General features: G+C 41.0%; 44 protein-coding genes and 2 pseudogenes (1 of these 46 running past the window's edge). 5 read left to right on the top strand and 41 right to left on the bottom strand.

Annotated features, from left to right (window positions below):
• Window positions 1-1689: the 5' portion of a M64 family metallopeptidase gene (locus ARA78_RS12085; protein ID WP_070097494.1), read on the bottom strand. The gene continues 1731 nt to the left of window position 1, outside the view; the window shows 1689 of its 3420 coding nt (coding positions 1-1689); the start codon lies at window positions 1687-1689; the stop codon falls past the left edge of the window.
• Window positions 1690-1949: 260 nt separating this feature from the next.
• On the opposite strand from ARA78_RS12085, the pseudogene ARA78_RS12080 reads away from it, so the two are divergent.
• A pseudogene (locus ARA78_RS12080) lies at window positions 1950-3077 on the top strand (IS1380-like element ISClsp2 family transposase); the annotation flags it as partial.
• 114 nt (window positions 3078-3191) lie between these two features.
• Here ARA78_RS12080 and ARA78_RS12075 read toward each other — a convergent pair.
• The 15 genes from ARA78_RS12075 to ARA78_RS12005 all read right to left on the bottom strand — a co-directional run bounded on the left by ARA78_RS12075 (window position 3192) and on the right by ARA78_RS12005 (window position 14980).
• Window positions 3192-5120 (bottom strand): hybrid sensor histidine kinase/response regulator, encoded by a 1929-nt coding sequence (locus ARA78_RS12075; protein ID WP_082423637.1) that lies wholly within the window; start codon window positions 5118-5120, stop codon window positions 3192-3194.
• Window positions 5121-5210: 90 nt separating this feature from the next.
• Window positions 5211-5813, bottom strand: a complete 603-nt coding sequence (locus tag ARA78_RS13940; protein ID WP_156329477.1) for a hypothetical protein — start codon at window positions 5811-5813, stop codon at window positions 5211-5213.
• Between the two features lies 1 nt (window position 5814).
• Window positions 5815-6357, bottom strand: coding sequence for a cysteine hydrolase family protein (locus ARA78_RS12065; RefSeq protein ID WP_055280589.1), 543 nt, complete (start codon window positions 6355-6357; stop codon window positions 5815-5817).
• A gap of 104 nt (window positions 6358-6461) precedes the next feature.
• Window positions 6462-7973, bottom strand: a complete 1512-nt coding sequence (locus ARA78_RS12060) for an SMI1/KNR4 family protein (protein WP_055280588.1) — start codon at window positions 7971-7973, stop codon at window positions 6462-6464.
• Window positions 7974-8024: 51 nt separating this feature from the next.
• Window positions 8025-8429, bottom strand: coding sequence for a lipoprotein (locus tag ARA78_RS12055; RefSeq protein ID WP_055280587.1), 405 nt, complete (start codon window positions 8427-8429; stop codon window positions 8025-8027).
• A gap of 78 nt (window positions 8430-8507) precedes the next feature.
• Window positions 8508-9071, bottom strand: a complete 564-nt coding sequence (locus ARA78_RS12050; protein ID WP_015534086.1) for a GNAT family N-acetyltransferase — start codon at window positions 9069-9071, stop codon at window positions 8508-8510.
• Between the two features lie 61 nt (window positions 9072-9132).
• On the bottom strand, window positions 9133-9735 hold the full coding sequence (locus tag ARA78_RS12045; RefSeq protein WP_015534087.1) for a Type 1 glutamine amidotransferase-like domain-containing protein: 603 nt from the start codon (window positions 9733-9735) through the stop codon (window positions 9133-9135).
• Window positions 9736-9909: 174 nt separating this feature from the next.
• Window positions 9910-10707 carry a PfkB family carbohydrate kinase gene (locus ARA78_RS12040; protein ID WP_022215831.1) on the bottom strand — a complete coding sequence of 266 codons (798 nt, stop codon included), beginning with the start codon at window positions 10705-10707 and terminating at the stop codon, window positions 9910-9912.
• A 31-nt stretch (window positions 10708-10738) separates the two neighbouring features.
• Window positions 10739-11155 (bottom strand): hypothetical protein, encoded by a 417-nt coding sequence (locus tag ARA78_RS12035; RefSeq protein WP_022216316.1) that lies wholly within the window; start codon window positions 11153-11155, stop codon window positions 10739-10741.
• Between the two features lie 118 nt (window positions 11156-11273).
• Window positions 11274-11543: a hypothetical protein gene (locus ARA78_RS12030; RefSeq protein ID WP_022216317.1), complete on the bottom strand. Its 270-nt coding sequence runs from the start codon at window positions 11541-11543 to the stop codon at window positions 11274-11276.
• Window positions 11540-11986, bottom strand: coding sequence for a hypothetical protein (locus tag ARA78_RS12025; protein WP_004853452.1), 447 nt, complete (start codon window positions 11984-11986; stop codon window positions 11540-11542). Before ARA78_RS12025 ends, ARA78_RS12030 begins: the two co-directional genes overlap by 4 nt.
• A 45-nt stretch (window positions 11987-12031) precedes the next feature.
• Window positions 12032-12658 (bottom strand): alpha/beta hydrolase, encoded by a 627-nt coding sequence (locus ARA78_RS12020; RefSeq protein ID WP_055280586.1) that lies wholly within the window; start codon window positions 12656-12658, stop codon window positions 12032-12034.
• Between the two features lie 36 nt (window positions 12659-12694).
• Window positions 12695-13156, bottom strand: a complete 462-nt coding sequence (locus tag ARA78_RS12015) for an NUDIX hydrolase (RefSeq protein ID WP_055280585.1) — start codon at window positions 13154-13156, stop codon at window positions 12695-12697.
• Window positions 13157-13208: 52 nt separating this feature from the next.
• Window positions 13209-14153 carry a DMT family transporter gene (locus ARA78_RS12010; RefSeq protein WP_055280584.1) on the bottom strand — a complete coding sequence of 315 codons (945 nt, stop codon included), beginning with the start codon at window positions 14151-14153 and terminating at the stop codon, window positions 13209-13211.
• 53 nt (window positions 14154-14206) lie between these two features.
• Window positions 14207-14980 (bottom strand): hypothetical protein, encoded by a 774-nt coding sequence (locus tag ARA78_RS12005; RefSeq protein WP_004851542.1) that lies wholly within the window; start codon window positions 14978-14980, stop codon window positions 14207-14209.
• 193 nt (window positions 14981-15173) lie between these two features.
• Between ARA78_RS12005 and ARA78_RS12000 the strand changes: the two genes are divergently transcribed.
• Complete coding sequence (locus ARA78_RS12000; RefSeq protein WP_004851544.1) at window positions 15174-15875, top strand: DUF6796 family protein; 702 nt, start codon at window positions 15174-15176, stop codon at window positions 15873-15875.
• A gap of 97 nt (window positions 15876-15972) precedes the next feature.
• Here ARA78_RS12000 and ARA78_RS11995 read toward each other — a convergent pair whose 3' ends face one another.
• From ARA78_RS11995 to malQ, 14 genes and pseudogenes are all read right to left on the bottom strand, one after another.
• Window positions 15973-17937: an oleate hydratase gene (locus ARA78_RS11995; RefSeq protein WP_055280583.1), complete on the bottom strand. Its 1965-nt coding sequence runs from the start codon at window positions 17935-17937 to the stop codon at window positions 15973-15975.
• A 150-nt stretch (window positions 17938-18087) separates the two neighbouring features.
• Window positions 18088-19938, bottom strand: coding sequence for a GGDEF domain-containing protein (locus tag ARA78_RS11990; RefSeq protein WP_055280582.1), 1851 nt, complete (start codon window positions 19936-19938; stop codon window positions 18088-18090).
• 61 nt (window positions 19939-19999) lie between these two features.
• Window positions 20000-20560, bottom strand: coding sequence for a TetR/AcrR family transcriptional regulator (locus tag ARA78_RS11985; protein WP_022215953.1), 561 nt, complete (start codon window positions 20558-20560; stop codon window positions 20000-20002).
• A gap of 121 nt (window positions 20561-20681) precedes the next feature.
• Complete coding sequence (locus ARA78_RS11980) at window positions 20682-23171, bottom strand: cation-translocating P-type ATPase (RefSeq protein ID WP_420314950.1); 2490 nt, start codon at window positions 23169-23171, stop codon at window positions 20682-20684.
• Window positions 23172-23501: 330 nt separating this feature from the next.
• Window positions 23502-24302 carry an SDR family NAD(P)-dependent oxidoreductase gene (locus tag ARA78_RS11975; RefSeq protein WP_022215951.1) on the bottom strand — a complete coding sequence of 267 codons (801 nt, stop codon included), beginning with the start codon at window positions 24300-24302 and terminating at the stop codon, window positions 23502-23504.
• Window positions 24303-24568: 266 nt separating this feature from the next.
• Window positions 24569-25267, bottom strand: a complete 699-nt coding sequence (locus ARA78_RS11970) for an HAD family hydrolase (protein WP_055280581.1) — start codon at window positions 25265-25267, stop codon at window positions 24569-24571.
• A gap of 2 nt (window positions 25268-25269) precedes the next feature.
• A complete protein-coding gene (locus tag ARA78_RS11965) occupies window positions 25270-26967 on the bottom strand; it encodes an extracellular solute-binding protein (RefSeq protein WP_015534107.1) in 1698 nt (565 codons plus the stop codon).
• A gap of 50 nt (window positions 26968-27017) precedes the next feature.
• A complete protein-coding gene (locus ARA78_RS11960) occupies window positions 27018-27896 on the bottom strand; it encodes a sugar ABC transporter permease (RefSeq protein ID WP_022215950.1) in 879 nt (292 codons plus the stop codon).
• Complete coding sequence (locus tag ARA78_RS11955) at window positions 27896-29290, bottom strand: carbohydrate ABC transporter permease (protein WP_055280580.1); 1395 nt, start codon at window positions 29288-29290, stop codon at window positions 27896-27898. Before ARA78_RS11955 ends, ARA78_RS11960 begins: the two co-directional genes overlap by 1 nt.
• Before the next feature lie 106 nt (window positions 29291-29396).
• Entirely contained in the window at window positions 29397-30698 is a 1302-nt protein-coding gene (locus ARA78_RS11950) for an extracellular solute-binding protein (protein ID WP_015534109.1), read from the bottom strand.
• Between the two features lie 466 nt (window positions 30699-31164).
• On the bottom strand, window positions 31165-32877 hold the full coding sequence (locus ARA78_RS11945) for a sensor histidine kinase (RefSeq protein ID WP_055280579.1): 1713 nt from the start codon (window positions 32875-32877) through the stop codon (window positions 31165-31167).
• Between the two features lie 58 nt (window positions 32878-32935).
• Complete coding sequence (locus ARA78_RS11940; protein ID WP_015534111.1) at window positions 32936-34453, bottom strand: response regulator transcription factor; 1518 nt, start codon at window positions 34451-34453, stop codon at window positions 32936-32938.
• A 172-nt stretch (window positions 34454-34625) separates the two neighbouring features.
• The gene (locus ARA78_RS14600) at window positions 34626-36875 is read right to left on the bottom strand and encodes a glycogen/starch/alpha-glucan phosphorylase (protein ID WP_055280614.1); all 2250 of its coding nucleotides are present in this window, start codon (window positions 36873-36875) and stop codon (window positions 34626-34628) included.
• Window positions 36876-36923: 48 nt separating this feature from the next.
• Window positions 36924-38402 (bottom strand): annotated as a pseudogene (gene malQ / locus ARA78_RS14595) (4-alpha-glucanotransferase); the annotation flags it as partial.
• 175 nt (window positions 38403-38577) lie between these two features.
• Here malQ and ARA78_RS11930 point away from each other — a divergent pair.
• Window positions 38578-39465 carry an AraC family transcriptional regulator gene (locus tag ARA78_RS11930; RefSeq protein ID WP_022215944.1) on the top strand — a complete coding sequence of 296 codons (888 nt, stop codon included), beginning with the start codon at window positions 38578-38580 and terminating at the stop codon, window positions 39463-39465.
• An 18-nt stretch (window positions 39466-39483) separates the two neighbouring features.
• Here the strand turns inward: ARA78_RS11930 and ARA78_RS11925 are convergent, their stop codons facing one another.
• Together ARA78_RS11925 and ARA78_RS11920 are read right to left on the bottom strand one after the other, a co-directional pair.
• Window positions 39484-40962, bottom strand: coding sequence for a C69 family dipeptidase (locus ARA78_RS11925; protein ID WP_055280578.1), 1479 nt, complete (start codon window positions 40960-40962; stop codon window positions 39484-39486).
• Between the two features lie 3 nt (window positions 40963-40965).
• Complete coding sequence (locus tag ARA78_RS11920; RefSeq protein ID WP_055280577.1) at window positions 40966-41538, bottom strand: VanZ family protein; 573 nt, start codon at window positions 41536-41538, stop codon at window positions 40966-40968.
• A gap of 232 nt (window positions 41539-41770) precedes the next feature.
• On the opposite strand from ARA78_RS11920, the gene ARA78_RS11915 reads away from it, so the two are divergent.
• Window positions 41771-42874 (top strand): endonuclease/exonuclease/phosphatase family protein, encoded by a 1104-nt coding sequence (locus tag ARA78_RS11915; RefSeq protein ID WP_055280576.1) that lies wholly within the window; start codon window positions 41771-41773, stop codon window positions 42872-42874.
• A 209-nt stretch (window positions 42875-43083) separates the two neighbouring features.
• Window positions 43084-44565 (top strand): nucleotide sugar dehydrogenase, encoded by a 1482-nt coding sequence (locus ARA78_RS11910; protein WP_022215939.1) that lies wholly within the window; start codon window positions 43084-43086, stop codon window positions 44563-44565.
• Between the two features lie 99 nt (window positions 44566-44664).
• Here ARA78_RS11910 and ARA78_RS11905 read toward each other — a convergent pair whose 3' ends face one another.
• The 9 genes from ARA78_RS11905 to ARA78_RS11865 all read right to left on the bottom strand — a co-directional run bounded on the left by ARA78_RS11905 (window position 44665) and on the right by ARA78_RS11865 (window position 57496).
• On the bottom strand, window positions 44665-45585 hold the full coding sequence (locus ARA78_RS11905; protein WP_055223542.1) for a hypothetical protein: 921 nt from the start codon (window positions 45583-45585) through the stop codon (window positions 44665-44667).
• Between the two features lie 120 nt (window positions 45586-45705).
• Window positions 45706-47385: an ATP-dependent nuclease gene (locus tag ARA78_RS11900; RefSeq protein ID WP_055280575.1), complete on the bottom strand. Its 1680-nt coding sequence runs from the start codon at window positions 47383-47385 to the stop codon at window positions 45706-45708.
• Window positions 47386-47402: 17 nt separating this feature from the next.
• Window positions 47403-48359 carry an HNH endonuclease gene (locus ARA78_RS11895; protein WP_055280574.1) on the bottom strand — a complete coding sequence of 319 codons (957 nt, stop codon included), beginning with the start codon at window positions 48357-48359 and terminating at the stop codon, window positions 47403-47405.
• A complete protein-coding gene (locus tag ARA78_RS11890; RefSeq protein ID WP_055280573.1) occupies window positions 48352-50253 on the bottom strand; it encodes an AAA family ATPase in 1902 nt (633 codons plus the stop codon). Before ARA78_RS11890 ends, ARA78_RS11895 begins: the two co-directional genes overlap by 8 nt.
• Window positions 50254-50414: 161 nt before the next feature.
• Entirely contained in the window at window positions 50415-51755 is a 1341-nt protein-coding gene (locus ARA78_RS11885; RefSeq protein ID WP_207641804.1) for a PIN-like domain-containing protein, read from the bottom strand.
• A 404-nt stretch (window positions 51756-52159) separates the two neighbouring features.
• Window positions 52160-54478, bottom strand: a complete 2319-nt coding sequence (locus ARA78_RS11880; protein WP_055280571.1) for a restriction endonuclease — start codon at window positions 54476-54478, stop codon at window positions 52160-52162.
• 31 nt (window positions 54479-54509) lie between these two features.
• On the bottom strand, window positions 54510-55529 hold the full coding sequence (locus ARA78_RS14115) for a hypothetical protein (protein WP_055280570.1): 1020 nt from the start codon (window positions 55527-55529) through the stop codon (window positions 54510-54512).
• Between the two features lie 373 nt (window positions 55530-55902).
• On the bottom strand, window positions 55903-56703 hold the full coding sequence (locus ARA78_RS11870) for a hypothetical protein (RefSeq protein WP_055280569.1): 801 nt from the start codon (window positions 56701-56703) through the stop codon (window positions 55903-55905).
• Window positions 56704-57085: 382 nt separating this feature from the next.
• Window positions 57086-57496: a hypothetical protein gene (locus ARA78_RS11865; RefSeq protein WP_156329474.1), complete on the bottom strand. Its 411-nt coding sequence runs from the start codon at window positions 57494-57496 to the stop codon at window positions 57086-57088.
• Window positions 57497-57671: the final 175 nt, after the last annotated feature.

Here is a 57671-nt window from a genome sequence, read left to right as displayed (position 1 = left end):
AAGATTGAGTGATTTAAGTTCCTTATCGTCAAGCAAATATCCGTTACTGTATTCATCACCGAGACCGAGCAAACCGTGTCCAAACTCGTGTGCAAAAGTTTTTGACGCACGATAACTGTCTGATGGCGAAATGAAATAATGGAAGCCGTATTCACGGTTATTATAAGCACCGCCGAAATCTGATTTTGTGTTTACAACCATAGCGAACTGAGCAATATAATCGTGAACATAATAATAAGGCTCATATTCCGAACCGGACGGAATTGTGTTTGGATCACACTTTTTTTTGATATGAGCATCGTGAATTTTCTCGATAAATTCAGGACCGATACATCTCTCAAAAATATGATTTTTCCACTGACTTCCGTGGAGATTATTAGAAATAACAGGCGAATTATATTTGTCGACTATAACATCAAAGAAGGTGCTTCCACCATTGTCAAAAGTCGATTCGGAAGCTGTGCAAAGAGCGTAAACATTGAATCTGTCGGCATAACTGCGATACGGTTCATATTTCATAGCGTCCTGCCAAAGTCGTTTGACATCATTGATGAATTTGCCCTGCTGACTTTTTGTGTATCCCTCGCCGCAAACGACAACAACCATATTTTCCGTGTCGCTGCGTGTTTTTTGGATGGTATAAACAGGGATGGTCGGATTAGAATATTTTCCGTCATTTGAATACCACGGGCCGAGGGTGAGCTGAATGCTTTGCTCGGTACTGACATTCCAATCGGGATTTGCGTCCTCGGCAGGTTCCGAAATTGTATAATCATCCTCTTGCTTATTTGGAGCAGAGCCGATATAAGGACTGCTTTGTGAGCCGCTGCCGGAAGTTGTAACAAAATATTCGGAATCGAGATAAAATGCAGGTCTTACGCCCAAATCGGAATACCACGGAGCATAACGACCGACCTGACCCGATGAACTGATATAACGCATATCGTGATTGCAATCGGTAACAGGAGTGCGAAGCCAATAAGGCCAAGCCATACCGTCATTATTATACGCAACATAATAACCTTTGAGATTTTTCCACACGGCATTAGCCTGCTTTACATCAAGAAGAAAAACCTTTTCGGTTGTAGTTTCAAAATATGAACTGTCGTAGTTTGCCACCGCTTCCGAAATATCGGTGTAGTATAACAAATCCGAATTTGCGTCTCCATCAACTATGCCCTTGTTGTATTCGGGATGAGAAACGAGAGAACGCTGGGTAACGGTTTTCATTGCCGCAATTTCAGATTTTGAAAAAGCGTTGAGAAAACCCGCTTTTTCGTTGTACGCTCCCACACCGCTTACATATCCGTCTTTCGGAGGGTTGCCGCAAAGCCAATCGACTTTGCCTTCAGCTGCGGTCGAATTTAACCAAGAACGCATATTGCTGTCTTTCCAATAGTTAGAACCGTAATCATCACGCTTATAGCTTCTGCTGTGTGATTTTGAATTGCTGTTGTCATTTGTTTTGGCATCATATGCAAGGGTGTCAACAATTTTGTCTGCAAGCATAAGCGGTCCGTTATTGTCAATGCTTACACATCGCCAAAGAATTGAGGCATTGTTATACGCGCCCATTTTAACATAGTCGCCAACTTTAATATCGGGCTTTGATGCCGCCTGAATGGTCATCGGCAAAACGGAGATTGCCATGCACAATGCCAAGAATATTGCGGTTATTTTTTTCGTCATTAAGGAACCTCCTTTATAAGCTATATATTTGCTTTTATTATATTGTAAGGTGTTATATGCGTCAATGAAAATCCACCTTATTCCGTGAAACTTACCATAGTGTTACATCCCTTTTTTTCAGCAATAATACCTGCTGGAAACTGATTTTCGCAATACATTTTATTTCACCCACTAGGTTAAACAAAATTTTGTTTTTTTACTGTATCATCATGCATTATCCTGTATAATGAAAGTATCAAAAGATAGGCGGAGGCAGTGCAATGAAGAAAATACACATTGAATTCAGCGATGAGCGGCTCATTACTCCCAGTGGTCTGGTATTCGTAGGGCAAATACTTGGAAAAAGCAGTTTTGTTAAAAAAATCAACCGTGCTCCAATTTCAAAAGATTATCTGCAGAAACAGATAAAAAATGGAGACGTGCTCCTCACCTATATTGGTATGCTCTGTCAGGGAAAACCCCAGTATGAGGCTGTCCGTGAAATGATAGATGACCCTGACTACTACAAATACGCATTAGGCATCTCCTATGCGATTCCTTCCGCCGAAACACTCCGTCAGCGTTTTGACATGATCGGGGATTCCCTGCGCAAAGACATCCAGCAGGCAAATGTCGACATGCTGCGTGAAATGCACATAGAGCCGACAGCCCTGGATAACGGCTTTGTTCCTGTCGATATTGATGTAACCCCCTTTGACAATTCGAAATCCAATAAGGAAGGCGTATCCCGTACCTACAAGGGTTTTGACGGATATGCACCAATTATGGCATATATCGGCACAGAAGGATACCTCGTCAATCTTGAACTGCGGATTGGGAAACAGCACTGCCAGAAAGAAACTCCTGATTTCCTGAGAGAGACCATTGAACTGTGCAGACAGCTGACGGAAAAACCACTGCTCATCCGGCTGGATTCCGGCAACGATGCATCTGAAAACATAGGCATCTTTATGGAAGAAAGCTATAAATACAACAATGTGTCTTTCATCATAAAACGGAATCCCAGACAGGAAAGTAAAGAAGAATGGCTGGAATCCGTCAGGGAATGCTGCCAGAATATCCAGCATCCACGTGATGGGAAAACTGTTTATATCGGACAGACCTTCCGGAATGTGACATATTCCCTTTCTGATAACGAGGAGAAAACTGTCGGAATACGCACAATTTATGAGATCACGGAAAGAACCATTGACCGATATGGGCAGTATTTTATCGTACCCGATATAGAACTGGGCACATACTGGACAAACACTTCCCTGCCAGACGAAACAGTCATTGATCTTTACCATGCCCACGGAGAAAGTGAGCAGTATCACAGTGAAATCAAGACGGACATGGATGTTGGAAGACTCCCGTCGGGAAAGTTTGAGAGCAACAAACTGGTGCTGGGTGCTGATAAGAAATGTGGTGATGCGACCTGTATCATAATCATAGGAAACTTGCGCTTTCGCATCCGACAAGACCAGTGCAAACTTTTCATCAGAATTAACTTCTTTGTTTTCCTAATCGTGTTTAATGTATTTAGTGATAGTATCGATTAATTCCTCCATGTTAATCGGCTTGGAAATATGGTCATTCATGCCTGAATCCAGGGATTCCTGAATATCATCTACAAAAGCATTTGCAGACAAAGCTATAATTGGAATCGTAACTGCATCGGACCGCTCTATACCCAAGGCTCGAATGGCTTTTGTTGCTTGGTATCCATCCATGTTTGGCATCATAATATCCATCAAAATAAGATCGTATGTGTCTCGTGGATGATTTTTAAACAATTCCACAACTTCTTTTCCGTCTGATGCGCGTGTTACGGTCATATCAGCATCTTCCAGTATTATCGTAGCAAGTTCAGCATTTAGATCATTATCCTCAGCCATAAGAACATGAATACCCGTCAAATCTCTATGTGGAGGTTGTTTTTGTTTTGATTGAATAACTTGTTCTGTCAACTCCAGTGGAATCTCCACAGTGAATGTAGTACCTACACCTTTTTTGCTCTCAACAGCAATTGAACCGCCCATCATATCTATATGTTTTTTTGTGATGGCCATGCCAAGACCGGTTCCCTTATATTGGGTTCTGGCATTAGCATCATCTTCTTGTGAAAACGGCTTGAATAATTCTTTCTGGAACTCTTCACTCATGCCAATACCATTATCTTGAACAACATAACGAATTATGATATGTTTCTCATCCGTTCCGGGGTAACTGCTGATATCCAAAGTAATCTTTCCACCGTCCTTTGTGAATTTCACAGCATTGCCAAGAAGATTCACCAAAACTTCTCGAATACGCGTAACATCCGCAAGGACATATGGGTTCTTTGGTCTTTCTCGATGTACTTCAAACTTAAGATCTCGATTATAAAGAAGTCCATTCATAATCGCCTGGACGTTATCTGTCAATTGAGTAATGTCCACTGGCTCAGGTGAAATGATATCTTTTCCGCTTTCAATGCGACTGAAATCCAAAACGTCATTCAACAAAGAGAGAAGATGATTCGAACTTTTTTGAACTTTCTCCAAGCTATCATGAATATCTGAAACCGTGTTCTGGTGAAGCGCAATGTTTGTAAATCCAATAATGGCATTCATCGGCGTTCTGATGTCATGGCTAATATTAAGCAAAAACGCAGATTTTGCTTTGTTGGCAGCATCTGCTTTCTCAGCGGCGTTCATTAATAATTGTTTTTGTTTTTGCTCTTCTGCCTTGCTTTTCTGGTAAACATAATAGGTATATAGACAAATTAAAAGCAATACAGCTCCTGCGACTAAACCGCAGATGATGGAAATATGATTCGTCTCTTCAACCATTCCATAAGCTGATTGCATATCCATTTCAATGCAAAATGCGCCAATGATTTCTCCTGTCCCATCATGATTTGCTCTTACAGGATAGCAAGCCGTAAAAATCGGCCCCCATGTTGTATCAATGATATCCTGAGAGTACACATTCTCCCCAGAAATAGCCCTATCAATATACGGAACCATTTCTTCCTCAATATAATCTCCAGGGTGTCTTACATCATCCGCATCCGAATCCAAACCATCTACCACATAAACGAGTTTTCCTTCTTCATTTTTTGTAGCGGTGTAAATATATCGAGTAGAATTCAGTGTTCTGATTTCATTGAAATATGAAGAAATATCCTTATATATTTGCTTCTTTTCATCAGATTTATCTTTGATTTGATCAAAATCTTCTTTGCCGATTCTTCCATCCACAAGTTTGTGTACTGCATCTGCACTCGCTGTATCGCGCGCAATTTCTGTTTCAAGGGCAGTCTTAGTGTAAGAACTTTGCAGGATAAATGTGTACAGTGCTATTACAAAAATTATCAAAAGCCCCATAAGCACAAGGATACTACCTGTATTCTTCAGTCTAAGGAATTTCTTTTTCTTCAAATTAACTCCTTCTTTTGTTTTCTTCATGCTGCTCATTCACATCCTCTAAATTCTAATTTTCCAATTTAACAAATTCCGATTTTCTTGATTCTACAAACTGGAATTTATAACTCTGTTCTATACTGGTTCAATCTTGATATCGATATAGTCACCTTCATCAACATTATAAACATGTTTCCCTAATATCGAGAGAACAGCTCGTATGTCTTCAATATCTTCGCTGGCAAACTCTACATATGAATTTATTGTATCAGATGTGTTTTCGTCTACATAATCATCGTGCAGATATACATAAAACTTATCTAAAATATCTTCAAGCGGGTACTGGGATATCACTGGCTCCGAAGGAGAATTTTCACCCAAATCCGGCTCTGCTTCAAAAACTATTGAGGTTACAAAGATTTCCTTTGGAGAATTTGAGGGATCATCCATATTAACCATGACGATATCGTTATCCGTGCCTACATCCTCAATATCTCTATAATACTTTCTTCCCTCATAGTTCAGTATTAAATAATCTTCGAGCATTTCTCCTGCTCCACATTCCCAGCCCTCGACCTGTTTTAGCTTTTCAGCTAAAGCATTATCATCCAACTGCTCTAATCCGAGATAATCATCACTCTCTGACCCAGTTTCATATGTTTTATATATTTTCCCATCTACTATTTCGTAATCTGCCGTTTTATATTTCTCCGCCTCATAAAACCTTATATTTTTCATCTTAATCCCTCACACAACTTCCGATTGAACTTTCCATCAATTTAATTGCTTCATCAACGGATACACATGTAGCAAATCTCTTTGGCCACATCATATCATTGTAATATTTATATGTTTCTTCTCCAGTCATATAGTCGTTATCAAATGTTGAATTTGCCCCTTGTGGAACAATTACTTTATATCCTCTCTCAAAAGCAGATTTCACAGTTGCATCTATACAGAAGTTTGTCTGTAGTCCCACTATCATTAATGTATTATCATCTTTAACATAATCCGTAAAATCTTTATTTCCAAAACAACTATTGATATTTTTTATAAATATCTTTTCCCCTTCCCTAGGAATCACTTGTTCTGCAATTTCGAAGTCTTCATCACCGATTGAAAACCCCGTTCCTGGTCCATCATCATGTTGAAAATAGATAACCTCTATTTGATTATCTCTAGCTACTTTTATAATTCTTATAGTATCATCAATAAACGCTTCAAAATTAAAAAGTCTACTATCTGTTATTCCTTTTTGTATATCTATCACAAGTAATTTCATTCGTTTCTCCTTTACACATAAAAATTCCGATTTCTCAGTTTCAAAAACTGGAAGTTATCGAGTTCTTTTACAACTTTCCACCTAAAACAGGAAATAATCCAAACTTATTCAAGCATCTCTATAAGAGACTTCAATGCTTCTTGTCCATCATCGCTTCCAAGTATTGAGTAGGAATCTTCATATTCATCATCTGTAGCGACAACTTGGAAAAACGGTTTTATTGTGACTCCTTTTATAATATATTCATATATTTTCTTTAAATCTTTAGTAAAACCATGCTTCTTTATAAATCTATTAAATTCCCTATTATAATCTGAATCACGAGGTTCTTCATATTCCTCTATAAATGCATCCACAGATTTTAATATATCAGCATTACAGAAATCATCTATATATCCTCTCTGTACCGCAACAATATTCATGAACTCATTTATATTGCGGGCTATGATTCCACATTCGCCCTCTGTACCGATATATCCGATCATTTCATCATCTAACACTACCCATAATCCACCTAAGCCGTCACGTGCAAACGGTTTAATATTCTTATAACTGGATTCTCCCGATCCCATAAGATCTTCAAACCACGAATCATCCTCCTCAAGATCCTTAACCCATGCCTCATCATAGATTTCAATATCACAATCGAAAAATGCATCTTTCAAGTCTTCATCATTATATATTTCTTCCAGAAAGTCTTGGACATCCTTCGGTAAATCAGTATTATTGAATTTTTCATGCCCATCTAATATATATGCAAACTCCTTATTATTTACAGATATCTCAATATCACTATACAGTTTCTTAAGATCCGTTCTCGTAGCTTCGACAACTCTTGCATCCGCAATATCATTGATTCGCATTTCTTCCATGTGTTTTCTCAGCAAAACATCTCTGACTATCGCATAATTAATCATGTCATAGCTACAATGTTTAAATATCTTTGTATAAATGTTTTTCCCCTTTTCTACTATTCTTACGACATATCCATTTTCATCCACTTCGACAAAAACCTTACCATCCTCAGGATTTTCAACATTAATGTATTCTGCTTCTATTTTATCTGCATTTGTATAATCGTGATAAAGCTTATTGACCTGTATAGGCACCCTTTCTTTTATACTATCTATTGCATCAAATCTATAGATAGTCTTTGCTTTTTCAAATAAATCTGACAGATCGGGATATTCCTTTGACAAAACATCCATATTTCTCGCAAGTGGCAATGCGCTGTTAGATTTAATACTGATTGCATAATCAACAAGCTCATTGAACAGCTTAATCGTTTCTTCCCTTCTATGCATGCTTTGCGAAATCAATGCAATCGAGTAATAATAGCCCATGATATCCGGTATAAAATCTGTGTTTTTAAAAGGATATTTCATATCCTGTAATGTATCCAGAACTACATCGACAATTGCATCATCCTCAGCGAACACCGCCATTTTCTTAAAATCTGACATAGCGCCCGGTACACGAGCATAAGACGCTAACTTTTTAACAAGCTTCCATACAGGTTCCTTCATTTCTTCAGAAGCATGTTCCATCAATGGCAATGTCATCTTCTTATGGCTATAATTCTTTATTTCATCATCGCTTGGAGTATTTTTCTTCATTTCTTTCCCTCACAAATTCCGATTTCTCAGTTTCAAAAACAGGAATTTGACTTAATATCCATGGTCAACATGCTGCCACTTTCCGCCATCTGTTCTAACTAAAATCCACTTCCAATCACTGTATGTACTATTTGGATTCAAAGACCCGTTTCCACCAGATGAATCAACATCGAATGAAGATAATAAAACAATGACTTCATCTGCATTGTTTCTGTCTGCCCAATCTTTATAATCTTTCGTGCAGTCATCTCCGGCATAGTAAATTTCTGTGAGAGTGCATCCTTTCCAGTCACTCTTAAACTCCTTTTTTATTGTGTCAATAGCGGCTTTAATATCCTCTTCTGAATAGCTCTCAGATTCAACATTATGAGTTTTCTCTTCACTGACATCTCCACCACAAGCACTCAAACCAAATAAAAGCATAATACATAGCATTGTACATACGATTTTCTTCATACAAGACCTCCTTAAATCCCGATTCCTCAGTTTCAAAAACTGAAATTTTCGAGTGTGTCGCTAAATTAGATTTTTTCATCAATTATCATTACTAAAATACTCATTTCTAAGTATGGAATAATAAACTTCGTCCACAATACCTTGATTACAGGTTCCCGACTGCCTAATTATTCCTTCTTTTTTCATTCCCATTTTCTGCATTACACTTCCTGAGTTTGGATTACCTGCAGCATGCTTTGCATATACACGTTTGACTTTTACTTCTTCAAAAAAGAATTTTACCAATGCCCTTCCTGCTTCTGCAGTTATACCTTTTCCCCACCATCTGCTTCCAATACCATACCCGAGCTCCACACTTTCTGTTGCCTCATCGAGACTTACTACTGATATATCTCCAACCAGTTCATGCGAATCTTTTAACTCAATTGTCCAAAAATAGAAATCCTGCTTATCATACGATTCTATCCAATCAATTAGTAATTGCTTTGTCTCGTCGACATTTTTATGCGGTTGCCAACTTAAAAACTTTGTTACATCTTTTTCTGTTACCCAGTTTTTAAACATGATTTCTGCATCATCTAATACATGTCGTTTAAGAACTAATCTATCTGTTTCTATTCTAATTGTGCCCTTATGTTCCATACGCATCCTCCATCATCAAGAAAATTCCGATTTTCCAGTTTCAAAAAAAGGATTTTTCAAATTAGTCTTTGCAAATAACCTTTGAACCTTCACCATCAATTACAATTCCCTGATGGTTGTTAATAGGGCATAGATTCAAATCCGAAAACTCAGTCATTATTTTCTCGGTAACTTTCTTAAATGGTGCTGTAAGATAATGCGGAAGAACATAGAAATCAATCAAATCAAGCCCTGCATCATCTTCTTGTGAGTAGTCCTCCGGCTTTTCATCCATTTGCTCGATATATTGGATGCTTGGAGCGCATATAATTGCGCCTGCCGACTCGCCGATCATCAATTTTCCATTTGCCAATTCCTTTTTTAGCAACCCATCAGTTCTTGTTTTACGGAGTTGGTCCATAAGAAAGAAAGAATTTCCGCCGGTAAAATATATCACATCTGCATCTTCAAAAACAGACTGTATCGTTGAATAAGCCTCCGTTGAAATATCAATTTCAGTTACGATTGCTCCCAACTTTTTGAATAATTTTCGAGCCGAGCCGACATAACCGGTGTAGCCTTCACGCAACGAAGCTGTTGGAATAAATGCGACTTTCTTATTTTCAATTTCTTCCTTTATCAGACTTCCTACACTTGAAAAGTGCGAACATAAAAATAGTTTCATCAATATTCTCCTTTATAAATCCCGATTTCTCAGTTTCAAAAACTGAAGTTTATTTACTTTTCTTCACAACCGGATTCTTAGAAAACATATCTTTTATTCATAATCCAATTATAAACACTCCGAAAAGTGACCATATAATAAACCCTGTCATATTGTTTCTCCTTACAAATCGAATTAAAAGCCACCATAATGAGACAATGTCTCTGTTGCAAATTCTGTACCAACTCTCATAGCCTCGTAAATATCACCAATTAACATATGAGAACACACAAAGCCTGCATGGTAGCTATCTCCGCAACCAGTAGTATCAACTATTTCTAAAGCTTCATCAGCCGGGACAAAATACTTTTCACCATTATAATATGTAACACTTCCTTTATCAGCTAAAGATGCATTAAATAGTCCTTTATACTTCTTGGAAAATGCTTCAAATATCGGAAGAATTGATTCCTCTCCACTAATCAGGAAATAATCTATATATGGTGCATATTTTTCCATCTCCTTAAAATTACGATATTCTACAAAATCCACAGCCAATCTGAAGTTATTATTCTTTTTTAAATCTATAATTTGTTCAAAACAGCCTGCCCAGAAATGTATAAATACAACCTCTGATTTTTTTATAAAGTCCAATTCGTCTTGATTCAATATCATTTTATCAACAATATCACCCGTCCATGAATCATCTTTGTAATATCTGTCACCGTCAGCCGTAAGATATGTACGATTATTTGCAGTTACTTTATCCTCTTCAACTCTTACATGGCTTACATCTATTCTCTTATCAGAAACAGAATCCATAATAAATTTTGCGTAGGAATCCTGTCCAACCGCACCCAATATTGAAACATTAAACTCCTCAAATTTTGATGCATGAACTGCAAAATTAAGGGCTTCACCACCTGCACGCAATTCATCTGTTCCATCAAAAACATCTACACAGAGGCACGGAAGTGCCACTAAATTTATCATTCTTGTACCTCCCTAAATTCCGATTTTCACGTTAGGTTTCATCCAAATATATTTCTATTTTGCTGAATACTTTATCTTTACAGAAATCAAACTCAGGAGTCTTTTTGATATAGCTGAATATATCTTCTTCAATATCCTCATTCCATATAGTTCGTTGAAAATCTTTATTTTCTTCCGTTGGAATATATAACACATCCACATGAATTTGATAATACTCTTCCTCATCATTAGGAAATTGTCTAACCAAAGAAAAGTTAAACATAGGTTTTCCTGTAAAAGAATAGGTTCCTGTTTCAAATAAAATCATATCTTCTTTAAGTGGCATATTACACATCTCCTCGAACACGCTTACTATGTGTTCCAGACTAGAATTATCTGAAATGCTATTTTGCAAATATCCTAATAAACTTTCCTTTGATATCTTCTTAAATCTATCAAATAATCCCATTTGAACCCTCCTGTAATTTGTACTTATAGGCTCAGCATAAGCCCCAATATCATATGTAATATATTATTACAACAAAACCATAACCCATGTTGTAATATCGTTCTGATTCCATAAAAGACTAAATAACCGCCTTGCCTATTTCCTCAGCATCTGCATCAGCAAATAATATAAATTCTTTGATGATTTCATCATATGTATATTGTCTTTTATGTGATTTTTTCATCGAATGTATTATATACTGATTATCTTCAGTGATTTTAACACGAACATAATGATTATTTTTCCAAAAAGATACTCGGCTTCTATATTTCGTATTTTTCTTCCATGCAGCATTTTCTTTTCGCTCATTAGGCGTCAACGAAGATAAAGGACTGTTGACCAATATCATTTTGCGTTCTTATACGAAAGCAAAATATGGCTTGGCGCAAACAATATTGCTGCGATAAGCAACAGAATTGATCTGCTCATAATTCCACTAAACAAGAACAAAACTGAGGGAATAACAGATAGCGCCAGTGCTCTGAATATGCTGCTCTTCTTAAAGCAAATTATCCAAATTGCACAATACAACACTACTAATATCGCGTCCACAATAAGGTATATGGCAAATGCTTCGTCAGACCACCACCCGAACCATGTTCCAGGAATGTTAATTATCATAAAACCAAAGCAGCCAAACCTTCCTATCTGTTCTGCAACCTCAACAAATTTATTGCTCCATTTGTTTTGAAATCCCTCTTTGCATCTAACTGCAAAAATAATATTGGGTATCATAATAACTGCAATCATTATCAGTCCGAATATATTTAACCAGTCCATAACTTTCTCCATAAATTCACATCACCACATGCCCTTGTCTGGACGCACCACTGAATTTTATCTGATATTATCATAAAATCTCTGCAACACGATCGCCAACTCTTCCGGAGCTTCTATGTTTGCTTCATGACCTGTTTTCGCAAGTTCATGGAAACAGGCGTTGTTAAAATATTGGCAAAGTTCTTTTGAAGTTTTTTTGTTTGCAGTGTCCTTTTCCCCACAAATGAGCAATACCGGACAAGACACCTTATGCAAGGAGTCACTGAAATCCAATTCAGCCATCGTCCTGCACAGGCTGATAACATCCGCTTTTTTGAAACCCATTTTACCGAATGCCGAATTCGGCATAAGATGAAACAACATATTCTGAACTTTCAATAATTTTTGGGGCATTTTATACTGTGCTGCAATTAATACGAGCGCCTTTACTTTATCTGGGTGGTCTATAGCATAATTAAGTGCCAAAACAGCCCCTAGAGAAAGCCCACATAAAACAATTTCATCGTTCACCTTGTCACATTCTGATGAGAATGCCGAATATAATTCCTTATATGTAGCAGATTTTCCTTCTAACATCTCTGCCAAACTTAATTTTACACTACTTTCCGATACCTTCGTTTCTTTTATTACTCTATTCCAACTGTCTGGCTTTTGTCCTAGTCCATGCAAATATAAATACTTCATATATTGTCACTCCTCCTCATGTGGGGACGTTCCTTCTCAATAGAATTCCAGCCTGTGCTCCACCAGCTCGCTTCCCTCATATACGAGCTTGAGTGAGAAAAATCTCTTCTCCCCTTCAAGTAGCAATTTCAGGAATATCGCATCCCCGCTCCACGTCGGAAGTGTTGGCACAATCTCTTTATCTATCCATTGAAGATCACCCTCATCGCATATCTGGACATCCCCCTCAAATCCATCTGCGGTGAACAGGCACATAAGCTCATTCTCGCACTCATTGCTTATAAATGTCACCAGACCTCTGAATCGATATGATGTAAGCGTAAGTCCCGTCTCCTCCTTTATCTCCCTGAGAAGGCAGTCTTCAGGACTCTCACCCTCCTCGGCATGTCCACCTACACCGATCCATTTGCCTTTATTAATGTCCTTCTCCTTCTTTGTCCTGTGGAGCATCAGGTATCTTCCATCTTTCTCTATGTAACAAAGTGTTGTCAGCTTCATAATTACTACTGTCTCCTTACCCTCTTTTGCACGTTTCATGTCGCAAATACAATTAATCTTTCTCGCTCCGTTCTCTGCTGTTCACTATGTATATTCCTGTGCACACCAGCACCAGCGACACCAGGCTTACCGGGCCAAGTGCCTGCGCACCCTCGCGGAGCAGCCATGCCGACAGTATCACGCCGAACACCGGATTCATAAATCCAAATACTGCAACTCTGGATATGGGATTGTACTTGAGCAGCATTCCCCACAGAGAATATGCCACCGCCGATACAAGAGCCAGATATATAAGCATCAAAACTCCTTCAGTGGATACAGTACTGAGTCTGCCTCCCATAACAAAACCGGCAGCCGACAGAATCATTCCGCCAAATATAAACTGGTAGCCACTGAGCATGACCGGATTGTGTTTTGCCGAATATCTCTTCAAAAATACCGATGAGAACGCATAAGCCACTGTCGACAGAAATATCGCACCCTCTCCTGACAGGCTCATCTGAAAGTTCATTCCGTTCATATTTATGAGGACAACTCCCGCAAATCCAACCAGACAGCCAAGCATCTTCTTCGCAGTTACATTTTCCTGATGGAATATGAATCCTGACACTATGATGGCAACGAATACATTTACTGCCTCTATGATCGAGGCCTTGACTCCGCTTGTGTGCGCGAGACCTATATAAAAGAACAGGTATTGTATGACTGTCTGCAGCATAGCAAGCCACACTATTTTGCCGGCGCAGCCCTTCTCCGGCTTTATGAACTTTCCTTCCAGCAGACTTCCAAATATCACGGCAAGGATTCCCGCCAGCACGAATCGCATACCGGCGAACAGTATCTGTGCCGACGTATCCGCACTCTCTATATTCCACAGTCCATAACCTATCTTTATACAAGGAAACGCACTTCCCCACAACAGGCAGCACAGCATGGCACCGAACCACACAACACTGGTCTTCTGCATCCATTTGTCGTTTATCTCTATCTTTTTCATATTTACTTCTCTCTCGTGTCTTTTATATCATAGACTAACAACATTATATACGATTATAACTGCCAGTCTATATTCTTTGCATTCTCAGCAAGCAGCAACCTGGTCGCAAGCTCTTCATCATCCAGTTCTACATAGTCACCATTTGCATAATATCTCCACTCGGCTGTCATCTTTTTCCCTGTAAAGTTCGTCTCCCTTATGACCCAGAACTGTTTTGGAGACAATCTCTCCTGATTATTTTTCATCAACGTATAGCACTCTGTGTACTTGCAATTCTTTACTAGTTCCTTGACATCCATAAATGTCTCACGATTCTGAACCTGACATATAAGCAGACTGCAATTCTTCTTTGGTTTTCTCTGTACCCTCTCAATGGATATATCAAACCATGAACACAGTATCATATATATCAATATGTATACAAACAAATATGCTATGGAAAATACGACATCACCTTTATCGCCAATAATCTTGTATAGGAACCATTTATTAAAATAGAACAGGATCACGCCAGTCAGAAATGAACATAAGATCAGATCTGTGAACCACTGGCCGGCTATGATCAACCCATGTGTGTTACGTGAATCTGATAAAAAGCGCAGTATCCATAGAATCAACAGTGTGCCAACCGCCAACACAAGAGCCGCTATGCCAAGATGCACACCTGAGTCAAATATCCAATGCCAGTTAAGCGGCAATTTTATATGTTTTATATCTTGCAAGAGGTACTGCACATCAGGATTCCACACCGTATTGCCCCAATATATGAATCCCCATACTGCACCTATCACAAATAACAAAATCTCCTTTTTCCATCTTCCCCTCATAATGTACCTCCATTCTTAAGCATCTTTTATTGTATATATATGGAAAGTATATTTTTATACACGAAAAAAGTCAATTTTCTTTCCCCATTGGCGCGACTTGTTTTTGGCAAATATTTCTTCAATTATCTCCTCGTATATGATATGCTCTAGTTAGTTTATGCTAACCATATAGATTATTTACAAGGGGGATTACATGGAACAGAAAGAAAAAATTAAATACCAAAGGAACTGCCTGCTGGGCGCGCTCGGCGCAGCGCTCCTGATCGTGGGGGATCTGTGTATCAGCATAGTACCCGCATCACCCGCGGACAAAGGACTTTATGTGAGGGGGGCATATCTGAACGGGGATTTCCAGCTGTGGAGAGTGGCTCTGCTGCTTGTGACAGGTCTTGTCGGTATGTTCTTCTATGCATTTGGCATAGACGCCATATCGGAGCAGATACTTCCCAAGTACCGCAAGACGAGGGCACTCGTCAAATACGCAGGGCTCATGTATGTCGCGTCCGCCGCGACACTGCATTTTCTCGTGGGAACACTCGCTTACTGGGTAACCTATCTGTCTGAACACATTGGAAGAGAACAGGCCATCGCATATGTTGACGACTACTACAATCTGCTCTTTCCAGCCGTCAGCATAGTGTACATACCTACGGCTCTGCTCATGCTCACAAGTCTTATATCGCTGCTGGCAGGCAGAACTGTCATGAAGAGGAGCATGATCGTATTTCACATCATCACATGGCAGCTTATATTTGTGCTCATTCCTGACATCAGACAGGCCATGGGCGCCGACATATCCACACTGGATTATGTATTCAGTCAGGCATCAGGAAACACCGCCTGCCTCATCTGGCTAGTTGCCAGCTTTGTATATTCTAAAAGAAACAGCAATTAACAACCGTCTCCAAACTAATTCAAACATATAAAAAGTTCCATGCATCTGCACCGTGCAGACACATGGAACTTTCTTATTACTCTATATTAACTTCAATCTACAGCATACCCTCTTTGATGATGTCGTGGTCTCTCAGCACCTTCTCGATCACCGTGCCCTGGATCTTCTTCAGTATAGGTCTCTTGAGCTTGTTCAGAGGTCCAAGATTTATCTCAAGCGGAGATTTGCCATCCATGAGCTTCACGCTGCTGTCCAGCAGTTCACGGATATCGTACACACTTCCCCACACCTCAGGAACACCTCTGTCCACACCGAGGAGTCCATACACAGCCTCCATGGCAGTTCTCACTGAATACTCTGTGGTGAATACTGTGTCACGAGGGGTATCGGCGAACTGTCCGAGGAATGCAAAGTTGGTGCAGCCATCAGGGATGACGTCCGGTCTGTCGCCCTTTGCTCTAGGCATGAAGAACGCGGTGATATATGGCATCATAGTTGGCACACAGACTGCGCTGTTTGTGGCCAGCTCCTCGATCTCCTCTTCTGGCACACCCAGATGGTAGAGCCACTCCTCCGTGATCTCCTTACCTGTGCAGTCCTTCATAGGTTTCTTGATATAATCGCCCGGAACATCTGTGAACAGACCATATACCCATACACACACCTTATCCTTGTCCTGGGTCTTGAACTGTCCCTGTCTGTTGATGGTCCAGCTCATCAGCCAGCTTGAATCCTGACAGCTCACGATACCACCAGTGACAACCTTTCCTGTTCTCGGATCACGCTTACAGATATCCACGATGTAAGGGATGATCTTGTCGTCCAGCGTTGTGACTGTGGCTGACTCCCAATTCGTCTTAGATATATCAGAGCAGAACTTCTCAGGATGGCCAAATGAAGGATCCTGTGCAGCTATGTTCTTCCACAGGCTCCAGCAGCCGCTTGTTCTCACCTCTGCGTCACCATTTGGTGCATGATTCTGATCACCGTAGATAGTTCCCTCCGTGCAGCTTCCATTTGTGACAAATACAAGATCGTTCTCAGTGAGCGGAATACCCTTCTCAGTTCCGTTTACCCTGCACTCGATGGTCTTTGCTATCTTCTTGCCGTCTCTCATGTCAAATATAACATTTGTGACCTCCGTGTTGTACTGGAATGTCACGCCCGCAGCTTCAAGATACTTCACCATCGGAAGGATCAGCGACTCATACTGGTTGTACTTTGTGAACTTGAGGGCCGAGAAATCCGGAAGTCCTGAGATGTGATGTATGAATCTCTGGAAGTAGAGTTTCATCTCCAGTGCACTGTGCCAGTTCTCAAATGCGAACATCGTCCTCCAGTACAGCCAGAATGTTGAATCAAATACCTCTTCATCGAATACATCCTCTATCGTCTTGTCATACAGATCCTCGTCCTTTGTCATGAAGAGCTTCATGATCTCCATACAGCCCTTCTGGCTCAGATTGAATTTGCCATCTGTGTGGGCATCCTTGCCTCTGTTCACTGTTGCTCTGCACAGTGAGTAATTTGGATCCTCTTTGTTCAGCCAGTAATACTCGTCAAGAACCGATACCCCCGGTGTCTCTATGGAAGGTATACTTCTGAACAGATCCCACAGGCACTCGAAATGGTTCTCCATCTCACGTCCACCTCTCATGACGTAGCCTCTGGCAGGATCAAATATTCCATCGCACGCGCCGCCCGCTATATCCATAGCCTCAAGAATATGGATATGTGAGCCAGGCATCTGTCCATCACGGACAAGGAAACATGCAGCCGCAAGTGATGCAAGTCCACTTCCAACTATATATGCGTTCTTGTCATCCACGCCCTCCGGCTTTCTCGGTCTGGCAAATGCCTCGTAGTTACCATTTGTATAATAGATTCCCTTGCTGTTCTTCTCATGCTTTCCGCGCTCCGTATTGCGGTACTCAGCATGTTCAGCCGCAGCCTTCTCCTTCTGAACTTTTGCCTTATTACGATTTTTAACTGTGAGAGCTGCTGCTCCTGCGCCGGCTGCTGCCACCGCTGCTATTCCGATTCCTAACTTTTTCTTTGACATAAGCAATTCTCCTTTCAGTTTGCCGTCTATATCCATCTCATGTCCCTATAATAGCTTGCCCAATTTTTATTTCATATTTACAAAAAAAGTGGAATGATAAAAATTTTATCATTCCACCCGTTTTGTATAACTCTATATTGCATATGTACTCTAGCGATACCTTCTATCGCCGCCCTCCTGCCTGTAATATGCCGCCTTGTTCTCGTACATTCTCTCATCTGCAGCCTTTACTATCTCGTCAAATGACTCCCAGTCCTTCTCATCACTTGACACATAGCCACATGATATCGATACGGATTTCACCAGCTGTCCAGACCATCCACGCACAACGTCATCAAACTCCTGCTGCACTCTCTTCAGCCTTCTGGTATTTACAAAGATGATGGCTGCAAATTCATCACCGCCCATCCTGTACACCTTACCATAGTTTCCAAAACACTGCTCCATACACTCGGCAGCACCCTGAAGCAGTTCATCTCCAGCCGCATGTCCCAGGGTATCATTCACTGGCTTAAGCCCATTTACATCCATGGACACATACACATATACAGAATCTCCCGGCAGCTCCCTGACATCATCTATATATGCACTCCTGTTATAACATTTTGTGAGCTCATCTGTATAAGACCTTCTTATCAGCTTCTGCTCCCGTTTCTTATCTTCATCTATGTTTCTGGTGGTAAATATGACTTTTAAAGGACGTCCGTCCTCGTCAACATCTATCGATATAAATGACAGTCTGAACCATCCAAGATCCTTCACCCTGAACTCACCTGATACAATCTTTTTCTTGATCAGCCTGTCCCCCAGACTATCAAGATCCATGAATTTCTGGGCACTTGCCTGATGTTCATCCACAACCACCTTATGAACGATCTTCCTCATAAGTTCCTTCGCCCCTGCTGCCCGCTCACCAGCCCTCAATATCAGGTCTCCTGCGGTATAGAGTGCAAATGTATCATGTTGAAGATCAAGCATATGCATGCTGTAATACATCCCCGACATGGATGTCAATATTGACAGCTGTTCATTTCTCTCCCGGTTCGCATGTATCACCTTCATCACCATGCTTACCACCAGGCCGGCGGCAAAACACAGATACAGTGCCATGATAACCATGATTGCCATATTACTCCGGCTATTCACATCCATTCTATATATGACCCCGATCACATACTCTCCGGATCTTCGGAATACACATCTGTTTCTAAATCCATTAATCCTTCTTATGCCTGTAAAACTGTCTTCATCGTCCGGCAACATATCATCAGTCACCGAAATGCCGATCTCATCAAGAGTAAGCCCTACTACCGGTTCATATGAACATCCATATATTTCTCCCGATTCGCCATCTGCCACTACAACACTCAGACCATCATACATAGGCATATTGGCAACCACCGTGGATATCTCATTCTGTTTTACTTCATTCAGAAGTCTTCTCGGCTCGATTCCAACCTGTATCATCTTGGTTCCATCATCGTTCCATGTTATTGCATACATCATCTTCTTACCATTTGATGTGTTCGGAGTGACATCCTGACACATGGTGAGATTCTTGTCATCAAGCATCGGCTTGAAATACGCCATCTGCTCCCCGGAATCAAAGCTATATCCAAAATATTCGGGATTGGTACCAGCATATATCACGCCATCCGTATTAAACAAATGCACCTCATCAACAGATATAAGTGCAGCAATCTTGCGGAGCTCATCCACATCATTTGCCACCTCAGGCTTTGCATCAACTATATACGCCACAGCCTTAGCCCTGACCATATAATCTTCCTTGAGGGAGTCTATCAAATCTTCCTCACTTGCCTTATTCTTCTCAATTACATTGCTGACCTGATCCAGCAGCACCTGCGAGGTCCTGTCAAAACTCCTGTTATTGATAAAGCTCAGTATGACCGCCTGGATGACCATAGCAACCAGCACAATTCCCCCTGTTATCAGTATTATCCCCGGCAATCTCTTTTTCATATCTGATGTTCGATTCATAAGCGCTCTCCCCGCGTATCCCGCAGTACTAGATTTCTTTATCCTGATCCGTCCTCTGCTTTTACATCTCGCTTTCAAAGTTATGAATGGAATTTGCTATATTTCCACGAAGCGTAATGCTAAGCTGCTCCACTATTTTATGATAATCGTCTTTCATCCCCTCGTCTACCCAGTCAAGCATAATTCCAACAAATCCATACTTGTAAAAGTCTGCTATGAACTGCTTATCATTCTCAGAAAGATTATCCCCTGCGCATTTCTCATCCACTACATCCGCTATGAGCTGGTACGACAGCTTATATAGATAGTTTTCTATCTTTGCCTTATCCACCGACCTATATATATTTACGATAAAGGGCTTGTTCTCAAGCACAGCCTCAAACACCTGTATCATGCCCTCCTGCCAGGTATCGTAGGTCTTCTTATCCTTCAGTGCCTGCTTCCCATCCTCTATACACACCCACTCGGCAAGCTCATATATGTCCTGAAAATGATAATAGAATGTCATTCTACTTATCCCGCAGTCTCCAGTGAGATCCGCTATCGTTATCTTGTCAAATGGCTTCTCCTTGAGAAGCTTTTTCAGAGATGCCTCAAGTGCTTTTTTAGTTGAATTTGCCATGCATACCTCCTGTTATCTAAGCTGTTCATATCATCCTTATAAACAAACATACTCATAAAAAACAATGTTGCTTCTTATGAGTATATCTTTATGTTTATTATATTCTTTTTTCGACAATTCTCTACTTAAAAATGTTATATTTCCTTATCTTTCTTCTGATCTTACGTCTGTTCTTCTCGTCTCCAAAGAAGCTGCTGAGCTTTTCAACAAACAGTGTCAAATATCTGAACATAGATTCCGCAGCAAATGCAAATACAACCATGAGCAGGAAACATATGTTGGATATCGACTCTATGGCAAACAGCCTGCCGAGGAAAAGGCCACAGAACAGCAGTCCGATTATGTTGATAAGAAGTACACCATACTTCATCTTGTTGAACGGATGGCTGATCTTGATTATTATCATGAATCCGACAACCGCAAGAAGCATTGTGCCGGCTGTGGCTATGTCCTCACTCGGGAGATTGAAGACCTGTCCGCAGATTACAAGTGCTCCGACCGACAACACATCCGTGAGTCCTGCAGGCAATGCTTTTAACATGACATTTACCATAAAGTTTCCCTCTATACGATCCCTGTTCGGCTCAAGTGCCAGCAGGAATCCCGGCAATCCTATGGTGAACATGCTTATGAGCGATATCTGTGAAGGCTCCAGCGGATATGTGATCGCAAATATCGCTGAGAATATGGCCATCAGCAGTGAGAATATATTCTTAACAAGGAAGAGACTTGCTGATCTCTGTATATTGTTGACCACCTGTCTTCCCTCAAACACCACATATGGCATACGTCCGAAATCCGAATCCAGAAGCACCGTCTGTGCCGCCTGCGCAGCCGCTTCACTTCCGGATGCCATTGCAATACTGCAATCGGCATCCTTCATTGCGAGTATATCATTTACACCATCACCAGTCATGGCAACCGTGTGTTTCTGTTTCTGGAGCGCCCTGACTATGAGCTGCTTCTGTTTAGGCGTAACTCTTCCAAATACTGTATATTTATCCACAGCCTCAGTTATATCCTTCTCAGACTCCAAAGTGGACGCATCCACATAGTTCTCCGCTCCATCTATGCCTGCCCGCTTTGCCACCTCTGATACTGTGGCAGGGTTATCTCCGGATATAACTTTTATGGCAACGCCCTGCTCTTTGAAATATGTAAATGTGCTCTCCGCATTTTCCCTTATTGGATTTGAAAGCACTATATAACCAATAGGAGATATGCCTCCTAATGGTCTTACCGAACCAATAGAATCCTCTCCTGACTCCGCCATAAGAAGGACTCTGTATCCCTTGCTCTGGTACTCCTCTATCTCTTCGGATATATCCTCATACCTATCCTTCATTATAAACTCCGGAGCACCAAGCATATAGTCTCCCTCGACAAATGACACCTTGCTGTATTTGTTCGCTGATGTGAAAGGTTGTGTCTTGAGCAGTGTCCTGCTGCCCTTCTCTATCTCATTCTTAGCCACATAGGCTCTGATTGCCTCCATTGTGGCATTGTTGTCCTCAATGACCGCTGAGTAATCCGCCAGCAGATGCGCAAATGCTCTCTTGTCCATCTCGGCATCGCCGCATCTGCCGCTTATCACCAGCTCTGTAACCTGCATACCCGGCTCAGTGATGGTTCCGGTCTTATCCACACAGAGTACATCGACTCTCGCAAGTGTCTCTATACTCTTCATGTCATGCAGTAACACTTGTTTCTTCGCAAGTCTTATTGTGCTGAGCGCAAGCGCAACAGTTGTGAGCAGATAAAGTCCTTCAGGGATCATTCCGAGAACCGCCGCAACCATCGATACAACACTCTTCTTGAATGTCTCTCCATTCATGATATACGCCTGGCAGAACAATATGATTCCCACTGGTATGATGATGATTCCAACCCATTTTACAAGTTTGTTGATGTACCTGATCATCTCTGACTGTTCGCCGTCACCCATGGCCTTCGCCTGGGCTGTGAGCTGTGATATGTATGACTCATTGCCCACCTTGTCAAGCTTGGCATAGCACTGTCCGGACACCACAAAGCTTCCGGACATGAGTCGATCACCTGATTTCTTCTTGATCTCATCCGACTCACCGGTGAGCAGGGCTTCATTTACCGATATACTGCCGCTGAGCACCGTAGCGTCAGCACATATCTGATTGCCTGCCGACAGAATGATGATATCGTCCTTAACCAGTTCCTCTGATTGTATCTGCTGTTGTTCTCCGTCTCTCACAACTATCGAATGTGGCGCATTTAACATGCTCATCTTGTCAAGAGTCTTTTTTGCACGCAACTCCTGAAATATTCCTATAACCGTATTGCCTATGATGACCGGCAGGAAAGTCAGATTCCTAAACGAACCAACGATACATAGCAGCACCGTAAGTATGAGGAATATAAGATTGAAGTACGTAAGCAGGTTGGACTTGACGATCTGCCCCACAGTCTTCTGCGTACTTATATCCGTGTGATTGGTCTGTCCATTGTCGATCCTTTTCCTTACTTCCTCCGAGGTAAGACCCATGATCGGGACTCCTCGTGTATCCAAATTGCTTTCTGAGTTTGTATCCAAATAAAACACCTCTTCCTGTGTATATGGTCGGCAAATGTTATGCATCGAGCAGCATTTTGCATCGACTGCCCATGACATCTCATTATTTCTTTAACAAAGTTCTATTATAAGTACTCCAAGTAAGGTTATTCAAGGATGATGGCAGATATTTCATATTTTTTTAAGAAACCTTGTGTCTTATTAACGACAAGCGGACAACCATCTGGTTTGAGATATAGTTGATGACTGAGTCGGCTAAACAAAATGAGCATAACACATTTCCCATCTGGGTATTATTGTGTTACGCTCATTTTTTATGCAAGCCGCGAACCAGGATCCGCATCTACATCATATTCTATTATCATAGCATAAGCCATATTTGATATATTGACTGCACTATGGTCTCTGTCCCATTGCGCCCTCAAGTGTGATCGTCTCACCACTCATGTACTTGAAATCCGGTGATGCGAGTGCCACGCACGCACGTCCAATCTCCTTCTCTACGTCTCCGAAGTGTCCCATTGGCGGCATCTTTACATTTGCCTTGAACGCATCCGGATATGCCTTCTCAAAGTTCTCAAGCTGTGATGTCCATGCGAGAGGACATACTATATTGACATTTATTCCATCAGCTGCCCACTCGGTGGCTGCAACTCTTGTAAGGCCCCTGATGCCTTCCTTTGCTGCCGCATATGCACACTGTCCGTAATTTCCAAAGAGGCCTGCACCTGATGCAAAGTTGATGACTGAACCCTTTGTCTCCTTCAGATATGGATAGCATGCCTGCATATAGTAAAATGCAGCGTAAAGACCTGAATATATGGCAAGGTCAAACTGTGCTGTTGTGTGATCTGCGATGGTAACGCCTGATGCAGATGCCTGCGCATTGTTGATGAGCACATCTATTCTTCCAAATTCCTTAACTGTCTGCTCCACAACGTTCTTGACGACGCTCTCGTTGTCCGCACCTGCGTTTACATCAGCCTGGACTGCAAGAACCTTGATCCCATATTTGCTCTCAAGCTCTGCCTTTGCATCCTCAAGTTTCTTGACATTACGTCCTGTAAGCACCAGATTGGCACCTTCCTTGGCATATGCTGTCGCTATTCCGTATCCGATGGATCCACAGCTTCCATCGCTGAGAACTGCACGTCCGCCTCCTGTTATTATCGCTGTCTTACCTGTTAAAAAACCCATATGTGTACACTCCTTCCCTAGCCATGACTACTTTCTTCACACCGCATAGATTTCTGTCAACCATAACATATATCTATAATTTCATAGCCCATGTCTATTATTATAGCCACACGGCCGCCCCAAAACAACACCTTCACATACCTTTAAATGAAAATATTTATGCATATCGTTCCTCAGAACACTGGTGATACAGCTTGCAGCAGTTTTATTGCTTCCTATGGTGTTTGGCATCAATGGAATCTGATATGCAGCTATCGCACTGCTCTCTATATCACCTTATTCACTATATTTCGAAGCTCCGCATAATTGCATGCAGCCAGTACATCCTCGTCCGTCTTGTTCTGCAGCGACAAATACCACACCGGTGTCATTCCAGCATTTTTCGCTCCCATGACATCCTTCTTGTAGCTATCGCCCACATAGATGACCTCATCGTTCTTTACGCCCAGCTTTGTAGCTATCATATCGAACATCCTGCGGTTCGGCTTTTCTATACCAGCCTCCTCGCTTGTTATCATTGCGTCAAGTCTGCCCGTAAGTCCAAGTCTGTCTATCTTCCTGAACTGGATATGCGCAGTCATATCTGTACAGATACCAATCTTTATTCCTCTGGCTTTCATATCATCTATAAACTCCAATGCCCCGGGGAATATGGATATCTTGTTCAGGAAATTGTTCCAGAAATAGTTGTACACCTGCAGGTCATACTTAAATGGTGATACCCCCAGAATCTCCAGCATCTTCTGGAAGTACAGCACCCTATTGTGCTGCGCCGCCATATCCCAGGCAGAGAGCTGATCCTTTACCATGTCTCTGCCTTCTTCAAAGGCTTTCATCACTGTCACTTCATCTATATGAAGAAGTTCATTTGCCACATATCTCACAGTGTCTTCCACTGCCTTATCATTCTCGTGAAGGCAGTCGTATAATGTATCATCTAAATCAAATACTATTGCTCTTATCATATCTACCGGCACTCCCTTCGAACTTCATCGGTGATCGTTGTTCCACCGGACTTATACCAGTTGTCCACAAAACTGTCAAATTCATCCAGATCTGCTTCACCTGTAACTATCTTCAGGTAAGTATTGCTCTCCAGATTCTCAAGGTGCCACCAGTCTGACACCATGGTCTCAGTCTCACCGAAGTACAGAGATTCGACTTTATTTGTACGCGCATCATTGAGGATCTTGCATGCAGTTATACGGGATGTATATGCCGCCCAGTCCTCCGATGACGCATTATCTTCATTCTTGAGATATGACTCACACGCCTCATAATAAGATTGTTCCAGCAGATTCAGATCATCCGGCTGCCTTATGCCAGAGAACACGTGGTTCAGCTCGCCATAGCATATCTGAAGTGCATTGTTGTAGTCCACGTTCATTGCAAGTGGTCTTGCGGTAGGATCCACATTGAGTTTGTAGTAATCCTTTATAGCCTGATTGTCTTTGTCCTCATATCTTACATAGTCGAACAGCACACTTATTATCTTGCACACTATCTCCGGGTGCTCATATCCCTTTCTGACTACCACGAAGTTGCCATATGGAACCTGAGTGTGATAACTCGTTGAGTCGTTTTCCTCTGTGGCAAGCAGATATGGTTCCCACTTTGCTGTTGGATCGGCCGCTACAGCGTCCATAAGAGGATTATTTGGCGCCCACCATGGTCCAAAGAATGAACCACACTGTCCATTCACTATGAGTTCTATTATGTTGCTGCTTGTCCGCATGAGGAAATTCCGATCCAGAATCCCTTCCTCGTACATCTCATGTATATGCTCCAGAGCCTTCTTTGCCTCCGGCTGTACAGAACCATACACAACCTTTCCGTCCTCATCCTTTATCCACTGTTTCGGAAATGCCCCATATGCGGCAAATACAATGTCGAGTGTGTACTCGCTGCTATAACCACAACCGCCGCAGAGACTTGTGTCTGCCACCAGCCCTACGGTACTTCCTACACCATTATTTCCCGGATCTTTCTCAATAAACTGCCTGATGATCTCCTCCGCATCCGAAAGTGTTCTCGGAGCCTCAAGTCCCAGCTTATCCATCCAGTCTTTTCTAAGCCATATCAGATTTGGTCCATCTGATATATTTGTCTCAGGTATGGCCATGATACGGTCATCAAATGTGACTACATCCATAATACTGCTGCCATAACTCTTATATATGTTCTTTATCGTTTCACTCATACAGTTGTTATAACTGTCTGTGAGATCCTCGATCATGTCATTTTCCACCAGATACTGCAGCTCATCCATGTCCTGGACGATCATCACATCCGGAAGATCCTTCTGTGCTATCACCATGGATACATTATCATCATACTGATTATCAGCAGCCTCAAATATATCCTGGTTCTGCACATTTAAGATTTCATTTAATATCTGTGTGTATGCGTTATTTTCATACGTTTCTCCCTGTGGGAGATTTGAATTATTTGCACCGGACAGCTTTCCCAGGGTATAGGTGAGCTGTTCCGGATACCTTCCAAGCGGCGTTGTCTCCGCAATATGCATGGCAGACTCATATTCTGCATCTGTGGTCGCCTTAGACGGGTTGGAGGGGGTGTTATTGTCCTGGCAGCCACATATTATTATAAGGGTAATTGTTAGCACACATGTTATTATTTTTTTCAGATACTTCATTGCTGGCATATGCTTTCCTCATTCCACTTAGGTTTTGCAAATAATTTCATATATTATCCTTAACCCTTTACGCCTCCAGACATGCTATCCTTGTAGCACTTCTGCATTATCATAAAGAGAATGATAATCGGTACGGATATCAGCACTGCGCCAGCCGCAAATGAGTTGAACCAGTTGTACACATACTCTTTCTCGAGCATGTTCCAAAGTCCGATGGATACTGTGTAATAGTCCTTGTTGGCTCTGCATATAACCTTGGCAAACACAAAATCAATCCATGGTGCAAGGAACGAATTCAGAACCGTATAAACTATGATCGGTCGGCTGAGTGGTATGATGATCCTTGTAAATGACTGCCATCTTGTAGCACCATCAAGGTATGCTGCTTCTTCCAGCGACTTTGGTATAGTATCAAAGAATCCTTTGGCGATATAGAATCCAAGTCCTGAACCGCCTGAATATACGAGTACCAGAGCAACCCTGATGAGTGAGCCTTCTGAAAGTCCCAGAACCTTAAGGATGTAATACACAGCTATCATAGCCATGAATCCCGGGAACATTCCAAGGATAAGTGCCACATTCATAAATGGCTTTCTCAGTCTGAAACGCATTCTTGACATACAGTATGAAACTGCAAGCACGAACGCTGTTGATATTATACATGAGAAAATTGCTATTATCAAAGTATTCTTGAACATCTGCATGAAATTCAGAATACCTGTGTCTGTAAAAAGCTTTGTATAGTTTGCCAGAGTCAGAGACTTTGGCAGCAGAGTTGAAACATACTGTCCTTTCTCTCCTCTGAAGCTTATCATGATTATCCATGCGATCGGCAATACCCAGATAACCGAAAGGATTACCAGTATGATATGAACCACGATGTCTCCCAGTGTCCATTTGCTTCTTGCTTTAATCTCATTATTATTTGATTTAGCCATTACTGAAATCCCTCCTCATCTTTATATGATGCGGTGTTGTGGTAAGTTACCAGTGACACAACAGCGAGAACTATGAATGTCATTATACCTATAACAGCACCTAAGTTGTAGTACTGATTATCAACCGTCAGCTTATAGAGCCATGTGACAAGAAGATCTGTCTTTCCGGCAGTCTTTCCAACCGGGGTAGGCGCTCCATTTGACAGAAGGTAGATAACGTTAAAGTTGTTTATATTTCCTGCAAATGTTGTTATCAGATATGGTGCTGTGACAAACAACATATAAGGAAGAGTGATCTTGAAGAAGATCTTTACCGGGCCTGCTCCGTCAACTCTCGCAGCCTCGTATATCTCCTCCGGTATGCTCTGGAGAATTCCTGTGACCTGCATGACGGTAAATGGAATTCCTATCCAGATATTGATGACAATTACCATGACTCTGGCAAGTGTTGCATTGCTCCAGAATGGAATAGCATTGTCGATTATTCCGTTATTTATAAGTAATGTATTGACGATACCATTCTGACTGAAGATCGTTCTCATCAGAAGAAGTGATACGAATTGCGGAACCGCTGCTGAGAGCATGAAGATTGCTCTCCACATACCTTTTGCCCTGGTTCCCTTTCTGTTGATCACCATTGCGAGTATCATTCCAAGGAAGTAGTTACTAAATGTGGCTGCCACAGCCCAAACAAGCGTCCAGCCAAGCACTGACCAGAATGTACTTCCTATTGCATCACTAAAGTTCAATATCTTTGCAAAATTCTTCAGTCCAACCCAGTTGAATATAACTGTATGTGAACCAAGCTTGCTGTAATTTGTAAATGCCATAAATATCATGAAAACCAATGGCAATATCGTAAATACAACGACTAAAAGTACAGGAAGTGGAAGAAGAAATGCATGAAGATTGCTGTCAAACAGACTCTTCACATCGTCCTTAAACTTTGGAACCTTTTTGCCTTTATCCCACAGGCAATACGCTTTGTATGCGCTCTCTATACTTACTACCCAAAGGCAGATGAATGCGAAAATTATAAACAGTGTTGCCACACCGTACAGGAGCATGAGCAGAGAGTTGTCACCCTGGGTATATTCAAATACACCCTTTGCATCATTCCAGACCTTCTGCTGTTCCTGACCACCCAGATGGAAGATATCCACCAGTAGTGATGCTCCATGCTTTATCATAAACCATATAAACAGTACCTCAAGTACTAGGTACGAAAATCCCTTTACAAACTGTTTTCTGACTATGCTTCCAAACCCCAAGATCAGAAATGAAATTCTGGTAGCTATGTCTCCATTTGCCGCTGCCTGTGCAACGGTATATGGGTAATCAGATCTTCGTATTTTCTTTATTTTGCTTTTTTTATTTGTTATAGCCTGAGCCATCCTAACACCTCCGTCTCAAAGTAAATCATTATCTCTTCTTATTACAAGTGCCCCATCACCTGTAGATGAATGGAGCACCTGTTTTTGAAATATATAACTAGTATTTTTACTGTGCTACATCAGTGTTAAGTGATGTGTTGAATGACTCTGTCATATCTGCTGCGTTGTCATGTGTAACCTCACCATTTACGAGAGACTTACCAAAGTTTTCTGCTGGTGTCCAGTAGTTGCTCATCTTAGGAACAAATGGCTGGATGAATGCTGTTGTATCGAATGTTGCATTCTGAGCTGTTACAAGTGCATCGCCCTTAACTGCATCGCTCTCAAGAAGGCTTGTGTTACATGGAACGATGTTTCTTGCTGTGTAGTGTGACTCCTGTGATGCCTCATTTCCAAGGTAGAGTGCAAGTGCAACTGCAACCTGTGGATACTCACAGTTAGGATTTACAGCGATTGCCTTTGATCCTGCAAATGAGAGGAGCTGCTTGTCCGCACCGCCGATCTTGGCTGTTGGCATAACTGCGATTCCGAGATCATCTCCAAGTGCATCGTGTAATGCTGCGTAGTCCCATGAGCCTGAGAACATTGCTGATATTGAACCATCTGTCATACCTGAGATACCAACACCTGACTCATCGTTTACAAAGTTCTTGTTGTTTACAAGATCTACCAGGTAGTCTGTAACAGCCTTGCCGTTGTCACCACCGAAGTTGATTCCTGCATCATTGTCTGTACCATCACCGAATAATGTTCCGCCATTTGCAAGGTAGAATGCTGCGATGTACCATGAGTTTGAGAGTGGGAATGAAACCTTACCCTTCTCAAGCATTGTGTCAAGGCTCTTTACATCATCCTCTGTAAATGTCTTCTTGTTGTAGTACATAAACCATGTATTTGTTGTAAATGGCACACCATAGATACCTCCATCAACTGTGATAGAATCTACGATCGCCTGTGAATTTGTTGACTTAACATAATCTGCTGTGCTTCCGCCGAGCTCCGAAATAGCACCTGCATCGATCAGAGTCTGTAACTGGTCATTTGCGAACATGTATACATCTGCTGACGCTGAAACATCCTGTGTTACAGTCTTTCCAGCATCACCCTCACTACATGTACCATACTCAAATGTGATATCCCAGTTTGGATGCTCTTTCTTGAATGCCTCACATGTTGTCTGTAACCACTCGCCGTAATCAGGTGACTGATCCTCAGCTGGTCCCCAGACTGTAAGTGTTGTCTTGATTGCCTCTTCCTCTGAAGCTGCCTCTGTTGCATCTGTAGCCTCTGTTGCATCACTCTTTGCTGCTGTTGTTGACTCATCCTTTCCTGAATCTCCACATCCTGCCAGCATTGACATTCCCATTACACCCGCAAGTGCAACTGCTGCAAATCTCTTAACTCTCATAACCGTTCCTCCTTAAAAATATAGTTTTGATTGAATGTTTTTAACACCTTTGCAGTACCTTTACCTTATGTCATCATTATAAGAAAACGTTTCCAATCCGTATATATCAATGATTTTAGAAACATGTTGGATTTTTTAGATATGTTGAATTTTTTTGATGGGCGGGCGCCGCTCCGGCAAGAAACCAGTCGAATGGCAGTCAACTGCGCTACCGCTCCGACCGCATATACAGTGGCGGATCTCCTATATCACACAAGGCGGCTATATAAGATATACTCTGGTTTAGTCAAAAGAATGTTAGCAATGTTATTATGTCTCTCATATATAGATTTTATTACATATATAGATTCTGTTTTATTTTTCGCCGATAACTGGTTTTGTTATTATAAAGTATAAAAAAATGTACCTCTTGAGCTTTAATTAGCTTCAAAAGGTACATCCACTCTTCGTATTTTTTATAATTTTTCTAGTTTTCTACTCTCTTTGGGAAGTGGAGCATTACTTTCGTGCCGGCTCCCGGGGTGCTGTCTATTTTTATTGCATACTGTTCACCGTAGTAGAGTTTAAGCCTCTCGTTTACATTTGACACACCGTAGCCATTGGACGACTTGGACAGGATCAGGGCGGCCTGGGTCTTTGTCATACCGACACCGTTGTCAGATACGGTAAAGTCAATGAAATCTCCATTCTCCTTTCCCTCTATGCGTATCTCTCCTCTGCCGTCAGTCTTGACGTCAATTCCATGCCCTATCGCGTTTTCAAGCAGCGGCTGGAGTATCAGATTCAATGTTTCGTATTTTAAGATACTGTCATCTATGTCGTACACCACATCAAAGCTGTTGTCATGCATGGCAAGCTGGATATCAAGATACGACTTGATATTTGCTATCTCATCTTTGACAAGCAGGATGTTTTTTCCTTTGTTCAGGGCTGTCCTGTAGAATGTGGACAGAGACAAGGTGATCCGGCTTATGTCTTCCTGCTCCGCCTCAAGGGCTTTCCAATTGATCATAGACAGAGAATTGTACAGGAAATGCGGGTTGATCTGGGCCTGAAGTGCCCTCATCTCGTATTCTTTTTCCTTGATCTTGCTCTGATATACCTCATTGACAGTCTCATCAAGGCGCTTACTCATGCTGTTGTAGCCATTTATAAGATCACCAATCTCATCTGTACTGTCATTTTCTATAACCATGCCCAGATTTCCTGTCTCGGTGGCCTTCATAGTCTTCTGAAGATTTTTGATTCGCTTCGTTATAAATTCTGATACCATATTTATACATAATATACCTGCGAGCATACTTACCAGAAGTGCCGCCACCGCTATTATAAGTATCGGACGAACCGATGAGATTATAAGTTTGTTCGGTTTGTATACACATATGTTCCAACCGGTCGCCTTGGACGTCTTATCTATGAACTGATACCCTGAATTTTCCATCTCTCTCAGGGCATCGAATTTATCCACATCCAATTCATATGCTGACTGCTCATCGGCAAATGTATTCTTGTTGAATATCATATGTCCATACTCATCCTCTATGATAAGCCCATAATTATCAAACATTGTCTCTGTATAAAACGGTTGAAATACACTGTCATAATCCACGCCTACATACAAAACACCCTTGGCACCTTTCTGCTCCAGCATAGCCATCCGACTGACTGAAAATGCAGTTCGGCTTTCCAGATCAATATGCCAGTGTATATTGTTATCCAGATCATCATATGCATGCGTTCCATCCGCCAGATCTTTTAACGGTGCAACTGTTGACCCATGTTTCACATCACTGGCGTCAGTATATATCGTGACCTGATTTACATCCTCATGGAAATACATGATCGATGCCAGCAGGGGATCGATCACCGTACTGAACTGCTCATAATTCTGATATGCCGATTGATCCGCACTCAGTATCTTTGCAATCGACTGGTTATACGATATATATTTAGAGAGGTTGTTATATATCTCCAATTCATTGTCCATGGAATCCGTGGTCTGGCTGACATAAGATTCCAAGATTGTTGTCTCCCGGGCCCACAGGATCTTTTTCATCTCCATATATGTTATACCCAGTATTATCATAACAGGCACAAGTCCGGCCAGCAGATAAATAACAACCATTTTGCCAGTCAGCTTCATATCACGAAATCTCTTCTTGACTCCACCTTTGTTCATCTACGATCCCCCTGCTTAACGAGTTCTGCAATCGTCCTTTTCCAAGTCTGCTGTATGTCTACTCACCGCCTGCAACACCGCTCTCCCTGAATTTCTGAGGGCTCACTCCATAAAACTCCCTGAAACTCGAGCAAAAATAGGATACATTCTGATAACCACACATCGCACCTATATCTACAATCTTCGCCATACTATTCTCAAGCATATCCCTTGCCCGCTCCATTCTGTATGACTTGATAAATTTGCTCAGGTTCTGTCCCGTCTCTTTCTTAAACACTGTGCTGAGATAACTTGGGGCAAGATATACCATATCCGCAAGCATATCTATGCCTAGCTCGCTCCCGTAATTCCTGTAAATATACTGCTTTACTATCTCCACTTCCTTATGTCCGGTCTGACTCTTGTCCTCAAAGCAGGCCGCGAGTCTGTCTATCGCAACCTCGACAAGACCTGTAAGGCTCTGAAAATCTGTCGTCATATACATCTTTTCAACATCCTTGTTAAGATCCGCCTCACCGGTCCCATCTATACTGCCGTATATGTCCTTCAAAAGATTTGAGTAGAGAAACTTTATATATATCTGTGAGCACTCATTCTTGTGCCTGTACTTTTCACAGAATTTGTCAAAATGTTCCCTGAGTGCCTCCACATCCTTCATCTTGATGTCCTGTTTCATCTGTTTCATGAGAGTGTCATCATCAAACTGGATCATTCCTGACGAATCGCTCTCCATATTTGGGTAGAACACCTTTATCTCCGGATGATAAAACTTATTGTCCATAAGCTCATCAAGCTCATCGACCTTCTGTTTCATGTCCTCAGGGTTCTCTATATCCGATGAAACTGCTATAAAACATTCCTCATCGTAATCACTTTTAATTATCCTGGCAAGCTCCTGGGCCGTGTAAACCGCATCTGTTTCATCGCCCAGAAAAATAAGTTCCTGCTGTTGATTCAGATTGAGGTATCTCTGTATTCCAAGTGCCATTATCTTCTCATTTTTCTTGAAATCTACATCTCGTCTTCCAAAGAAATCGTGATTAAATTCAACCAGCAGAATTCTCTTAAATCTGGCGAAATTCAGGTTCAGACCGTTGTACTCTCTGCGTATGCTCTCTATATCTTCGCCATTTACAAGCATATATAGCGCATGCTCATAAAGGAATTCCATGCTCTTGCTCTTGAGCTCATCCGAGGCTTTAGCCGCCTCTAGCTCATCCACAACCTTCTCCAACGTCTCCTTAAACTCCTTCGGGTCGACCGGTTTCAATATATAATCCACAACTCCCAGCCTTATTGCTCTCTTTGCATAGTCAAATTCATTGCAGCCGCTAAATATCACACATCTCATTTTCTTCTTCTCATTTACCACATTGTCAATGAGTTCTATACCGTCCATGAAAGGCATCTTCACATCGGTGAGGAGGATATCATAATTCTCCTGACGCATCTTCTCCAATGCATCAAGACCGTTTACCGCCTCGTCGATATCAAATTCCATATTCAGCTTTTTCAGGAGGAATCTTATCCCGTTTCTCTCTATTCTCTCGTCATCAACGATCAGTATTCTATACATCTCTCCACCGCCTTCCTTTTTCTTGATGTGAACTGTTTTCGCATCACATTACAACTTTAGTATATTTAATTATAACCGACTTACTTCCTGTTCGCCACCAAAACCTAAATCAAAAGGGGACGGAGGTGCCTGCCCCCTCCGTCCCCTGCTGTGAAATAAACTAAGTTTTATATTATAATCTCCAAATGTCCTTGTTGTACTCAGCGATGGTTCTGTCTGATGAGAAGAATCCAGCCTTGCTGATGTTGACAAGTGCCTTCTTTGCCCAAGTCTTGCGATCTTCGTAATCTGCAAGTACGCCTTCCTTGGTCTTGATATAATCTTCAACATCGAGGAGTGTCATGAACCAATCCTTTACGATAAGTTCGTTGTGAAGTCTCTCAAGGCTTTCCTTCTGTCCGATCTCAAGGAGCTCATCGCTCACGATGAAATCAACAAGCTTCTTGATCTCAGGCTGCTCGTAGTAATCCTTTGACACATAATCAGCCTTTGCATAGTGGTCGATGACTGCCTCGCTTGACTCGCCAAAGAAGTAAATGTTGTCCTCGCCGACAAGCTCTCCAATCTCAACATTTGCACCATCTCTTGTACCAAGAGTGAGCGCGCCGTTCAGCATGAACTTCATGTTTCCGGTACCTGATGCCTCCTTTGATGCAAGTGAGATCTGCTCTGAAATGTCACATGCAGGTATGATCTTTGCTGCCTTTGACACATTGTAGTTCTCGATCATGACAACCTTGAGGTATGGACTTACCTCTGGGTCATTATCGATGAGCTGCTGCAGGCAGAGGATGAGATGAATGATATCCTTTGCGATGGTGTATGCAGGAGCTGCCTTTGCACCAAATATTACAGTTACAGGAGTCTTTGGAAGATTTCCTGCCTTGATATCGAAGTACTTGTGGATAACCCAAAGTGCGTTCATCTGCTGACGCTTGTACTCATGAAGTCTCTTAACCTGTATATCAAAGATAGAATTCTCATCTATGTCAATGTTCTGTGTCTCCTTAAGGTAATCCTTGAGAACGACCTTGTTCTGCTTCTTGATATCCATGATCTTGCCAAGGACTGCATCATCATCATAGAACTTAGCGAGGTCATTCAGTTTCTCTGCATCCTTCTTGTAGCCGTCACCGATGAGCTCTGTGATATAAGCTGCAAGCTGCTCGTTGCAGTGGAGAAGCCATCTTCTGAATGTGATACCATTTGTCTTGTTGTTGAACTTCTCAGGATAAATCTTGTAGAAGTTGTTCAGCTCAGAATCCTTGAGGATCTCTGTGTGAAGGTATGCAACACCGTTTACACTGTGGCTATAGTGTATATCAATGTGTGCCATGTGCACTCTCTGATCCTTGTCGATGATATATACGCTCTCATCCTTGTATCTGTTACGAACCTTCTCATCCAGTTTCTTGATGATAGGAACAAGCTGTGGAACAACCTTCTCAAGGTAAGCAAGCGGCCACTTCTCAAGAGCCTCTGCAAGGATAGTATGGTTGGTGTATGCGCACACCTCTGTCACGATCTCTGTAGCCTCGTCAAATGAGATGCCCTCAGCGATAAGAAGTCTGATGAACTCAGGGATCACCATTGAAGGATGTGTATCATTGATCTGAACTGCTGCATAATCAGCCAGATCGTGAAGATTTGAACCCTTTGCCTTAGCCTCATCAAGAATGAGCTTTGCACCATTTGCCACCATGAAATACTGCTGGTAGATACGGAGAAGATTTCCAGCCTCATCGCTGTCGTCCGGGTACAGGCAGAGTGTCAGGTTCTTTGCAATGTCTGTCTTGTCGAAGTTAATTCCGCCCGGCTCCATGATGGACTCGTCAACGCTCTCGATATCGAAGAGGTGGAGCTTATTTGTTCTGTTCTCGTATCCGGTTACATCTATATCGTACATTCTTGACTGGACTTTCAGGTTGCCAAATGTGATCGTGTTGGTAACGTCTGTCTTCTCGAGCCAGCTGTCTGCCTCAATCCAAGGATTTGCAGTCTCCTTCTGGTAGTTGTTCTCAAATACCTGCTTGAACAGACCCATGTGGTAGTTAAGTCCAATTCCATCTCCGTGAAGTCCGAGGGTTGCCATGGAGTCAAGGAAGCATGCTGCAAGTCTTCCAAGACCGCCATTTCCAAGTGATGGTTCCGGCTCAACCTCCTCTATGTCATAGATGCTCTTGCCATTCTCAGCAAGCACCTGTTTAACCTCGTCAAATACACCAAGGTTGATGAGATTGTTCGAGAGAAGCTTTCCTATGAGGAACTCTGCTGAGATGTAATAAACCTTCTTCTGTCCCTCCTCTGAAACCTTTCCGTCTGCGAGCTTCTTTGTCATATCAAGGAGTGCGAAGTAGATCTCCTCGTTTGTGCAGTCCTTGATCTCCTTGTTGTATTTCTTCATGCAAATGTCCTTTAACATAATATCCTCCTTACAAATATACGTCTTCACCCTGTTTCTTCCATACAGTCTGGTGAGATCCCTTAATTTATCTATATGTTCCTGTGTAAATTCCCATGTTGCGCCCTTGGTAAGCCTCCACTTCCAGTTGCCGCCAAGCGTTGATGGATAGTTCATTCTGGCACTGTTGTCCTTGCCCAGAATATCCTGCATCTGAAGTATGACCGTGTCCGCTGAGCTCATGTAAAGTGCATGTATCATCTTCTCTGCCACATCATCCAGGCTGTTCGCCATGAGGTACTTCATCATATATTCCTGAAGCTCCTCACTCTGTCCGCTGATATAACTTTTCAGCATATCATTATCGTGGGTTCCGATATACGCTACGTAGTTCTTTGCGTGATTGTGCGGCAGATATTCATTTGCCGTATTGCCGTCAAATGCAAATTCCAACACCTTCATGCCCGGATAACCGGATTCCTTTACAAGTTTCTGAACCTCTGGCACGACCACGCCGAGGTCCTCAGCTATAACCTTGGATGAACCTATGGCACTGTCTATAGCATCGATGAGTTTCTTTCCCGGTCCCTGTCTGTAGTAGCCATCCTTCGGCTCGCCATTTGCCGGGATGCTGTAGTATCTGACTATCCCGATAAAGTGATCTATACGGATCACGTCGTAGAGTTTTGCAGATGCAGCAATTCTCTTCTTCCACCACGCGAAATCATCCTTCTCCATGACATCCCAGTCATAGATCGGGTTACCCCACTTCTGTCCGTAGCTTGAGAACATGTCCGGCGGGCACCCTGCCACAACTGACGGTGCCAGACTTCCAGAAAGCTGGAACTGATCCGTGTTCGCCCACACATCAGCACTGTCCAGTGCCACATAGATTGGAATATCTCCAATGATGCTTATGCCGTTTCTGTTGGCATACTCTTTTAATGGCATCCACTGCTCGTAGAACTTGAACTGAAGGAATTTGTAGAATTCCACGTCTTCACCAAGCTTTTCTCTGTAAGCTGCCATAGCCTCCGGCTTTCTCTTCTTGATCGCCGGTTCCCACGCAAGCCATTCTCTATTGTTATGATCAGCCTTGATCGCCATATACAGCGCATAGTCATCTATCCACTGTTCATTTTCCTCTATGAAATCTACGTAATCCCTGCTGTCTTTGTGCTCTGATCTGCCAAATGCTTTTCTGAGAACTTCAAATCTCTGTCTGTATATTCTGGCGTAGTCGATCTCGTCATCACTGTCAGCCCATTTGTAGGATTCTACCTCCTCTTTCTTGATAAGCCCTTCAGCTATCAATGTATCCAGATCGATAAAATACGGATTGCCCGCAAATGCTGAAAACGACTGATAAGGACTGTCACCGAAGCTTGTTGGTCCTATCGGAAGCACCTGCCAGTACTTCTGCCCTGCTCTTTTCAACATATCAACAAAATCATAAGCATCTCTTCCCATAGTTCCAATTCCATATGGTGATGGGAGGCTGCTTATCGGCAGGAGTATTCCTGCGCCACGCTCCAACGCTTTACTCATATATGATACCTCCTGAACAGTTCCTGTTATGGCTTGTATTTTATTAGCATTTTCCCTTTTATGCTTGCATTATATAAGCAATTAATTGTACAATTCTATCATCTTGATGATGTACAATATGTAAAAGATGTAAAAAATCGTCGAATTTATGAACAAAAAGGAGGCACATGGTTATATGAACAGTCTTGAATACGAAAATCTTCTGGAGAATAAGACCCATGCGGACCCAATGTTTCCGTACAATACTTACCTGTGCTCCATACCACTTGACTTCAATTCTGTGTCTCTGCACTGGCATGAATTTATGGAGATTATCTATATCAAAAAAGGCAAGGGAAATGTGACTGTGGACTTCACAACTCACTATGTTGAGGAGGGTGACATAGTCATTATCCTGCCAGGACACATTCACGGAATCTCCCAGCACGAAGGCTATTCAATGGAATATGAGAATATTCTTTTCTCCGTCGACATGTTCAGATCCAGAAATCACGACTCACTGGACAGCGAGTTTTTCCTGCCTCTGCTGGCGGGCGACGTGGATATCAAGAGTATTTATGACAGGGACGATCCATTATATCCGTCTCTTTCCGCGTGTCTTAACAGGGTAGACAAGCTCTGCTCAGAGACGCCAAAGGGATACCACCTTGCACTTAAGGGATGCTATTTTGAATTCTTCTACATTCTCTATGCCAACTCCACCGCAAGGGATGAGGCAGACAGGAAGAACCGAGCCAGGGATCTGGAGAGAACAAAACTCATCCTCTCCTACATAGACGAAAATTACAAAGAGGCCATATCCATAACGGATATAGCCTCCTACTGTGGATTCTCTGAATCCCATTTTATGCGATTTTTCAAGAACACCATGGGGGTGTCATTTGTATCATATCTGAACGACTTCAGGCTGAATGTTGCCGCAAGACTTCTCTCCTCCAATGACGAGAGCATACTCTCTGTCGCGGAGAACTGCGGCTTCTTCAACCTGTCCTACTTCAACAGGATGTTTAAGAAGAAATACGGCGTGACTCCGGGTAAATACAGGGATAATCATAACCTGTAAGCGGCCACTCATTGCCTACTACGCATCAGATCTTGAATACGAGTTCTTCATCTGATTGCTGAGTTCATAGAGGACCCTGCCAAGGGTTGCATTTGCCTCACGTCTCACCATGTCTGTGGTCTCCTGGTTGGCCTGTTGGCGGAGTTTCTCGCCCAATGGCTGTTCATTCATAATATCATCATATCTGCATATTATCTCATGTGCCTTGGACATGACTTTCTCCTCGTACCTTTCGATATGGAACACCGACTTCGCATAAGATGCATCCGCCATCGCTGCGATCATGCGGCTGGTCCAGTAGAAGTTGTCCGTGGAAGCATCCGCCCCTGTATTTGCCAGATACTCAGGAGTCGTGTCTACATTTGCATAGAAAGGAACCATGACATTGAATGCATTCGATGCAAATGCTATCCACTGTACAGCGCAGATATCCTCTCCAACATATGGTCTCATCTGGATCGCCGACATGAAATCCGTCCTGTTCACACCTATCGATCTATATGCCCCGCGCATCTTATTGTCGCCGTAATTGCCGTACGGATCATACGGAGTTCCCTGATAATGCGAAGAAAGCACATACTTCACATCCTCCATGGTTATCTTCTTCTCTGGTATCATGCACCATGGAATGTCATCCGAAACCGGCGTAAAGTCCGCATCCGGTCCGTCCCAGACTGCCGAATTCGGGTTGAGCGTCCGCTCCATGAACCATGCCCTCGGGGTGTTGTACACGTGATCCGCATCGTCGTGGCTGCCGAATATATTCCGTGGACAGATCGTGTCCTCCATATTCTCCACGTTCAGATGATACTTTTCTATAAATGCTGGAAGATCTGCCGAGCACATGAACTCGCTCTGCGCTCCCATTGCGTCTGCCATATCAAATTCGTCCATACCAAACTGGTTTGGCATGACAACATACACATCATCAGGAACTTTTCTCGCGATCCAATGATGTCCTCCGATGGTCTCAAGCCACCAGATCTCGTCTACATCCTGAAATGCAATTCCGTTCATCTCATAGGTTCCATATCGTTCAAGCAGGCTGCCAAGTCTCTTCACGCCCTCTCTTGCGCTCTTTATATATGGAAGTGTAATGCTGACTATATCCTCCTCGCCGATACCTCCAGTCTTCTCAGGCTTATCTCCCTCCGCAGGCTCATAGCACACCAGTGGATCCGCGCCGAGCACTCTTGGATTTGAGGTTATGGTCTCCGTCGCCGTCATAGCCACATTTGCAGAATTCACTCCGCTTGCCGCCCAGATTCCTTCGCCCGCCAGCGCATTTGGAACACAGGTGTAACGCATCGGATCATCCGGAAGTTCAATCTCCACATGGGATATCTCCGACTTGTATATTCTTGGCTGCTCCTCCGGCTTCACAACCACATATTTCTTCGGCGTGTACGAACCGGCACCAGAATCGTCATTTCTCGCTATTATTGTTGAACCGTCATAAGACGCATTTTTTCCTACCAATATTGTTGTACATGGCATGATCTATTCCTCCATTTTTTTAATATTTTTCATCTTTTTTATAATTAAAAATATAATATATCCCGCAAGGCTTCCTAGGGTATTCATAACTACATCATCGAGCTGGCAGTAACCGCGCTCCGTTATAAGCTGAACCGTCTCTATGCAGACACTGCATAGAAATCCAAACAGTACAGTACATTTGGACAACCTGTCTACCACCCTGCCATCGCCATTCTTACTTCCAGCCACCGCCAGCGGAAAAAGCACGCCGAACGGCACAAAGAGCAATATATTTTCTATGACAAATGCGTGCTCCTGGGGCGTCACTCCCCACGTCTGAAACAGCGTCATGTCAATGCCTTGCCTTGAGCCCGGCTCTCTGGACAGGAACACAGTAACTGCCATCACCACCAGATACACCACCAGCAGAAACCACACTATCGACTTTCTCACGCGACCTCCGGCACTAACCTTTTTCCCTGCAGGACTCACTGTATACACGAGATAAACCACGACTGCTATGCATCCGCATAGAATCCCTATCGGAAGGTAGCCCGCGACCTCCATTATATCTTTTATAATAAGTTCAAACATACATTCCCCTCAATAATTTCTACTATACTATGTCTTGCTGCTCATTATATCATATATCATCGTGCGCAAGCGCGATGACCTGCGCACGCATCAGCGTGCTACATTATACCACGATTCCCAACATGTGTCATTTTACACATTGTTTACATACACCGCGTCTGATATACTTTACATGTCAGTCCAACTAACCATTTGGACGGGCTGAACAAATATAGAACAGGAAATATCCAACATGATAATAGCAAAAAAAATTCTAAAAATAACATGTATCGTCCTCGGCGTGATCCTTGCGGCCGCCATAATATTTGTAGGAGTTCTCACTATAACAGAATACAAGCCAGACGATTCCGAATCCCTTGAGGTCACATCCGGAAGCACATTTGGCAAAAATACAACCGGCTCAGCCAAACTTTCACCATCTGTCGGCGACTCCATATCCATCGTGACATGGAATCTCGGCTACGGATCCCTCGGCGCAAATGCTGACTTTTTCATGGACGGAGGAGACAGTGTGTACACTTCCACAGCCAAGCAGGTAAACGACAATATGGAGGCCATCACATCAGAGCTGAATTCACTTGCCGCTGACATCTTTCTTCTCCAGGAGGTCGATGAACGATCATCCAGAAGCCACAAGATAAACGAAGCCGATATTTTGAGGGAAAAGCTGCCGTCATACACAAGCTCATACGCCTACAACTACAAAACACTCATGGTTCCATATCCACTTCCACCGATCGGCAGAGTGACATCAGGAATAATGACTCTCAGCTCATTTGAAGTATCGGATGCAGAAAGAATACAGCTTCCATGTCCATTTTCCTACCCGATCAGACTGTGCAACCTGAAAAGATGCCTGATCGTGTCCAGAATACCGATTGCCGGAAGTGAACACGAACTCGTCATAGTAAATCTCCACCTGGAGGCTTATGACTCAGGCGAGGGCAAAGCCGCCCAGACCAGGATGCTAGCCGACATTCTCCAAAATGAGGCTGCAGCAGGGAACTACGTTATCGCAGGAGGCGACTTCAACCAGACTTTTTCAAATGTGGATCTGTCCGCATACCCTCAGCAGTCCGCTGACCTGTGGGCACCAGGAAGCATAGATGTATCTGAATTTGGAGATTCCTTCACCTGCAGCACCGATTCCTCAGCTCCGACATGCCGATCCCTGGACAAACCATACGAAGGAAGCGACCACGAGAGTTTCCAATATTATGTCATCGACGGATTCATAGTATCGAGCAATTTGCAGATCAACTCCACAGAGACCATAGATCTGGATTTTAAAAACAGCGATCACAATCCGATAAGACTCGATGTTGCGTTGAAATAAACTATATTTTCAGTTGTTTTATGCATGTTATTTTAATTAACATTAATTATGTATAATTTTATGTTTAAAATACATTTTTCTCTTGATTTATGCCGTTTTTACATGTATTATGGCATTGTAAATGTTATAAATATTAACATTTGTTGCTAGTTTTGAATAATACTTCTAAGAATAATAGAGAATACTCATCAGAGAAAGGAATTTTGATCATGAAGAAATTATCACAGTCACGTCTCGCCGACACTGTCATGAACGGAAGAAAAGAAAAGGGTATGACCCAGGCTCAGCTCGCCGATGCAACCGGTATCAACAGAGCACTCATTTCCAGAATAGAGCAGAAGGATTTTGTTCCTTCTATAGAGCAGCTCGAAAGTTTGTCAGAGGTTTTGAACTTCGATCTCACAGAAATGTTCATCAATGCTGGTGCACACAAGCTCGAGTCTCCATCCCCACTGAACATTGCAGTGGCAGGAACCGGTTACGTTGGTCTGTCCATTGCGACCCTGCTGGCACAGCACAACCATGTAACGGCAGTTGACATCATCCCTGAAAAGGTTGATCTCATCAACAACAAGAAATCCCCTATACAGGACGACTATATTGAGAAATATCTCGCCGAGAAGGAGCTTGATCTCACAGCAACTCTCGATGGCAAATCAGCATACAAGGATGCAGATTTCGTAATCATAGCTGCTCCGACAAACTACGACAGCAACAAGAACTATTTCGACACATCAGCCGTTGAGGCCGTTATCGAGCTCGTCCTCAAGGTCAACCCGGATGCCATCATGGTCATCAAATCAACTATACCAGTTGGATATACCGAGTCCGTAAGGAAGAAATACAACACGTCAAATATCATTTTCAGCCCAGAGTTTCTTCGTGAATCAAAGGCACTGTACGACAACCTCTATCCATCAAGGATAATTGTCAGCACAGACAAGAATGACGAGAAGATAGTTAAGGCATCCCATACATTTGCCGCACTGCTTCAGGAGGGTGCCCTCAAGGAAGATATAGACACTCTGTTCATGGGCTTCACTGAAGCTGAGGCTGTAAAGTTATTTGCAAATACCTATCTCGCACTCCGCGTGTCCTACTTCAACGAGCTTGACACATACGCAGAGATGAAGGGACTTAACACACAGGACATCATAAACGGCGTATGTCTCGACCCAAGAATCGGAACACACTACAACAACCCATCATTTGGATACGGCGGATACTGTCTGCCAAAGGATACAAAGCAGCTCCTTGCCAACTACAACGACGTGCCTCAGAATATGATGAGCGCCATCGTTGAGAGCAACAGAACGAGAAAGGACTTCATCGCAGACCGCGTTCTCTCCATCGCAGGCTACTACGACTACAACAATAACGGTGATTACTCAGCAGCCCAGGAGAAGGAATGTGTCATAGGTGTATACAGACTGACGATGAAGAGCAACTCCGACAACTTCCGCCAGAGCAGTATACAGGGTGTCATGAAGCGTATCAAAGCCAAGGGCGCAACCGTCGTTGTATACGAGCCAACCCTTGAAGACGGAACCACATTCTTCGGAAGCAAAGTTGTAAATGACCTAGACAAATTCAAATCCATGTCCGACGCTGTCATCGCCAACAGGTACAATTCATGCCTCGACGACATCAAAGACAAGGTATACACAAGAGATCTGTTCCAGAGAGACTAATCTTCAAGAAGACCTTTAAGAACATTTTTATAACATAAAAAATAACCGAATGATACGAATTAAAACTTGTATCATTCGGTTATTTTTTGTCAATATTTCTTATGAATTAGCCTGAGCCTTGAGCTCCTCAAGCATCTGAGGAAGTCTTGTATCCATCTCGTCATCCTTGAACTGACATGTACCAACCTTCCTGTGTCCACCGCCACCATACTTGAGCATAAGGCTTCCAACATCCATGGTCGCTGTGCGGTTCAGGATACTGTATCCAACTGCTGCCGAACATCCCTGTCCACCACGTCCGCTTACTATCCACGCTGACACATTCTGTTCAGGATACATACTGTATATCATGAAACGATTGCCGGTGTATATCGGATCCACTCCGCGAAGATCGCTTATGATAAGATTACCGTCCACTATGGTATGTGCCTTGACCATCTCCTTGAACTTCTCTGTCTGCTCATTATACAGAACTATTCTTTCCTGTATATCCGGCATGGCAAGTATCTCATCAGTGGTCATGGTACGACATGCATCTATAAGCTTCTCCATGAGCTGATAGTTTGATATGGTGAAATTTCTGAATCTTCCAAGTCCGGTTCTAGGATCCATCAGGAATCCAATAAGTATCCATCCCTTTGGATTCTGTACCTCATCGATGGTAAGATTACCTGAATCAACCTTATCAACAGCCTCCATCATATCGTCAAACTGCGGAAATCTCTCTCTGCCTCCATAATACTCATAGATTATTCTAGCGCACGATGGAGTTATACGACTCTCCCCCTTGTATTTCCCCTCAAGCGCCAATCTCTCATGCTCACTTGAATGATGATCGAACCAAAGTCCGCAGCCCTCAACAAATGGCACATTTGCAAGGCAGTCATCCTCCGTAACCTCAATCAGTCCGTCCTGAAGATCCTTCGGATGCGCAAACTTCCAATGATCAATAATTCCCGCTTCTTTCAGCAGTGCGCCACACGCAAGTCCATCAAAATCCGATCTTGTAACCAACCTCATAGTAATTCCTCCCTGGTATTGAACTTCAGCCCTGTAAAACCGGGCTGAATAGTCCATTTTCCGTAACAAATATATCTTAATTATATAGAAGCGGGTGAGGTATTTCAAGGAGCATTTTTATCAGTGAGAGGGCCCGCCATTCCAATCAGAGATCCGCTTGCCGAGTTCCGTAACTTGATTCTTCACATCCAGCATACCAGCCATGTTTTCCAAAGTCATATGCCCCACAACGCTCCTTGCAAACTTAACCTTTTGGCCGACAAAACCTCTGTAATATGGCTCTATGTAACCAGGAAACAACTCATACTGTTCACACTGCTTCTTCAAACTGATTCCCAGAGCTTTCTCTATAACTTCCTTTGGGATGTAATTTTCTATCTCCTTGCCCTTAGTAACCCATGTCATCATCCCAAGATCATCAAATTCCTGAATTATTCTCCTCTTGGTATCATTCAGCCGTGCATTTCTGCCTCGCTTATCACTGTCCATTACAATGACAGCATTTCTATTTGTCTTGATCACACTTATGAGTTCCGTCACTTCCTCAGCCGAATACTGCGACAGTAACCTTCCGCCATAATACAGGAACTGATAATGCACTCCCTCCACAAATCGATCCGGGAAATACAAGTCCAGCCAGCGCTTTATGTACACTCTGTCTGATGGTCCTTCCACCCATATGATTCCATTTGACTGAAGAAGATCACTCGCCTTAACGTCCAGATCATCCAGTATCCGAGTCTTATCCAGATACGATTCTATCCTTTTGACAAATGCTCTTCCGTCCTGCTTGTACACATGAAATATCCCCGCATCGTCCTTGTCGTAGAATGCATTTATCGCCACATGGGAATGGGTCGTGATGAACACCTGAACATCATTCTTTTCAGCAAATTCATATATATACTCAAACAGTTTCCTCTGCATGGCAGGGTGAAGATTATTCTCAAGCTCCTCAAAACCATAAACCATCTTCTTATCCTTATACTCATCCAGTTCCGGTATAACCAGCAGATTTAGCAGCACCAGAATGATCGTCTTAAGCCCACTTCCCATGCGTGACAAAGGGCACCTGCTCATGCCCTTTTCCTTGAGAAACACCTCCCACCGGATATTCCCATATCCATCCTGTACCTGCTGCACCCTTATGCTCTCAAATACAGCCTCCGGACTCATAATCTCATTTACCGCTTTTAGAAGAGTGTCCTCAATTATCGTCTCATCGTAACTGCTATTGTTCAGAAATGCCCTAATAATGTTGCTTGCACCACTGCCAGTGCTGGACAGATCCTCCAGAGTCTCACCAAGCTTCTCTTCCTCCTCGGGAACAATATTGCGCTCCGCAGCAACGTGTCTGAATACATATCTGTCCCTCTCATTACCTATATCAACTCCCACTCCATTTGCATATGAAGTATTCCATAGAGGCAGTCTAGCATTCCACTCCACTATATATCCGCCACTGTCCTCTGGCTTCACCTTGTAGCCTATCGAACGGCCGCTTGATGCGCTCCAAAGAGTTCCGCTTGTATACCCCTTGAGCGATGTATACCCGCTGAGCAATCTGTCACACATATCCCTGGTGATCGGTATCTCCGCAATGATCTCATCTGCGCAGGATGTGATCTGTTCCCTGATGGCATATGTCCTGTCATACATCATCCCCACCACGTCAATGACGCTTGATTTTCCGCTGTTGTTCTTGCCGATTATCACCGACACACGTGGAAGGTTGTCAAGTTCTGTGTATGTGTCGGCGGTGAAGGCTTTGTAGCCTTTGAATCTTATTCCTTTGTACATAGAGTTTTCTCTCCTAATTATATCTGCTTCATAACGTCCCTTATCAGTTTTGTTAAAGGTCGCTTGCCCATCTCGTTATCAATTAATGTTATACCATATAATAACTCTTCAACGGATGTTGTTGTTTGAAAAACTCCAGGGAATGTACGTCTCAACATATCTATATACTGTTCTGAAAAAATCTTTCTTTTTACAAGGACATCGTGAACATCAATATTATGCATCTTATAAATATCATTCAATTCCAATACACTTAACTGATCCGTATATCGGACATCCAAACTTTCCGCCTTCACGTCTATTGAGTCTGCATTTACCAAATAGTCCGCATTTGATATATCATATGAAAACCTTAGTATATCGTCGGTTTTATTTGATGTATCATGAGGATTTATCTTAAATATCGCACCTTTCTTTTTCATATTGCAGGTTGAACAACATGGAATCAAATTGTAAAACGACGCTGCAAGTATGGTGTATCTACTCTTGGGATAGAAATGATCCAACTGACACGTAGTAACTTTTTCTCTCGAAAAAACATAATTTCGATTACAATATGGACATACTCTTGTGTCCAACATTTTTAACAGCAGCTTCTTTGCCTCCGGTCTCATATTCTTATATAGAGTATCAATTACATACGAATTCCCTCTCTTTTTGTATAGAGAACCGGGCGATTCCATTATCCTGTTTCCATCATCATCTATCACATCATCATATAATTTATCTGTTATAAGCTGAATATATGTTTTTTTATCCAGACTATCCTTTATACGTTCCAATTCATCCGGTGTTGCCTCTACGACAGCCCTATAGCTTATAAATTTGCTATCAATCTTACTGAGATAATCCTCACACCATGCATCCAAATCATCCAACTTTTTCCTATTTCTCAGATTCAGATCAGCAAACTCGTGGACAATTTCCCGACGTTCCTCCTCGCCATATTTATTACAGAATTCCAAATTAATCACTATCTCTTCTCTCCAGCACTGCTATCCGTTCCTCTATCTGTCTCTTTCTAATTCTAAGATTATTTAATTCACTGCCGCCAAAACACTCAAAATATTTATTAAGAACCGCCGCCTTCAATATTGGATCTCCAATCATATTTATAGATTCATATATGCGATTTCTTCTATATGAATACATATCCCCATTACAATTATCAATTTCACTTATAATATCGTTTATGTACTGCTCAGCAAAAGCTCCCATAGTGTGCTTGTTCAAATAAAACGTATCATTTAAAATTGTAAATACGTCTCGTCCAAAGGATTGCTGATGATTCTCTCTTTTATCTATCGATATCCTACCATCTTTCATATCCTGCAAATATACTATATTCTCCCGGGGGATGTCCGAAATACAGAGAGGAGAATGTGTCGCAAATACGATCTGAACCTTATACTTTGGGAATTGACTCCGAATTTCTGCCAACAACTTCTTCATAAATATAGTCTGCCAATCCGGATGCAGATATAAATCCAGTTCATCAATTAATAAAAGTACCGTTCCTCTCAGACTGACATTATAATTTTTATATATTCTTGAAAACATCGGTATCAGATTTAACCATGTAAATATATTTTGAAATGCCCGTTCGCCTGAAGACATTCCACCTATCTCAATATTTAGATATGTAAGGACAAATCCTGATCCCTGATAAAAACACTCAAATATATAATCTACAAATCGCCTATATCCAACCGGATTATCCCGATAGCAAAATAATGTTTTATATCCATCATCCGATATTGTTGTATACTGTTTTACTATCGTTTCTAAGTCATTAATCCCTTTCAGCGCCTGTTCTATATAAGAATCACCCTCACTAAAATGATTTATCAATTGAAGTGCATAATTGTATGGAATATAATCCATATCATCTATATACGACAAACCATAGTACATCATTATTTCTAACAATAGATGTGCATACATATATTTTATTAACGTGCCGCCAGGCCACTCAGGTAGCGATTTCTCTATTTTATATATGGCTATATCTAATTCTAAGTGATCTGTATCATTATCGAAATCATCAGAATAAGTTTCCATATAAGGATTTTTAAAACAAGATGATATCAATATATCATTTCTGAAGTTTCCAATATACTCTGAAGCTTTTCCTATATCAAATAAACGCTTAATATACAGTATATCGCCTAAACTATAAAAATCCTTTTTCCCATTTGTATTTCTCTCCATCACAGAATCTATATATTCCTTATTTATTCTATAAATATGAGTACTCTGAGAATACAACTGATCATAATAAATAGCTGCAATGTTATCAATTGTGGATGGAGTTAGTGTAATATCTTCTACCTTTGAAAATGCATATCCCATCCCCCCAGCAGAACCAAATGAACTATTTGTAATATATACTTTTGTAATATCAGAAAAATCTGTACAATTTCTCAGGATATTCCCATATAAACCATCCTTTGTCACATCAACAACTTCAAACTCAGTATTATTTCTGAACAACTTAAGATTATGATATATTTTTATTTTTCCTATGTCATCCCGTAACACAATAATACGATACGATCGTTGCAATCTTTCCTCATAATAGTGTTTGTCTTTAGCTGATGTATTTTCTCTTACTGTCCCACAGGTAAGCAACTGTAGTGCTTTCAATATCGAGGTTTTTCCCGTTCCATTTTTCCCAACTATGGCAGTTACATTCTCTATTACATCATTTCTAAATATATTCTCTACACCTTTCCACTCTCTCAGGTACAACCCAAGATACAAACCATCATATCTAACATCGAAACTATATTTTGGTGATAGGTTCACGCCTGTTTTATCCAGAACTCCAGATGCCGCCTTATTAAACCATACATAAAGTATCTCCATTTTATCCCCCTGACCCGTTTACAAAAATGATAAACATGCTCTATATGTTTATTGTGATTTGGTACATAGTTATTAGTAATGGACTTGCATACATCAAATTCGGTGTGGCTTAACTCTTTCATATTACATCAACTGTAAAATACACCTACTATCAAATTCTTTCAAAAATACTCATCGTCAGACTCATAATTTCCTTCATCTTCCCCAAATTCACACTCTTCGTCACATTCATAGTCGTCTTCATATACACCCTCATCAATCCTAAGTACTTTGATATCTGCAATCTCATTAACATAAATTTCATCTTTAAGTACCAATCTTTCAGTATCATCCGATTCCCATATTACTGGTACATCCGCTAATACACTAACTAGTAATATCATAGTCGCACTACCAGCTGACCAATCTTCTCCAGCAGTATGATTACACGCTTCAAAGCTCGTCTCTATTTGTAAATATACTGTCAAGTATACGTTTTCTTCATCATAGTACTCCATGTCTATATCAGTAATAGTAGCGCCTATCAATTCATTCAACTCAGGCTCATCTACACAACAATCTACTATATCCTCCAACTTTGGTTTTATTTCGTCAGACTCATATAAAAATGTTCCTACTGCTTTAAATAGTTCTTCCTGATTGAATACATCATATTTTTCTTCAAGCTGATCTTTTATTGACGATATCTCAATAAATTGTTCAACTGACATGTCTAAATACCTCTTACATTCTTTCCAAAAATCAGTAAGCGATAAAATTATTATCTCATGTTCTGTATTCTCTTTAAATTCCTGCAAATATTTTAAATGAGGCTTTCCTTCAAAAAACCAATCACCCTTAGCTGTATCTGCAGTAACAAAAATCATATCCTTCTGTTCTTGTTCAGATTTCTTCTGTAACAATTTCCATATATACAAGTCATTATATTTATTACCATTCTTTTTTTTATAATCTTCTGCCCCAGGGCACATTACTCCTGAATCGTATCTATGTATTAACTCACTCTTTTCATCCGTAGTCAAAACTACTTCATCTGGAACAAGAATCTCATCAAACAAATCTTCAAAATCTAAATCATATGTGTTTGATTTAGATTTTTCCACAATATTATTATACTGTGCTTCCGTAATCACTTTGTTACCATAGATTTCATCTATCAGTTGCCTGAATTCTTCTGAAAATCCATTTTTCTCCCATCTATTCAATGTGCCTTTAATTTTGTCCCATGGAATAGGTCTTTTTTTCAAATTATTAAAAATTCCTTTTATGTACTTCTGTTCATATATGCTTTCTTTTATTGCATTTCTTTGTTTAGAAAATTCCTGTATATTTATTTCTGATTCCCATAGTTTCCCGACTCTCAAAAGGTAAGATAACGCATCCTTAATATTTACAGCATATTTCGATTCCCACTCATACATTCTTCCTAAGCTACATGTATCAAAAGATACAATACCATCTCTCCATACATCATCAAATTTTATCATTTTTCCTCCGTTCATAAGTAATAAGGTTTACACTACAAGTGTTTTTAGCAGAAATTATTTTCTAAAAATTATTATATCAAACATATTGAAATATATAATCCTAATTCAAACTGTAACACCTTATATCCTCCTTTGTTAGCAATCATATATTTATTATATTAGCATATTATATATTACTATCAATAGTTTTATTATATATTGTGTGTATTATCAAATGTATTTTTCAACTATCAATTTTCCTAAAATAGTTAATTATTTTTTCCAGCATTTTTTAGTTTATTGAGATCAACTAAAAAAATCATTCAACAACGCAAAAAAGGAACTCAAAATTTGAGTTCCTTTTTAACTTTCTTATTTAATATTTTATTTTTCTACACCATTACCAATTTGTTGAAATGAGTTTTTATGCAGCTGCTGTATCACTCCGCAAATATAAAATCCAGCTCATCCATCCCATCCAAATGCCCCGAATAAGAACTATCACCATCATAAATGTCGCCATAATCTCTGTCACCAGGATCAGCCAGCACATCGCACACATAACTCTCAATCTCACCAGCATCCGCCCAGATATCATATCTGGATAAGTCAATGTCATCTGTTATCGCACGAGGGAATACCGCCAATTTATCTGTCACATCGTCATATATATCATTCCGCACACAATCCGCCAAAATATTGACAACCTTATCTACATCAACTTCATGATACATTCCGTTGTATACCATGTTCTCATTGAAAAGTTCATACATATCCTGATTTGTATAACTTTCCAATCTGTCATATCCATCTATGTAATCCTGCACAGCCTTGTCCAACTTTTCCACGATAACATCCCTTGACACTAATCCGCACAGTTCCAGTCCATTATTCTTCAGATTTTCTTCAAATACACAAAAATCGTCAAAATCCATCGAATCCAGCAGGTCATCCAACGCCTCTGACGACAAATGTTCACGTGTACCATAATATGATGCCAGCGGCTCTGAAAGCAAAGAAGGCAGTACAGTAAATGTACTTGCTTTGTTATAAAACGCATATGGCAAAGACTCCACAAATGTCCTGACAATATCTCTGTATTGCTCCATGCATATACCCCGCTCACATATATTCGACAATATGACAAGCTGCCTTTCAACATCGCTTTTGAAATTGTATTTACTTGCATCTCCAGATCTAACAATATCCACTATGTCCGGGCCGAATCCTCTGACAATCTGAATATATTCCGTGGCGTTTCTCCCGATTTCTTCAACCTCAGGTTCATTCTCGTCCAGATAATTCTTCAAAAAATCATTTACAGATGGGTTGATAGCTCCAATTTGCCGCACGCCTTTGTTCTCTATGATCTTGACAAATGTTCCCTCCATCCGCTTCAATACTGTTTCCCACACATTTCGGGTTGTGTCTATATCAGTTCTTTTCGTAATACGAGCATTGAATACTCTGCGCAGTACCTTGTCCTCCACACCAACTTCCGTCAACGAAAACAGTGAGGTAAGGAAAATCCTGTCTTCTGCCTTGAGCCTGTTGTTAAACTCATCTCTCCAGATTTCAGTAGGATTATCCAGGCATCTCCTTATAAATTCACAATATTCGCCAGCAGCAATCTTGTTGGATACATTTTGCCGCGTAACATACTCTATGATACGCGGTGTATAATTCCTATGTTTGACTATCCAGCGATAATTATTATTTTTTAGGATCTGAGCATAATGATACGATAGTATATTTCTGAAATACAAATGATTCTTGAATATCCTGCCCTTATCTTCGATGGTCATAGAATCCATATCAATATACTGGAGCCGCACTTTCTCCATGTCTATAAAACTGTTCAGCTCTATGTAAGAATCCTTTGCATGCTGAAATATTGTCACTCTGGAGTTCATGATAAGTTTCTTGTTCTTATGCATCAGCACATATTTGATCAGAGACATGAGTTCATTTTCCTGGGTGTCCTTCATTCTGAAGTAATACTGTCCAAGGCAGTTATCCAACAGAATAATCTCTTTAGATTCCTTATCAACTGACAAAGCTTTCTTTATGCTCTGCAGATCCCCATTTGTCGTATAAATAATCCGGTAACCCAGTGCTGCGTAATACAAAGCAAGCATCTTGGTCGTCATGGTCTTTCCAGTTCCCGGCATTCCAAGGATCATCAACAAACGATTACGCTCAAGAACATCTATACACTGTCTGTAACTCGATGTTTCAACAAATTCTCTCTGCTCCTCTTCTATGTTGTATAGAAGCGTTTCGCAATCTATGAAAATATCCCTGCTATTAATCTCTGCCAATATATTTGTAGATTCAAGCCACAATTTGTAATGCTTGCGCACTATATCCATATTTGCCGGATCCTGCAGATACTCATCTATATCATTCAACGACAATATATTACATGAACCCTCCATGTATTCTGCAAACAAATTGAAAATCTCCGTCTTATTTACAGGGGTGAGCTCCAATGCACAGCACACATAGTATTTCTCCAGTTTCAGCTCGGCAACCTTAGAAACCTCCTTCTTCAGGCTTGATATAAGATCACTGTATCTGCTGTTGATATAATGCTTGACCTGTATAACAATATTCTTGCTCACAGTATCATCAGTTATATCAATGCCACCATCCCGGCCTCTCGCAAATATCTGAAGTGGAACACCCAGCTTCTTCTGCATTATATCTTTGCACAATATTTCAAATTCGTAGTCACACAAGTTTTTATAATTAAACATCTTTTGTCTCCAATAAAACTCTATTGTATATTCAATTCTTAAATATCTCGCACGATCCAATATCCCATAACAACTGGAACATTATAGACACTAGTCCAATATTCAAGTAATCAAATGTTTCCCCAATGCCGTGCATAATACTGTTTCTGATATTTAACTTCACAAATATATTATCCATGAGTTCCATATACTCAGACAAAATCTCACTTTTCGCAAAATCGCTTTTTAGCAATGCTCCCAGAGTTCGTGTAACTTTTCTTCCACTTCTATTTCTATGTCCCACTCCCGTCAAAACCATCTCATTTTCTGCCGACTCTTCCAATACTCCCTGACGAACAAAGAGAGTGTACATCTTCCCCATTACATGCTCTTCCCTGGCATCAAAGCAAAATCCCTCTGTATTATGAATAAAAATGTCAATATATTTCTCCTCCTCTGCATCAATCATTCCCTCTTCCTTTAAATGGCTTATATCAGGCAATCCGCAAATACATTTATATAGCATTCTGCTTTGCAAAGCTAGTGTTAAGCCGCGCTCAATCAGGGATGGCAACACAAATGAAGCCGTCACCGCATGAGGTATCCCATTGACAATTGCATTTTTATAGTCTTCCACTGCTTTCTGATATATTTCAGTATAATCTATGGCCATATTTTTCAGCTGGATTTCAGGAAACATACCATGGGTATCATATATTTTCTTGTGATATTTTTTATATATACTACCTAAATACAGAACTATATCATGTAGTAAAATTCTTTTTTCTACAAAAGCTCTTTTCTCTTCTGCATCAACGAAATAGCCTGTCGGTTCAGGAAACTCTGCATCTGTCACATCAAAATTATATATGTCACTATAATCTCTTAAAATATCTACCTTTGCCTGATGAAGGTCTTCCTTGTCGCCAGCATGCGTTAAATGGTTTAGCAATTCCTCAGCATAGTTTTTAAGCGGATCTGGATTCTCAAGATATATTGATAAATTTGGATCAGCTTTAAATATCTTATGGTATAGTTTTATATTTATATTTTTTCTTATATCATTGTTCATAAACCTTCTGTATGCGGTTTATAATCACACACTTCTCCTTTGTCATAATTTCGTATATGTATATATTTAAATATTGTAAATATATGTTACATAATCTTATTTGTTTGATAAATACTCATACTACACGTTTTTTTGAATTACTAGGCGTTATTATTTTTAGTAATAACACCTATTTCTATCAAATTTCTCAATGAAACCGCTTTATTTAATTTTTTCAATTTAAATTTGGGGTTGATTTAGATTTAAATAAATGATAAATTAGATTTGTATGTTTTTGATCATTTATTTGGTCATAGTAGGGGCCGAAGTTGCAGCTTTGGTCCTTTTTCATATATAACGCTGTCTAAATCTATTTAAATCTTTGTTAGTACCTTTAATTGTTTCCCATACCAAACAGTCTCGTCAGAAATAAATTGAACATATCTGATACATACTTCACTTCATCCGCATTCGAATCCTTTGGTACAGATATGCGTGCCTTACGTCCATCAATATATGGAACTGTCAAAGTCACAACATCTTCAATTATTTTTTCATCCTCTGTGTCATTTTCTCTATCTCTTATTCTATCTTCTTCAATTTTATTATCAATCATATTACAGTATATCTCCTCCCCTTGATTATAAACATCTTGATGTATTATATCCATTTTATTTATTGTATCATCCCTATCAAATGTGAATCTTGTTTGCAGTCCGCGTCTTCCTAAATAAAGCTTTCCTATTCCAGCTTCACCGCAAATTCTGAAAAATGAAATGGCCTTTTCTTTTAGGCTCTGCAAACTATCATCAGCTAAATCTTCGTATAACGAATTCTGCCATAAACTTGATACGTCATCCACAGATAAAGTTATATTATTATATTCTTCTTCCATAATAATATCCATAATATCCTTATACGGCTGTATGGCATCCAGAATTCTACAATATACCAGTTGTTTTTCCGATCCGGCCGTTGCACTTGCAAGTTCATTTCCAATAACCGTTAAAAGAATTTCACTGTTTTCTTTTTCGATAACCTTACACATAGCCAGTGAATCCAGTTTGATTTCATCCGCATTTTTTAGAACGCCTACTTGCTGGATTTCTGTTATACTACTTATGCCATCCTTTTCTTTTAGATATTTTACCATTTTTTCTAACTCTTCTGGCAAAACCTTAGATGCAATATTCAAACAACTCACCTCCTTTTGTTAAAGCGCTTTCATTTGTCTACAATTATAACATTGATTACTGTACTGTCAATATTTCTTTTAACGTTTTTTATTTTTTAGTCATATTTTTTAGATTTGTACCTTTAAACCATATTTTATTTTCTTTTTGCTACTCTAAAGCATTTCCTTGTAACAACATAAAATAGCAAATGCAGAGAGTCCTTATACTCTCTGCATTTGTTATTTTTTCTAGAATATCAGTTTTTAGGAAATAATTTTCCCCACTATTTTTTGAATCATTAACTTTACAATTCAAACTCTAAATCTCGACGCATTTCTGGCCTCTATATCGCAAAAATAAATTATGCACTAATCTAATCATTAATACATATTATTTTTTACATTATGCTTCATCGTCAACATCAAATGTTAATTCCCAATTATCATTAGTACCATTAGCAAGCGCACCTCTATACGCTGGATGTATTTCCCAAGAATATCCTCTATCACCAACATTTGCTAACAGCAAATACTTATCCTCATCATAATACACTCTTTCAATTATCTCCGTTTCATTTCTTTTTCTTCCGGTTATAAAGCCTATTTTGTATAGGAAATGCGCTACTTGATGAAAATCAGCAGCACACATTTTCTCGCTATTTGCCTGATATATTCCTATTTGTATATTCTGCTGTATATTTTTTATTTTATTATGAAGTTCAGCTGTTGTATATACATATCTTTCTTTTCTTTTATTCTGAAACTCTTTTTGAGTAGGTGCCATCTTAATTAACACTTCTCTTAATTTTGGCATCTGATTATTATACTCATTTACAAGATCTTTTAATCTTTCTCTTGAATATGTTTCAAGTATAGAAAAGAAACATGACGAGTCAATCTGATATGTACCCTCTTTACTGGACAACCAGTAAGGAGGGTATTTTTATGCGTTATAGTTATGAGTTTAAAATGATGTGTGTTGAATTGTA

The organism is Coprococcus eutactus (assembly GCF_001404675.1).
In the GTDB taxonomy this organism is placed as follows: Bacteria; Bacillota; Clostridia; order Lachnospirales; family Lachnospiraceae; genus Coprococcus; species Coprococcus aceti.
This window is presented reverse-complemented; position numbering and strand designations above follow the sequence as displayed.

What these genes read in the sequence shown, in the direction of transcription:
- ARA78_RS12075 (WP_082423637.1), bottom strand. Translation starts at nt 5,120, where the DNA reads ATGAAGAAAACAAAAGAAGGAGTTAATTTGAAGAAAAAGAAATTCCTT.
- ARA78_RS13940 (WP_156329477.1), bottom strand. Translation starts at nt 5,813, where the DNA reads ATGAAAAATATAAGGTTTTATGAGGCGGAGAAATATAAAACGGCAGAT.
- ARA78_RS12065 (WP_055280589.1), bottom strand. Translation starts at nt 6,357, where the DNA reads ATGAAATTACTTGTGATAGATATACAAAAAGGAATAACAGATAGTAGA.
- ARA78_RS12060 (WP_055280588.1), bottom strand. Translation starts at nt 7,973, where the DNA reads ATGAAGAAAAATACTCCAAGCGATGATGAAATAAAGAATTATAGCCAT.
- ARA78_RS12055 (WP_055280587.1), bottom strand. Translation starts at nt 8,429, where the DNA reads ATGAAGAAAATCGTATGTACAATGCTATGTATTATGCTTTTATTTGGT.
- ARA78_RS12050 (WP_015534086.1), bottom strand. Translation starts at nt 9,071, where the DNA reads ATGGAACATAAGGGCACAATTAGAATAGAAACAGATAGATTAGTTCTT.
- ARA78_RS12045 (WP_015534087.1), bottom strand. Translation starts at nt 9,735, where the DNA reads ATGAAACTATTTTTATGTTCGCACTTTTCAAGTGTAGGAAGTCTGATA.
- ARA78_RS12040 (WP_022215831.1), bottom strand. Translation starts at nt 10,707, where the DNA reads ATGATAAATTTAGTGGCACTTCCGTGCCTCTGTGTAGATGTTTTTGAT.
- ARA78_RS12035 (WP_022216316.1), bottom strand. Translation starts at nt 11,155, where the DNA reads ATGGGATTATTTGATAGATTTAAGAAGATATCAAAGGAAAGTTTATTA.
- ARA78_RS12030 (WP_022216317.1), bottom strand. Translation starts at nt 11,543, where the DNA reads ATGATATTGGTCAACAGTCCTTTATCTTCGTTGACGCCTAATGAGCGA.
- ARA78_RS12025 (WP_004853452.1), bottom strand. Translation starts at nt 11,986, where the DNA reads ATGGAGAAAGTTATGGACTGGTTAAATATATTCGGACTGATAATGATT.
- ARA78_RS12020 (WP_055280586.1), bottom strand. Translation starts at nt 12,658, where the DNA reads ATGAAGTATTTATATTTGCATGGACTAGGACAAAAGCCAGACAGTTGG.
- ARA78_RS12015 (WP_055280585.1), bottom strand. Translation starts at nt 13,156, where the DNA reads ATGAAGCTGACAACACTTTGTTACATAGAGAAAGATGGAAGATACCTG.
- ARA78_RS12010 (WP_055280584.1), bottom strand. Translation starts at nt 14,153, where the DNA reads ATGAAAAAGATAGAGATAAACGACAAATGGATGCAGAAGACCAGTGTT.
- ARA78_RS12005 (WP_004851542.1), bottom strand. Translation starts at nt 14,980, where the DNA reads ATGAGGGGAAGATGGAAAAAGGAGATTTTGTTATTTGTGATAGGTGCA.
- ARA78_RS12000 (WP_004851544.1), top strand. Translation starts at nt 15,174, where the DNA reads ATGGAACAGAAAGAAAAAATTAAATACCAAAGGAACTGCCTGCTGGGC.
- ARA78_RS11995 (WP_055280583.1), bottom strand. Translation starts at nt 17,937, where the DNA reads ATGTCAAAGAAAAAGTTAGGAATCGGAATAGCAGCGGTGGCAGCAGCC.
- ARA78_RS11990 (WP_055280582.1), bottom strand. Translation starts at nt 19,938, where the DNA reads ATGAATCGAACATCAGATATGAAAAAGAGATTGCCGGGGATAATACTG.
- ARA78_RS11985 (WP_022215953.1), bottom strand. Translation starts at nt 20,560, where the DNA reads ATGGCAAATTCAACTAAAAAAGCACTTGAGGCATCTCTGAAAAAGCTT.
- ARA78_RS11980 (WP_420314950.1), bottom strand. Translation starts at nt 23,171, where the DNA reads ATGCATAACATTTGCCGACCATATACACAGGAAGAGGTGTTTTATTTG.
- ARA78_RS11975 (WP_022215951.1), bottom strand. Translation starts at nt 24,302, where the DNA reads ATGGGTTTTTTAACAGGTAAGACAGCGATAATAACAGGAGGCGGACGT.
- ARA78_RS11970 (WP_055280581.1), bottom strand. Translation starts at nt 25,267, where the DNA reads ATGATAAGAGCAATAGTATTTGATTTAGATGATACATTATACGACTGC.
- ARA78_RS11965 (WP_015534107.1), bottom strand. Translation starts at nt 26,967, where the DNA reads ATGCCAGCAATGAAGTATCTGAAAAAAATAATAACATGTGTGCTAACA.
- ARA78_RS11960 (WP_022215950.1), bottom strand. Translation starts at nt 27,896, where the DNA reads ATGGCTAAATCAAATAATAATGAGATTAAAGCAAGAAGCAAATGGACA.
- ARA78_RS11955 (WP_055280580.1), bottom strand. Translation starts at nt 29,290, where the DNA reads ATGGCTCAGGCTATAACAAATAAAAAAAGCAAAATAAAGAAAATACGA.
- ARA78_RS11950 (WP_015534109.1), bottom strand. Translation starts at nt 30,698, where the DNA reads ATGAGAGTTAAGAGATTTGCAGCAGTTGCACTTGCGGGTGTAATGGGA.
- ARA78_RS11945 (WP_055280579.1), bottom strand. Translation starts at nt 32,877, where the DNA reads ATGAACAAAGGTGGAGTCAAGAAGAGATTTCGTGATATGAAGCTGACT.
- ARA78_RS11940 (WP_015534111.1), bottom strand. Translation starts at nt 34,453, where the DNA reads ATGTATAGAATACTGATCGTTGATGACGAGAGAATAGAGAGAAACGGG.
- ARA78_RS14600 (WP_055280614.1), bottom strand. Translation starts at nt 36,875, where the DNA reads ATGTTAAAGGACATTTGCATGAAGAAATACAACAAGGAGATCAAGGAC.
- ARA78_RS11930 (WP_022215944.1), top strand. Translation starts at nt 38,578, where the DNA reads ATGAACAGTCTTGAATACGAAAATCTTCTGGAGAATAAGACCCATGCG.
- ARA78_RS11925 (WP_055280578.1), bottom strand. Translation starts at nt 40,962, where the DNA reads ATGCCATGTACAACAATATTGGTAGGAAAAAATGCGTCTTATGACGGT.
- ARA78_RS11920 (WP_055280577.1), bottom strand. Translation starts at nt 41,538, where the DNA reads ATGTTTGAACTTATTATAAAAGATATAATGGAGGTCGCGGGCTACCTT.
- ARA78_RS11915 (WP_055280576.1), top strand. Translation starts at nt 41,771, where the DNA reads ATGATAATAGCAAAAAAAATTCTAAAAATAACATGTATCGTCCTCGGC.
- ARA78_RS11910 (WP_022215939.1), top strand. Translation starts at nt 43,084, where the DNA reads ATGAAGAAATTATCACAGTCACGTCTCGCCGACACTGTCATGAACGGA.
- ARA78_RS11905 (WP_055223542.1), bottom strand. Translation starts at nt 45,585, where the DNA reads ATGAGGTTGGTTACAAGATCGGATTTTGATGGACTTGCGTGTGGCGCA.
- ARA78_RS11900 (WP_055280575.1), bottom strand. Translation starts at nt 47,385, where the DNA reads ATGTACAAAGGAATAAGATTCAAAGGCTACAAAGCCTTCACCGCCGAC.
- ARA78_RS11890 (WP_055280573.1), bottom strand. Translation starts at nt 50,253, where the DNA reads ATGGAGATACTTTATGTATGGTTTAATAAGGCGGCATCTGGAGTTCTG.
- ARA78_RS11885 (WP_207641804.1), bottom strand. Translation starts at nt 51,755, where the DNA reads ATGAACGGAGGAAAAATGATAAAATTTGATGATGTATGGAGAGATGGT.
- ARA78_RS11880 (WP_055280571.1), bottom strand. Translation starts at nt 54,478, where the DNA reads ATGTTTAATTATAAAAACTTGTGTGACTACGAATTTGAAATATTGTGC.
- ARA78_RS14115 (WP_055280570.1), bottom strand. Translation starts at nt 55,529, where the DNA reads ATGAACAATGATATAAGAAAAAATATAAATATAAAACTATACCATAAG.
- ARA78_RS11865 (WP_156329474.1), bottom strand. Translation starts at nt 57,496, where the DNA reads ATGCCAAAATTAAGAGAAGTGTTAATTAAGATGGCACCTACTCAAAAA.